This is a genomic window from Microcoleus sp. SVA1B4 (assembly GCF_036700545.1).
GTDB lineage: Bacteria > Cyanobacteriota > Cyanobacteriia > Cyanobacteriales > Microcoleaceae > Microcoleus.
Genome location: NZ_JAUBPB010000014.1, coordinates 57,672 through 115,342, shown reverse-complemented (window position 1 = coordinate 115,342; position 57,671 = coordinate 57,672). Strand labels below are relative to the sequence as shown.

At 46.4% G+C, this 57,671-nt stretch carries 45 protein-coding genes and 3 pseudogenes (2 of these 48 cut by a window edge); 20 read left to right on the top strand and 28 right to left on the bottom strand.

Translation table 11 applies throughout. From position 1 onward, the window contains the following. The 6 genes from QT987_RS09685 to QT987_RS09660 form a co-directional block, all read left to right on the top strand. Positions 1–325, top strand: the 3' portion of a protein-coding gene (locus QT987_RS09685) for an HAD domain-containing protein (RefSeq protein WP_333239313.1). The gene continues 131 nt to the left of window position 1, outside the view; the window shows 325 of its 456 coding nt (coding positions 132–456); its start codon lies beyond the left edge, outside the window; the stop codon is at positions 323–325. Between the two features lie 48 nt (positions 326–373). Next, complete coding sequence (locus QT987_RS09680) at positions 374–1,813, top strand: pentapeptide repeat-containing protein (protein WP_333239311.1); 1,440 nt, start codon at positions 374–376, stop codon at positions 1,811–1,813. An 84-nt stretch (positions 1,814–1,897) separates the two neighbouring features. Further along, entirely contained in the window at positions 1,898–3,631 is a 1,734-nt protein-coding gene (locus QT987_RS09675; protein WP_333239309.1) for an ATP-binding protein, read from the top strand. A gap of 877 nt (positions 3,632–4,508) precedes the next feature. Continuing rightward, positions 4,509–5,513: an RNA polymerase sigma factor, RpoD/SigA family gene (locus QT987_RS09670; protein ID WP_333239307.1), complete on the top strand. Its 1,005-nt coding sequence runs from the start codon at positions 4,509–4,511 to the stop codon at positions 5,511–5,513. Positions 5,514–5,902: 389 nt separating this feature from the next. Continuing rightward, the gene (locus QT987_RS09665; protein WP_333239305.1) at positions 5,903–6,400 is read left to right on the top strand and encodes a hypothetical protein; all 498 of its coding nucleotides are present in this window, start codon (positions 5,903–5,905) and stop codon (positions 6,398–6,400) included. Between the two features lie 330 nt (positions 6,401–6,730). Beyond that, entirely contained in the window at positions 6,731–9,268 is a 2,538-nt protein-coding gene (locus QT987_RS09660; protein ID WP_333239303.1) for a CHASE4 domain-containing protein, read from the top strand. 147 nt (positions 9,269–9,415) lie between these two features. On the opposite strand, the gene cobO is transcribed toward QT987_RS09660, so the two are convergent. The 3 genes from cobO to QT987_RS09645 all read right to left on the bottom strand — a co-directional run bounded on the left by cobO (position 9,416) and on the right by QT987_RS09645 (position 11,462). Beyond that, positions 9,416–10,051 carry a cob(I)yrinic acid a,c-diamide adenosyltransferase gene (gene cobO / locus QT987_RS09655; protein WP_333239301.1) on the bottom strand — a complete coding sequence of 212 codons (636 nt, stop codon included), beginning with the start codon at positions 10,049–10,051 and terminating at the stop codon, positions 9,416–9,418. Positions 10,052–10,110: 59 nt separating this feature from the next. Further along, the gene (locus QT987_RS09650; protein WP_333239299.1) at positions 10,111–10,689 is read right to left on the bottom strand and encodes a Uma2 family endonuclease; all 579 of its coding nucleotides are present in this window, start codon (positions 10,687–10,689) and stop codon (positions 10,111–10,113) included. Positions 10,690–10,844: 155 nt separating this feature from the next. Then, positions 10,845–11,462: a hypothetical protein gene (locus QT987_RS09645; RefSeq protein WP_333239298.1), complete on the bottom strand. Its 618-nt coding sequence runs from the start codon at positions 11,460–11,462 to the stop codon at positions 10,845–10,847. A gap of 117 nt (positions 11,463–11,579) precedes the next feature. On the opposite strand from QT987_RS09645, the gene QT987_RS09640 reads away from it, so the two are divergent. The 3 genes from QT987_RS09640 (at position 11,580) to rimM (ending at position 14,335) form a co-directional block, all read left to right on the top strand. Next, positions 11,580–12,833, top strand: a complete 1,254-nt coding sequence (locus QT987_RS09640; protein ID WP_333239296.1) for a molybdenum cofactor synthesis domain-containing protein — start codon at positions 11,580–11,582, stop codon at positions 12,831–12,833. An 86-nt stretch (positions 12,834–12,919) separates the two neighbouring features. After that, a complete protein-coding gene (locus QT987_RS09635; protein WP_015179099.1) occupies positions 12,920–13,552 on the top strand; it encodes a response regulator in 633 nt (210 codons plus the stop codon). Positions 13,553–13,693: 141 nt separating this feature from the next. After that, positions 13,694–14,335, top strand: coding sequence for a ribosome maturation factor RimM (gene rimM, locus QT987_RS09630; RefSeq protein ID WP_333239325.1), 642 nt, complete (start codon positions 13,694–13,696; stop codon positions 14,333–14,335). Positions 14,336–14,418: 83 nt separating this feature from the next. On the opposite strand, the gene QT987_RS09625 is transcribed toward rimM, so the two are convergent. From QT987_RS09625 to QT987_RS09585, 9 genes and pseudogenes are all read right to left on the bottom strand, one after another. Next, positions 14,419–14,877, bottom strand: coding sequence for a phosphate-starvation-inducible PsiE family protein (locus tag QT987_RS09625; RefSeq protein WP_333239294.1), 459 nt, complete (start codon positions 14,875–14,877; stop codon positions 14,419–14,421). Positions 14,878–15,238: 361 nt separating this feature from the next. Beyond that, on the bottom strand, positions 15,239–15,547 hold the full coding sequence (locus QT987_RS09620) for an RNA recognition motif domain-containing protein (RefSeq protein ID WP_015179102.1): 309 nt from the start codon (positions 15,545–15,547) through the stop codon (positions 15,239–15,241). Positions 15,548–16,146: 599 nt separating this feature from the next. Next, positions 16,147–18,318 (bottom strand): nitrate reductase, encoded by a 2,172-nt coding sequence (locus QT987_RS09615; protein ID WP_333239292.1) that lies wholly within the window; start codon positions 18,316–18,318, stop codon positions 16,147–16,149. A 374-nt stretch (positions 18,319–18,692) separates the two neighbouring features. Continuing rightward, complete coding sequence (locus tag QT987_RS09610) at positions 18,693–20,264, bottom strand: nitrate ABC transporter ATP-binding protein (protein WP_333239289.1); 1,572 nt, start codon at positions 20,262–20,264, stop codon at positions 18,693–18,695. A gap of 104 nt (positions 20,265–20,368) precedes the next feature. Further along, positions 20,369–22,396 (bottom strand): nitrate ABC transporter ATP-binding protein, encoded by a 2,028-nt coding sequence (locus tag QT987_RS09605; RefSeq protein ID WP_333239287.1) that lies wholly within the window; start codon positions 22,394–22,396, stop codon positions 20,369–20,371. Between the two features lie 174 nt (positions 22,397–22,570). Next, positions 22,571–23,440, bottom strand: coding sequence for a nitrate ABC transporter permease (gene ntrB, locus QT987_RS09600; protein ID WP_333056182.1), 870 nt, complete (start codon positions 23,438–23,440; stop codon positions 22,571–22,573). A 156-nt stretch (positions 23,441–23,596) separates the two neighbouring features. After that, entirely contained in the window at positions 23,597–24,919 is a 1,323-nt protein-coding gene (locus QT987_RS09595; protein WP_333056183.1) for a CmpA/NrtA family ABC transporter substrate-binding protein, read from the bottom strand. Positions 24,920–25,011: 92 nt separating this feature from the next. Next, positions 25,012–25,338 (bottom strand): 2Fe-2S iron-sulfur cluster-binding protein, encoded by a 327-nt coding sequence (locus QT987_RS09590; RefSeq protein ID WP_333239323.1) that lies wholly within the window; start codon positions 25,336–25,338, stop codon positions 25,012–25,014. Positions 25,339–25,356: 18 nt separating this feature from the next. Further along, a pseudogene (locus tag QT987_RS09585) lies at positions 25,357–26,895 on the bottom strand (ferredoxin--nitrite reductase); the annotation flags it as partial. Between the two features lie 612 nt (positions 26,896–27,507). On the opposite strand from QT987_RS09585, the gene QT987_RS09580 reads away from it, so the two are divergent. Continuing rightward, positions 27,508–27,723, top strand: a complete 216-nt coding sequence (locus QT987_RS09580) for a hypothetical protein (protein WP_333056184.1) — start codon at positions 27,508–27,510, stop codon at positions 27,721–27,723. Between the two features lie 617 nt (positions 27,724–28,340). Here the strand turns inward: QT987_RS09580 and QT987_RS09575 are convergent. Then, complete coding sequence (locus QT987_RS09575) at positions 28,341–28,679, bottom strand: XDD3 family exosortase-dependent surface protein (RefSeq protein ID WP_333239285.1); 339 nt, start codon at positions 28,677–28,679, stop codon at positions 28,341–28,343. Positions 28,680–29,376: 697 nt separating this feature from the next. On the opposite strand from QT987_RS09575, the gene QT987_RS09570 reads away from it, so the two are divergent. The 5 genes from QT987_RS09570 to QT987_RS09550 all read left to right on the top strand — a co-directional run bounded on the left by QT987_RS09570 (position 29,377) and on the right by QT987_RS09550 (position 32,588). Further along, the gene (locus QT987_RS09570; RefSeq protein ID WP_333239283.1) at positions 29,377–29,889 is read left to right on the top strand and encodes a dihydrofolate reductase family protein; all 513 of its coding nucleotides are present in this window, start codon (positions 29,377–29,379) and stop codon (positions 29,887–29,889) included. 67 nt (positions 29,890–29,956) lie between these two features. Beyond that, positions 29,957–30,373: a XisH family protein gene (locus QT987_RS09565; RefSeq protein WP_333201260.1), complete on the top strand. Its 417-nt coding sequence runs from the start codon at positions 29,957–29,959 to the stop codon at positions 30,371–30,373. Then, positions 30,361–30,696 (top strand): XisI protein, encoded by a 336-nt coding sequence (locus tag QT987_RS09560; protein WP_333239281.1) that lies wholly within the window; start codon positions 30,361–30,363, stop codon positions 30,694–30,696. The genes QT987_RS09565 and QT987_RS09560 overlap by 13 nt, the downstream gene beginning before the upstream one ends. 42 nt (positions 30,697–30,738) lie before the next feature. After that, entirely contained in the window at positions 30,739–31,008 is a 270-nt protein-coding gene (locus QT987_RS09555; protein WP_333239279.1) for a hypothetical protein, read from the top strand. 311 nt (positions 31,009–31,319) lie between these two features. Then, complete coding sequence (locus tag QT987_RS09550; RefSeq protein WP_333239277.1) at positions 31,320–32,588, top strand: transposase; 1,269 nt, start codon at positions 31,320–31,322, stop codon at positions 32,586–32,588. A 64-nt stretch (positions 32,589–32,652) separates the two neighbouring features. Here the strand turns inward: QT987_RS09550 and ileS are convergent, their stop codons facing one another. Together ileS and QT987_RS09540 are read right to left on the bottom strand one after the other, a co-directional pair. Continuing rightward, positions 32,653–36,243, bottom strand: a complete 3,591-nt coding sequence (gene ileS / locus QT987_RS09545) for an isoleucine--tRNA ligase (RefSeq protein WP_333239275.1) — start codon at positions 36,241–36,243, stop codon at positions 32,653–32,655. Between the two features lie 341 nt (positions 36,244–36,584). Beyond that, complete coding sequence (locus tag QT987_RS09540; RefSeq protein WP_333239273.1) at positions 36,585–37,148, bottom strand: Uma2 family endonuclease; 564 nt, start codon at positions 37,146–37,148, stop codon at positions 36,585–36,587. Positions 37,149–37,458: 310 nt separating this feature from the next. Between QT987_RS09540 and QT987_RS09535 the strand changes: the two genes are divergently transcribed. Continuing rightward, positions 37,459–37,593 carry a hypothetical protein gene (locus tag QT987_RS09535; protein ID WP_333239271.1) on the top strand — a complete coding sequence of 45 codons (135 nt, stop codon included), beginning with the start codon at positions 37,459–37,461 and terminating at the stop codon, positions 37,591–37,593. Here the strand turns inward: QT987_RS09535 and QT987_RS09530 are convergent. Continuing rightward, positions 37,590–38,000: an Npun_F0494 family protein gene (locus QT987_RS09530; protein ID WP_333232592.1), complete on the bottom strand. Its 411-nt coding sequence runs from the start codon at positions 37,998–38,000 to the stop codon at positions 37,590–37,592. The genes QT987_RS09535 and QT987_RS09530 overlap by 4 nt on opposite strands. A 92-nt stretch (positions 38,001–38,092) precedes the next feature. Between QT987_RS09530 and QT987_RS09525 the strand changes: the two genes are divergently transcribed. Next, positions 38,093–40,828 (top strand): DNA methyltransferase, encoded by a 2,736-nt coding sequence (locus QT987_RS09525; RefSeq protein ID WP_333239269.1) that lies wholly within the window; start codon positions 38,093–38,095, stop codon positions 40,826–40,828. A gap of 141 nt (positions 40,829–40,969) precedes the next feature. Here QT987_RS09525 and QT987_RS09520 read toward each other — a convergent pair whose 3' ends face one another. Then, a complete protein-coding gene (locus QT987_RS09520) occupies positions 40,970–41,236 on the bottom strand; it encodes a hypothetical protein (protein ID WP_333239267.1) in 267 nt (88 codons plus the stop codon). Between the two features lie 228 nt (positions 41,237–41,464). On the opposite strand from QT987_RS09520, the gene QT987_RS09515 reads away from it, so the two are divergent. Together QT987_RS09515 and QT987_RS09510 are read left to right on the top strand one after the other, a co-directional pair. Next, positions 41,465–41,905 carry a peroxiredoxin gene (locus tag QT987_RS09515; RefSeq protein WP_172192900.1) on the top strand — a complete coding sequence of 147 codons (441 nt, stop codon included), beginning with the start codon at positions 41,465–41,467 and terminating at the stop codon, positions 41,903–41,905. Positions 41,906–42,586: 681 nt separating this feature from the next. Continuing rightward, a complete protein-coding gene (locus tag QT987_RS09510) occupies positions 42,587–45,241 on the top strand; it encodes a C39 family peptidase (protein ID WP_333239265.1) in 2,655 nt (884 codons plus the stop codon). 219 nt (positions 45,242–45,460) lie between these two features. On the opposite strand, the pseudogene QT987_RS29910 reads toward QT987_RS09510, so the two are convergent. After that, positions 45,461–45,665, bottom strand: a pseudogene (locus tag QT987_RS29910) (ISKra4-like element ISMae18 family transposase); the annotation flags it as partial. A 642-nt stretch (positions 45,666–46,307) separates the two neighbouring features. On the opposite strand from QT987_RS29910, the pseudogene tnpA reads away from it, so the two are divergent. Then, positions 46,308–46,517: pseudogene (tnpA, locus tag QT987_RS09500) on the top strand (IS200/IS605 family transposase); the annotation flags it as partial. Positions 46,518–46,554: 37 nt separating this feature from the next. Here tnpA and QT987_RS09495 read toward each other — a convergent pair. The 10 genes from QT987_RS09495 to QT987_RS09450 form a co-directional block, all read right to left on the bottom strand. Continuing rightward, complete coding sequence (locus tag QT987_RS09495; protein WP_333239263.1) at positions 46,555–47,769, bottom strand: glycosyltransferase family 4 protein; 1,215 nt, start codon at positions 47,767–47,769, stop codon at positions 46,555–46,557. Between the two features lie 423 nt (positions 47,770–48,192). Next, positions 48,193–48,417: a hypothetical protein gene (locus tag QT987_RS09490; RefSeq protein ID WP_333057837.1), complete on the bottom strand. Its 225-nt coding sequence runs from the start codon at positions 48,415–48,417 to the stop codon at positions 48,193–48,195. Between the two features lie 241 nt (positions 48,418–48,658). Then, positions 48,659–49,372 carry a low-complexity tail membrane protein gene (locus tag QT987_RS09485; RefSeq protein ID WP_333239261.1) on the bottom strand — a complete coding sequence of 238 codons (714 nt, stop codon included), beginning with the start codon at positions 49,370–49,372 and terminating at the stop codon, positions 48,659–48,661. Between the two features lie 449 nt (positions 49,373–49,821). Beyond that, on the bottom strand, positions 49,822–52,983 hold the full coding sequence (gene infB / locus QT987_RS09480) for a translation initiation factor IF-2 (protein WP_333239259.1): 3,162 nt from the start codon (positions 52,981–52,983) through the stop codon (positions 49,822–49,824). A 382-nt stretch (positions 52,984–53,365) separates the two neighbouring features. Continuing rightward, a complete protein-coding gene (locus QT987_RS09475; protein ID WP_333057840.1) occupies positions 53,366–53,680 on the bottom strand; it encodes a YlxR family protein in 315 nt (104 codons plus the stop codon). A 428-nt stretch (positions 53,681–54,108) separates the two neighbouring features. After that, a complete protein-coding gene (gene nusA / locus QT987_RS09470) occupies positions 54,109–55,389 on the bottom strand; it encodes a transcription termination factor NusA (protein ID WP_333239257.1) in 1,281 nt (426 codons plus the stop codon). Between the two features lie 292 nt (positions 55,390–55,681). Beyond that, the gene (gene rimP / locus QT987_RS09465; RefSeq protein WP_333040953.1) at positions 55,682–56,149 is read right to left on the bottom strand and encodes a ribosome maturation factor RimP; all 468 of its coding nucleotides are present in this window, start codon (positions 56,147–56,149) and stop codon (positions 55,682–55,684) included. A 323-nt stretch (positions 56,150–56,472) separates the two neighbouring features. Then, a complete protein-coding gene (locus QT987_RS09460; RefSeq protein WP_333239255.1) occupies positions 56,473–56,685 on the bottom strand; it encodes a hypothetical protein in 213 nt (70 codons plus the stop codon). 84 nt (positions 56,686–56,769) lie between these two features. Further along, the gene (locus QT987_RS09455) at positions 56,770–56,919 is read right to left on the bottom strand and encodes a thiamine S protein (protein ID WP_333239254.1); all 150 of its coding nucleotides are present in this window, start codon (positions 56,917–56,919) and stop codon (positions 56,770–56,772) included. 71 nt (positions 56,920–56,990) lie between these two features. Further along, positions 56,991–57,671 carry the 3' portion of a response regulator gene (locus QT987_RS09450; protein WP_333239252.1) on the bottom strand. Its footprint extends 711 nt past the window's final position, so the window shows 681 of its 1,392 coding nt (coding positions 712–1,392); its start codon lies off the right edge, out of view; its stop codon occupies positions 56,991–56,993.

Genomic DNA, 57,671 nt, shown 5'->3' with positions numbered 1-57,671 from the left:
TCCTAATGCGCGAGTAGTAATTTCATCCTCTTGGAAAGAAATATTCCCCTTCGAGGTAATCCCTCCATTGTTTTCACCAGATATCGCTAGCCGTATTATCGGATTCACCCCTTTCCTCAATCCCAAAAATATTCACCGACACAAATATCTACGACACCAGGAAGTTCTTGAGTATCTTCGACAAAATCAAGCAGAAAACTCACCTTGGGTAGCCATTGACGATATTCCAGAACACTATCCGCCAGATGCGCCTGTTGTGGCTATTGATGATTACAATGGTTTTGACCAGAACTCAGCAAAGGTACTTTCAGAATATCTAACTTGATTTCAAAGGTTAGGAAAAAAGTATCGGCATAGAGAGGGTGAATTTGACATGGAAATGAACGTTGGTGACTTTCTGCACCGACTCGATCTCAGGGGACAAGCACTTAAAGGCACCAACCTTGGCGGTGCGGAACTCCGGGGAGCCAACCTCCGAGGCACGGATCTCCGAGAAACCAACCTCAGCGACGCTATGCTCAGGTATGCAGACCTGATTGAAGCCGATCTCACAGGCGCTAATCTCAGCGGGGCGGATTTATCTGAATCATTTCTTAATTTAGCTAACCTCACTAGAGCTGATTTGACTGGTGCTGTCCTCCGAGAAGCTAATCTCGTAGGAGCCGAATTCACGGGCGCCAACCTCAAACAAGCAAGTTTGATCAAGGCTAATTTAGTAGGAGCAAATCTCCACGAAGCCAACTTAACCAGAGCCAACCTTAGCGGTGCCGATTTGCGCGGTTCTCAGTTGAGCGGCGCTATTTTAGACAAGGCCGTATACAACAACCGGACTATCTTTCCCGAAGATATTGATCCGGGTGCAATGGGAGCATTTTTGCTAGCTCCCAATGCTTCTCTCCCTGGCTTAAATCTGGCTATGGTAGATTTGACCGAAGCGGATTTAAAAGGAGCCGATTTGCGGCGGACAAACTTATACAAAGCTATTTTATTTGGCGCAAAACTCGATCGGGCAAACTTAGCAGGAGCCAACCTCAGCGGAGCGGACTTGAGGGAAGCTAGTTTGAGCGGCACGATTTTGGAGAAAGCTGTTTACAGCAACCAGACTTTGTTTTCAGAAGGTATCGACCCCAGTCTGGGCGGAGCTTATTTAATTGCTCCCAATGTATCGCTGCAAGGGGTAAATTTAACCGGAGCCGACTTAAACGGGTCAGATTTAAGCGGAGCTAATTTGAGCGCTTCTAACTTAACTTCGGTCAATCTCAAAAATGTAGACCTCAGCAGAGCTAGCTTAAAAAAAGCTTACCTCAAAGGTGCAAACTTGGAGGGAACTGATTTAAGAGGAGCCGATTTAAGCGGCGCAATTTTACACCAAGTAAACTTGAGTTCTGCTGACCTCCGGGGTGTAGACTTAACAAGGGCTGACCTCAGTGGCGCTAATTTAAGGGATGCCGATTTGAGGGAGACAGATTTCACCGGAGCTACTTTGCTGTTCGCGAACTTGAGCGGGGCCGACTTGAGATGTGTAGACTTGACAAAAGCTGACCTCAGCGGCGCTAAGTTAAACGAAGCTGATCTCCGAAAAGCAGATTTGATGAGAGTAAATTTGGAGGGAGCAGATTTAACTGAGGCCGATTTGAGCGATGCTCATTTATTCCGAGTTAATCTCAGAGGTGCTAACCTGAAAGGTACTAACCTCAAAGGCGCAAGTTTAAAAGGGGTATTTTTGACTGACGCTTATTTGAGCGAAACGGATTTGACCGATATATATCTGAGTCCGAGTTTTTTTGAATTGCCGCTAGAATCGGAATGGTAATTAGTTGACTGTTAACACTCGAAAATCGCCCAGCGAAAATTACTCGATTATTAACAATCTAAAATCTAAAATCTAAAATCTAAAATGGATCGACCGTTAGGCTCTGTTATTCAAGGTTCCCTGAGCAAGGGATTAGAAGTGCGACTGCACGCCGATGTTTCGGTGGAAGATATGAGGGTGGGGAAATTTTTAGTAGTGCGGGGGGTGCGATCGCACTTTTTCTGTATGCTCACCGACGTGTCTCTCGGAACTTCTAGCGCCCGCATTTTATCGAATCCTCCCAATCCCGACGACGATTTTCTGCTCGCAGTGCTAGCCGGTAGCAGCACCTACGGTACGATCGAACTGTCGCCGATGTTGATGTTGACTGCTGAACGAGAAAAACAGCAGGCAATTTTCGACCCGACGAAAAACGGCCCAGTTCGCGAGAACAAGTTGGCGTTAGGAAATTTGGCTTCTTTTGAGTCACAAAGCGGTGCGGATATTGAGTTGCTACCTGTCAAAACTATTCCCAGCCACTTTTCCCAGGTGTTTGATGCCAAAGAAACTGATTTTCGGGCGGTTTTTGGCTGGGAAGATGACCCGTATCGCCGCAATTTTGCGATCGGCAAACCGATTGACATGGACGTTGCTGTGTGCTTGGATTTAGACCGATTTGTGGAACGCAGCAACGGAGTTTTTGGCAAGTCGGGAACGGGAAAATCTTTTCTGACGCGCTTGCTCTTGTCGGGAATTATTCGCAAGCAAGCTGCTGTTAATTTAATTTTTGATATGCACTCGGAGTACGGGTGGGAAGCTGTTTCGGAAGGGAAACAGTTCAGCACTGTTAAAGGTTTGCGGCAGTTATTTCCCGATAAAATGCAGATTTATACCCTCGATCCAGAATCGACAAAACGCCGGGGAGTCCGCGACGCTCAAGAGTTGTTTTTGAGTTTCGATCAAATTGAAGTGGAAGATATCTCCCTCGTACAGAGAGAGTTGAATTTGTCGGAAGCTAGTATCGAAAATGCGATCATTTTGCGAAACGAGTTGGGTAGCGGTTGGATCAACAAGTTGCTGGAAATGAGCAATGAAGATATTTCAAGGTTTTGCGAAGAAAAGCGGGGAAATAAGTCTTCGATTATGGCTTTGCAGCGGAAATTAGAGCGTTTAAACGATTTGAAATACATTCGGAAACGCTGTCCCAAAAATTATGTAACTGAAGTTTTGCAGTGTTTAGATGGTGGGAAGAATGTAGTAATTGAGTTCGGTTCGCACTCGGATTTGCTGTCCTATATGTTAGCGGCAAATGTGATTACTCGCCGCATTCACGAAGCTTACGTGAAGAAAGCAGAAAAGTTTTTGCAGAGCAAAAATCCGTGCGATCGCCCGCAGCCATTGGTGATTACCATTGAAGAAGCTCACCGCTTTCTCGATCCGGCGATCGTGCGATCGACCATTTTCGGTACAATTGCCAGAGAAATGCGAAAATACTTTGTCACCCTGCTGATTGTAGACCAGCGCCCGTCAGGAATCGACGCGGAAGTCATGTCGCAAGTCGGAACACGCATCACAGCCTTGCTAAACGATGATAAAGACATTGATGCTATTTTTACCGGTGTTTCGGGAGGGCAGAGTTTGCGTTCAGTTTTGGCAAAACTCGACTCCAAACAGCAAGCATTAGTTTTGGGCCACGCCGTACCGATGCCCGTAGTCGTGCAAACTCGTCCTTACGACGAGCAATTCTACAGAGAAATTGGGGATATTGACTGGCAAGAAATGCCCGATGAACAAGTATTTGCCGAGGCAGAATCTGCTAAAATGGATTTAGGATTTTAGATTGACAACTGCTAGATTCCTTACAGAACTTAGGCAAAGGTTACTGTAAATTAGTCTTTGCGAACAATTGGCGATCGCTGGCAATGACAGAAATATCTGATTTTTGCCTCAGTTATAAACGAAAAAGTGCGATCGAACGTCCAAAAAATTAGGCCCCAGCTTTGAGTCAGAAGCTCTTCCCCTTTCACCCCCTTACCCCTCATCCCTAACGGCCCAAAATTTGCTTAAGCTTAAACATGATGGAGATGATGGAGCCTCGCAGCACAATGAAAGTCAAACAGGGCAACAGCCAGCCTTTATACACCTTGTCGTTACTCGTAGCAGAATTTGCTTAGCATATTTAAATCAAAATGTCAATAAATATTTTAAACAGTTACTGGCATCTAATACGGCGATCGAGTTCGGTTATCTCGCATCCCACCATCTAGGCAGCGAGAAAATTTCAAGCGATGATGGAACAGAGAGCAAAACAAAGCCCTCGAATAGCATGAGTCTGTTTGCATGAGTATTGTTAAGTTGAGTTGCAGTTAAAACTAACAGGGAATTCAAAACCTTAAGGAAAAATGTAGAATCTTGACCTTAAGACAGAGGTTTTTACTCTTTACGATCCTCAAAATTGGGAATAATATTGAGAAAACTAAACTCTTGCTCCACTTCGCCTTGAACTAGCCGTTAAAGCTAGCGAACTACCGAAAATCGACGGCGATTACTGGAAATCAAGCACAAAAGCAATCCCAAACAAAAAGCTTCTACCGATCGTCACCGATAAACAAGAGGGGAAACATCCCCTTTGTCGCAGTCTTTATCCCACTTGCAAAAGTGGGACAGGGTATCACCAACTTTTTATCTGTTGTTACAAGGAGTGCAATACTCACCCATGTCCACCACAACCCCCAAAAACAAAACAGTGAAAGCCGATCGCATGGGCAGCCGGCCATACTCCTCAACGGATACGGTTCGTACCTATCTGCACGAGATCGGTCGCGTACCCCTGCTAACCCGAGAAGAAGAAATTGTTTTCGGGAAGCAGGTGCAGCAAATGATGAAATTAATCGAAGCAAAACAAGCACTTGCTAAAGAATGGCAGCGGGATCTGACGGATCAAGAGTGGGCTGCCGAAATGGAGTTGACCGAACCTGAACTTAGCCGCATCTTACACATAGGGCGGCGGGCCAAGCAAAAGATGATTGAAGCGAATTTGCGGCTAGTAGTGGCGATCGCCAAAAAATACCAGAAACGCAATATGGAATTCTTGGATTTAATTCAAGAAGGCACCCTTGGTTTAGAACGAGGAGTTGAAAAATTTGACCCGATGCGGGGATACAAATTTTCTACCTATGCCTACTGGTGGATTCGGCAAGCAATTACCCGCGCGATCGCCCAACACGCCCGCACAATTCGATTGCCAATTCACATCACCGAAAAACTCAACAAAATCAAAAAAGTGCAGCGGGAACTTACCCAGCAGTTGGGCCGGTCTCCCTCCCCTGCCGAAATTGCCGCAGCCTTGGAACTGCACCCTTCCCAAATTCGGGAATACCTGCTGATGGCAAGACATCCAGTTTCTTTGGACTTGCGGGTAGGAGACAACCAAGATACCGAACTGCAAGAACTCTTAGAAGACGAAACGGCATCTCCAGACAACTACATTACCTCGGAATTGCTGCGGCAAGACCTCGATACTTTGATATCAGAACTGACCCCCCAGCAGCGAGATGTGATAATTCTGCGCTTCGGTTTGGAAGACGGCACAGAAATGTCTCTGGCGAAAGTCGGAGAACGGTTAAATCTCAGCCGGGAACGGGTGCGGCAGCTAGAACATCAAGCCCTTGCCCACCTGCGGCGCCGCCAATCTCAAGTCCGAGAATACTTGGCTAGTTAGTCACTAAAAAAGTTGAGATTTCCCAAAATCTCAACTTTTTTTTTTCGTGTTGGCATTGCTGGGAAGGATACTTTTATAGCAGTTAAAAAAAGAATGCAACGGTAGGCCCGTGCTTCAAACCATTATGGAATAGGTCACGCCAAATTATTCAATTCTTTAATCTAAAATTTAAAATCAAAAATGGTATTATTTGAGGGGTCGATCGCCCGATCGGGGCGGACGGAAAATTGATCAAAACTAATCTTAGATTTAAGTTCAGGAACCGGGCGGGCGATCGTTCATTCAAGTTAATAGCCAACATTAAGCCAAGTACCCGGTTTCTCTACAATCTTGGTGAAACTGGTACAAGAGGCGCTTGGAACCAGTTATTTTAAATTTTGGGGTCTGGAGTGGTTTTGACTTATTTGATATTGACAGGAAGTTTAGAAGCGATCGCGATCGTGCTTGCTCTCTCGCCCGGTAACTTGAGCATCGCATTACCCGCAGGCCGGGCACACAACTCGGACATCAAATCCGGCGTTTTTAGCTCGCAATCTCCGCCAAATCCTGAGCCAGATACAGCTAGCACAGGTTTAGCAGATGGCATTTACCTCTACGGCCAGTCGAGCCAGCCAGAGGAAATTAAACAAGAATATTTTGTATTTGAAATGCGACAGAGTAAGGTAGTCGGCGCTTTTTACCTACCTCGGTCTGCTTTTTACTGTTTTTACGGCACGGGCGATCGAACTCAGTTAAATTTAACAGTCGTGGACACTTACGACGGCAGTCGCTCTCCCTACTCCGTAAACCTGGAACAGTATTACCCAATTTCTACCATCAGCGAGAACGATCATCGCATCTTGGGTCTTTGCACGGAAGCTCACAAAGAGCAGGTGTGGGAAAAGTAGGAAACACGCGCTGCGCCACCAGTCAATCGATTTTAGATTTTAGATTTTAGATTTTAGATTTTAGATTTTAGATTTTAGAATTGAAGAAAGCAACCTCACTGATAAATCGGGCGCCCCCGAACCAAATTGCTTTCGGTCAGGGTTCAGGAAACAGTAGTAAAATTGCTCTTGATTTGAGATTTGAGATTTGAGATTTGAGATTTGAAGAAAGCAACCCCACTGATACATCGGGGGCCCCCGGACCAAATTGCTTTCGGTCAGGCTTCAGGAAACAGTAGTAAAATTGCTCCTGAGTTGAGAATTTCGGACGGACACCACACACATGGCAAAATGAAACTGCGTCGGAAAACACTATCGATAATTGGCATTACCATCGCTGGATTAACTGGCATTCTGTATGTCGCCTCCTCAAGCATCCTCTTGGGCAGCCTGATCAAAGCAGAGGAACAAGAAGCCACACAGGTTGTCAAGGGAGTGCTCAGCGTGTTCGGGCAAACTGCCGACGACTTCAACTCGCGCTTTGCCGACTGGTCTGCGTGGGACGACACCTACGATTTTATCCAAAACCGCAACTCAGAATTCATTGACTCCAATTTAATTCCAGAAGGGCTGGCTAATATAAGAGTTAATATAGCCGTATTTGTCAATACTTCTGGCAAAATAGTTTACGGTACAGGTTTAGACAGCGAAAAGCTGAAATTAACTCCTGTTCCAGAAGCATTAAAACAGCGTATTTCTCTAAGCGACCCGCTGTTGCAGCATCCCAACGCCAAAAGCAGCCTCGCTGGTATTATGCTGCTACCGTCAGGGCCAATACTGATTACTTCTCGGCCTATTCTCACGACTAAAAGCACCGGCCCGATCCGAGGTACGCTGATCTTCGGGCGCAATTTGGATGCTGCAGGCATTGCAAAGGTTTCTAAAATTACTCGCTTGCCGCTAATCGTACACAGCGTGAATGAGGCTAGGTTGCCTGCAGACTTTGAGCAAGTGCGGGAGAAACTGTCGGAAAAAAAACCGATTTTGGTGCGTCCTTTAAGCGAAGAGTCGATCGCGGGTTACGCTCTGATCCGCGATATTTACAACCAACCTGCGCTGCTATTGCGGGTGGATATCCCCAGAGAAATATATCGGCAAGGTCAAATTAGTTTGCTGTACCTGCTGGGGTCTGTAGCGTTAGCGGGAGTTGGGTTGGTCGGCTGCACTCTGCTACTGCTAGAGCGTCTGGTGCTGTCTCGGTTGAGCGGTTTGGCGAAAGCAGTGAAGCGCGTCAGTAGCAGCCAAGACCTCTCGGTGCGACTACCGGTGACGGGCGAAGACGAGTTGTCCGACCTTGCCCATACTATCAACGGAATGTTGAGTGCGATCGCCCAAGCCGAAAGCGAACAACTTGAGGAAAAAGCCCGCTACCGAGCCGTAGTCGAGCAAGCTACAGATTGTATTTTCCTGTGGGACGCTCAAACCAAACGCCTGTTGGAAGCCAATACAGCGTTTAGAAACTTGCTCGATTACAGTCCTGATGCGATTTCGCAACTGACTATTTACGATATCATCGCTTACTCTAAAGACCTAATTGACAACAATATCGAGTTGCTGCTGACGGACAAACAATTTAGAATTGGCGAAGTTCTCTACCGTCGCCGAGACGGTTCCTGCGTGGATGTGGAAGTGAGCGGGAGCGTGATTTCCTACGGCGGCCGCGAGATTATTTGCACGGTTGTCCGGGACATTACCGAGCGCAAGCAAGCAGAAGCCGAACTGCGAGCCTCGGAAGAACGCTACAGACTTTTGTTTAAAAATAACCCCCATCCGATGTGGGTTTACGATTTAGAAACTCTAGAATTTATAGCCGTCAATCAGTCTGCTATCCAACACTACGGTTACACTCGCGACGAATTTCTCAAGATGACCGTTGCGGACATTCGTCCCCCCCAAGAGCTGCCGAAATTGCTAGAAAATATATCCCAACTAGATGCTGGTATTGAGTTTGCCGGTGTGTGGCAGCATCAGAAAAAAGACGGCACAATTATTGATGTAGAAATTACTTCTTATGCTCTGGTATTTGATAGCAGAAATGCTGAATTAGTGCTGGCTCACGACGTGACCGACCGCTTGCAAGCCGAGGCCGAACTCTACAAGGCAAAGGAAGCCGCAGAAGCAGCTAGTTTGGCTAAAAGTCAGTTTTTGGCTAACATGAGCCACGAACTGCGAACTCCTCTGAATGCGATTATCGGTTACAGCGAGATTCTGCAAGAAGAGGCTTTAGATTTGGGCGAAGAAAATTTTGTGTCTGATTTAGAGAGAATTCACAATTCAGGCCAGCTTTTACTAACCTTAATTAATGATATTCTGGACTTGTCGAAGATTGAAGCTGGTCACGCGGAACTTGAATTAGAAATTTTTGACGTGTCTGAGGCAGTTCAAGATGTAGCCAAAACTGTTGAACCGCTATTTTTGCGAAACAGTAATCGCCTGAATGTGGAGTGTCCTAATAATATTGGCGAATTGTATTCCGATCAAATTAAGTTTACTCAAATTTTGTTTAATTTGCTCAGCAATGCAGCTAAGTTTACTCATAAAGGAACAGTTACACTCAGCGTTGAAAGAATTAAAAATGACGAGAAGAGTTGGGGTTCTGAACGGTTTATTTTTAAGTGTACTGATACGGGGATTGGGATAACTCCTGAACAGCTAGAAAAGTTATTTCAACCTTTTACGCAAGCGGATGCTTCGACTACCCGCAAGTACGGAGGAACGGGTTTGGGTTTGGCAATAGCGCAGAAATACTCTCAGATGCTGGGGGGAGAAATTACTGTGACTAGCGAGTTTGGCAAGGGGTCAACTTTTACTCTGATGTTGCCAGCATAGCTCGATTTTAGATTTTAGATTTTAGATTTTAGATTGGGTAAAAAGTGCTGAATAGAAACAACATAAATACGGTTTGTAGTCAGGGCTTCAGTCCACTCCCAATCAGCTTTTAGCTAATTAGGACTAAACTTTTGAAGACCAACAACATTAATACTCAATACCTGCTTGAGCTTTAATCCCTTGTTCTCGAAATGGATGCTTAACTAATGTCATTTCAGTCACCAAGTCTGCCCGTTCAATTAGCCCTGGCGGGGCACCTCGGCCTGTTAAAATAATGTGGGTTTCTTCTGGTTTTTGGTCTAACCCGGAAAGCACTTGCTCTACTTGCAAATAACCTAGTTTTAATGCTATATTGACTTCATCTAGAAGAACTAATTTAAATTCGGGATTGCCGATAAAAGTTAGGGATTTTTCCCAGGCTTTTTGAGCTGTTTCGATATCTCGATCGCGGTCTTGCGTGTCCCAGGTAAAGCCTTCTCCCATTGCGTGAAATTCTAGCTGTTTTTCCCAGAGTTGAAAAACGGCTTTTTCTGCGGGTTCCCAAGCTCCCTTGATAAATTGTACTATAGCGACGCGGTAGCCGTGACCGAGCGATCGCACAACCATTCCCAAAGCGGCCGTGGTTTTGCCTTTACCGTTACCCGTATTGACTATAATTAAACCTTTTTCTTTGGAAGAGTTAGCGATTCGCTGTGATTGCACTTCTTGGCGGCGCTGCATTTTCTGTTTGTGTTGTTGGGCTGTTAAGCCAGTGGTTGCAGTAGTTTCTGTATTGGTTTCCATTAGATTTTTTTTAACCGCAGATGAACGCAAATAAACGCTGATAGATGCAAGATGTCAAGTTATTGCCACAGTGTTTTCAAGTTTAGCACGAAACCGGGCAAAACATCTTCTCCTGAAAGTTCTGTTGGACATTCCAAAACTTCTATTTCTTGTCCTTGGCGATAGATTTCGACTCTCCGGGTTTTGCGGTTGATTAACCAGCCTAATTTTACTTGGTTATTCATGTATTCTTGCATTTTGTCTTGAGTATCTTTGAGGCTGTCTGTCGGCGACATTAACTCTAAGACAAAATCCGGGGCAATGGGAGGAAATTTTTGTTTTTGTTCGGGGGTGAGTGCATCCCATCTTGATTTTTCAATCCAAGAGACATCGGGAGAACGGTTGGCACCGCTTGGCAGTTTGAAGCAAGTTGAAGAATCGAAACAAATTCCCAGTTTAGTTTGTCGGTTCCAAATTCCAAAATCAGTAGCTATTTCAAAATTGTAATTTCCGGTTTCTCCTCCTGTGGGTGGCATGACGATTATTTCTCCTTTGGCGTTGCGTTCAAATTTGACATCTGGGTTTTCGCGGCACAGTTGATAAAATTGGTCGTCGGTTATTTTGGCGATCGAGTTGAAGTTGATTGTAACTGCTATCATGGTATTTTATCAGGATGCGTTGGGACTTTTAAGATTATGTATATGAAGGCGGCTCAAGGCCGAGCGATGCAGATGCTGTAAATATTATTAAGGGTTAAGAGGATTTAATGGATATCTTTTTATGCACTTTTGCTCATTATATCACATCCTTATAACTAGCTATTAATAGTTTTATCAAACGCTTTTTGGAGGAAACACTTACAGACATACCAATAATAAAATGCAATGTTGATTTCGCTAAACAGTTTAGGTAGTCCCTCTAGTAAACTGGAGAATATTTTGTTTTTTATATGCAGGGCATCGACGCCGATCGCAAAAAACAACAAGCCTACACCCGCTAACAATATTTGGTAGGGAGTTAACTGTAGTTCTCGCCGAAAAAACCATCCGTAGGAGGACAAAACAACGGCGTACAAAAGACTTACTCCTAGCTTAGGAATTCCCCCTGCTACCATATATATATGAATTCTGTAAATTTCATTTAGTAAAAATCCACCTGTTAACAAAGCCGAAAACAGAATAAATCGATTTTCTGATGTGCGCGGTTGAATACTTTGAGCTAATTTATAGGTAAAACTACAAACAATGACGGGTACAGAACATAAAATCTGGAAAGTCCGAGTTAACAAGGCGACATTGGGATGGGAATAAGAATAAGGCGGAAAGAATAAATCGCTGACTTTTAACCCTGAAAGTTGAGTGAAAAATATCAAGATAGCCACCACAAATAAGGATAAACAATTGAGCCTAACAACCAAACGAGAAATAGTCATAAGCAATTAACACCAAAAATTAGGTTGACTGCCCAAATCAAAAAAAATTATATCACCAATATCTCTGGATATTTTGCTAAACTTAATCATGAGTGTTATCAAAACAAGGAGACAGTCATGCTGTCAGTGAAAGAAGCAGAATCGATCGTTCTAAATTTGGCGCAACCCCTCGACAGTCAGCGGGATGTAGAAACTGTAGACTTGCTGGCAGCATCGGGGCGCATTTTGGCTGCGGCAGTCACTGGTTCCCTTGATTTTCCTTATTGGGATAATTCAGCAATGGATGGGTACGCGGTGCGGTTTGCGGATGTGGAAAACTGTAGCGCCGAAAAACCAGTGGTACTCGAAGTAGTTGAAGAGATTCCAGCCGGATATCAGCCTCAAAATACCGTCCAATCGGGGCAAGCGGCGCGAATTTTTACGGGTGGGGTGATGCCTGCGGGCGCTGATACGGTGGTAATGCAGGAAGAAACGAGGCGAGAGGGCGATCGTATTTTTATCTTAGTTTCTCCTGAAAAACCGCAAGCATTTGTCAGACACAAAGGCGCTTTTTATCAAGCAGGAACAACTTTGCTAACTCCCGGTACAGTTATCAACGCCCCAGAAATGGCAGTGTTAGCAACTGCCCAGTGCATTCAAGTTCCCGTTTATCGGAGGCTGCGGGTGGCAATTTTTTCTACTGGTGACGAATTGGTATCGCCAGACGAACCTTTGGCACCGGGGAAACTGGTAGACTCGAATCAGTATGCTTTGACAGTTTTGTTGGCCCAAATGGGATTTGAACCGATTCGATTGGGGATTGTTCCTGATAATGAAGAGGCGTTAAATAAGGCGATCTCCGGGGCTGTGGCAACAGCGGATGTGGTGCTTTCTACGGGGGGCGTGTCGGTAGGAGACTACGATTATATTGAGAAAATTTTGGGGGATTTGGGAGGAAAAGTTCACATTAGTTCGGTGGCGATTAAGCCGGGAAAACCTTTAACGGTTGCTGGGTTTAAACGAGGTGAAAAAAATTCGGATTGTCTCTATTTTGGTTTGCCGGGAAATCCGGTTTCGGCTTTAGTCTGCTGTTGGCGGTTTGTTGTGCCTGCTTTGAGAAAAATTTCTGGGCTAGGCGCGGATGCTTGGGGGCCGGAGTTTGTCAAAGCTAGGTGTAATGCTGAATTGCGATCGCCTGGCCGACGCGAAACTTATGTTTGGGGTAAACTACATTTAGTTGCGGGAGTGTGGGAATTTGAACCTGCTAGCGGCAGCCAAAATTCAGCGAATTTAATTAATCTCGCCAATACAAGTGGTTTAGCAGTTTTGCCGCCAGCGGAAACCGGGATTTTACCGGGCGAATTCGTGGAGGTTTTAAAAGTTAGTCATTAGTCAGTTGACAGTAGTCAGTTGGCAGTAGTTAGTTGGCAGTCAACAGTCAACAGTCAGCCGGAAAAATTACCAATTGCCAATTAATTATGAAAATTTTAATTGTTGAAGATGACCCGATGATGCAACTGGGATTAGAGCAAGTTTTAGCCGATTCCCCAGAAATAGAAATAGTAGGACAAGCAGAAGACGGCTATTTAGGCGTAGCAGCAGCACTGAAACTTAAACCTGATATCATTGTAATGGATATCGGTTTGCCACGGCTCGACGGCATAGCAGCGACGCAGCAAATTAAAGCACAACTCCCAGAAGTTCGAGTAGTAATGTTAACTTCTCACACGGCAGAAACTGAAATTATTGCTGCCCTTTCTAGTGGGGCTGATGCTTATTGTATTAAAGGTGCTTCTGTAGACAGGCTGTTAGCAGCGATTGCAGCCGCCGCAGAGGGGGCTACATATCTTGACCCTCAAATTGCCCGGACTGTCATCGAACACCTGAAACCCCCCATACCTGCCTCTACAACTACTTTTGGTCAGTTGTCGCAGCGGGAATTGGAGGTGTTAAAATTAATGGTGGAAGGTAACAGCAATCCTGAGATAGCAGCGGCGCTTTACTTGAGCCCAAATACTATTAAAACTCACGTTCGCGGTATTATGAATAAGTTGGCAGTGGATGACCGCGTGCAAGCCGCAGTTGTAGCACTGAGAACTGGATTGGTGTAAAGAAGTCAGTAGTCATTAGTCATTAGTCATTAGTCAGTAGTTATTTGTTGTTTGTTACCAAGGCTTTTCTGCTACCAATGCCCCATGCCCAATTCCCAATTGCCAATTCCCAATTCCCAATTCCCAATTCCCAAAAAGTTTATGTCTGAATGGATAGAAATCGGTAAAATTGTAGCAGCTCAAGGTTTGGACGGGGAAGTGCGAGTCTATCCCGATTCTGATTTCCCGGAAAGGTTTATCGAACCGGGGAAGCGGTGGATTTTGCGCCCTAACAAAAGTGAACCCGAACCGATCGAGTTTTTGGGCGGTCGCTACATTCCCGGCAAAGGGCTGTATGCTGTAGAGGTAGAGGGTGTGGAAGACCGCGATAGTGCTGAGGCGCTGCGGGGCTGTAAGTTGTTTGTTGAAAAGACCGATCGACCTTACCTCGAATCTGATGAGTTTTACGTCCAAGATTTGATCGGTATGGAAGTTTTTAACCAGTTAACCGGGGAAATCCTAGGCAAGGTAAGTGATATTATTCCCGCAGGTAACGACCTTTTAGAAGTAGAAACGAATCTAACTGCGCCGGAAACAGTCCCAGCAGAATTAGAAAAGCCAAAACAGCCTGAAACTCCCCAAGCAAACGCTGACCCCAGAAATACCCGGAAACCACGGAAAATTCGTGTTAAAGAGCCTAAATCCACAAAAATATTGATTCCTTTTGTGGAAGAGATTGTGCCAATTGTTGACTTAGAACAAGGCAGAATTGAAATTGTGCCTCCTCCTGGTTTGTTGGAATAATATCATGTCCGGTCGAGGGGCAGGAGATGATATTAGTTATTAACAATTCCCCATCCCCAATCCCCAATTCCCAATTCCCAATATTAATCATTTCCTCTATTTGTGTACCGCACTATCAAGTAACTGATGGAAAGCGCGAAAATTGCAGTCGCCAAACCAATCAAGTCGGCTGCGGTTTTTTTTTCCAGGTCAAGAATGATGATTTTTCGAGATACTGCTATCAAAGAAGTTACAATAACCAGCTCAACTTGAATTACGTGCTTTTTCAGATAAGCTGTAATATTTTCCAATATTTCCAATGCAATTAAAACATTTAAAAATAACCCAAATATCACAAACAACGTGTCTTTTAAAAAATTATCAGTGTGGTTTGCCAATTCTTGTGCTAAAAAAATCACCAAATCGGCAACGCTGACGATAATTACCAAAATCATCGCCAGTGATAAAACTTTCGATATTATTACTTCTACACTTTCTGTAAAATGCAGAAAATTTTCATCATTGCTTAACTTCGCAATTTGCCTAAATATTTTTTTTAGCATACCAGTGATTTAGTCATCATTCTTGATGATTTTGTCATTTTTCGGTACGCTTTGCAAGCGCAAAACTCTCTGATTGCCTGGTTTCACGGCGGCAATCCGGGCACTGGGGAAGGCGACTCTCTCTGCCTGTTATATTTTATAGTTTTTCGTGTCAGCTAGGAATCGATCGCACGCGATGAACTCCTGCTTAATAAATTTTTGCCATAAAAAAACCTCAAACTATTGTCTAGCAATATTTTGAGGCTTTTAAGGCGCGGTGCTAATACTGAACTAACTATCTATTCTCAACAGAGAATGATGGTTGACTCCCAGCTTGCTCCGACGCAATATAGAAGATAGCTAAAAATTTAGCTCGGGTGGTTTAGTAGCGACGAGAATTGCCACCGCGATCGTTGTTACCCCAGTTACCGCCGCCACTAGGACGTTCTTCACGGGGTTTTGCTTTGTTGACTTTGAGGTCGCGACCCATCCACTCAGCACCGTCAAGAGCCTCAATGGCTGCGGCTTCTTCGGCTTCAGTAGACATTTCTACAAAAGCGAAGCCCCGCATCCGACCTGTTTCCCGGTCAGCAGGCAACTGAACGCGCTTTACTGTACCGTACTCTCCAAAAGTTTGGTTGAGGTGCTCCTGCGTTACTTCGTAGGATAAATTGCCGACATAGATTGACATTGAACATTCTCCAGAATCAGAGGGTGTAGAGATTTAAATCCGGAGGAACGCCGATCGAACGAACTGTACTGCCGAAAATAAAGCCTTGTAAAAAAATCATAGCACCTATAGGTGCAAACTGCAATTGTCTGACTCGATTAATTAAAAAGAAGGCAGAAGGCTTTCGCCAGAAGACATTCTCCCGAAGGAAAAACGCCCAATCAAGAAGGAAAAACTCAGAATAAATAAATTTAATTTTCCTTGTTCCCTAGCTCTGCCGGGGAAACGCAGCTTTTAGGCTGCGTAATGGCATAACGATTTTAGGTTTTAGGTTTGAGATTTGGGATTTGAGATTTATGTGTAGGGTGCGTCCGGGCTCAAAATTGCTCGATCGAGAGAGGTTGTTACCCCAAAAACGGATACAATGCCCCGACAGGAGCCGTGGAGAGATCAAAATTTTCGACTCTTGTTCAAACTCCCAGATTCATCTGTGGAGTAAATCTCAAATAGTTCCACGCTCGCGCTCGCCGAAAGTCAACCCGGTTCCTCCCCATGTCGATCGCCCGCTGGTTCCCGCTCGTTCGGCGGTGATGTGTAGCATCCCGTCGTTCGAGGGCAGCTCAAGAAGTGACGGCGAGGGTGGATTTTTGCCAATTAAATTCCTCAACTTCTGCGACAGTTTCTGCCCCAACCAGCACCAACTGCACCGCACAAGCTTTTAACTCAGGCTGTTTGGAATCTGGACAGCTTGCAGCATGAGTCATGGCATTGGCTTCAGCGCCTTCGGCCCACAGAGAACCCCAGTGCATCGGTACAAATAGCGTACCTGGGGCGATCGCCTTTGTGACTTTTGCCGGAAACTGCGCCTTGCCGCGGCGCGATCGAACTTCCAGCAAATCCCCCTCCTTAATCTGCAATTTGGCAGCATCACGGGGGTGAATTTCCAAAAACGGATCGGGGTGCAATTGATTAATTTTCTCTGTTCTACCCGTCCGCGTCATAGTGTGCCAGTGTCCGTAAAGTCTCCCTGTCGTCAACACAAACGGATAATTAGGATCGGGAGGTTCTGCCAGTCCCCGCGAGTGATAGGCCGAAAATCTTGCCCGCGCGTCAGGAGTGTGAAAACGCCTGTCAGTATACAGCCGTTTCGCTTCGTTCGCTGGATGCACAGGCTCGTTTTCCCGGCAAGGCCACTGCTGCGGCCCTTCTTGGCGGATGTATTCGTGGCTCAGGCCGGTCATGTCGCAAGGCTGGCCCCGCGTCAACTGCACGTACTCATTAAAAACCTCCGCACTGTTCTCGAAAGCAAAGTGTTGGGCAAAACCCAACCGCCGTCCCACCTCGGCGAAAATGCTCCAGTCGTCGCGGGCTTCCCCGGAGGGAGTGTCGAAACCGGGACAAAAGGTAACGCGGCGTTCGGAATTGGTCATTACTCCGGTTTTTTCGCTCCACTGCGTTGCCGGCAGCAGGATGTGAGCGTAGGCGGAGGTTTCAGTGGGATAGTAAGCTTCTTGATAAATAGTAAAGGGCGATCGCAGCAAAGCGGCTTTAGTACGTTCCAAATCCGGCATACTCACCACCGGATTAGTAGCTGCAATCCATAGCAACTCAACTTCGCCAGTTTCCAAACCGGTGATCATATCCCAAGCTGTGCGGCCTGGATTCGGGGAAATACTTCCCGGTGCGATTCCCCAAAACTCCTCGACTTGGGTTCTGTGTTCAGCATTTTTCACAAAACGGTAGCCTGGGAGCAAGTGAGACAGTCCTCCGGCTTCCCGCCCTCCCATCGCGTTTGGCTGGCCGGTGAGGGAAAACGGGCCGCATCCCGGTTTGCCGATTTGACCAGTCATCAAGTGCAAATTAATCAGCGATCGCACCTTTGCCGTGCCTTCCGACGACTGGTTAATTCCCATCGACCACAGAGACAAAACGCGCTGCGACTGTTCCCAGTAGTTTGCCGCCGTTTCTAACTCGCCCACAGTAATGCCGCAGCGCGAGGCTACAAAATCCGGCGTGTAGCTGCTAATAACCTCAGCAAAAGCTGAAAAATTCGCCGTGCATTCTTCAATAAACTCAGAATCTATTGCTTGCCTGCGTAACAGCAAATATGCAATTCCGTTAAGCAAATCTATATCCGTACCCGGTTTAATTGCTAAGTGCAAATCCGCCGCTTCCGCAGTCGGAGTCCGCCTTGGATCTACCACAATCATTTTGACATGGGGATGCTTTTTGTGGTATTTTGCTAATCGATTGAATACGATGGGATGGCATTCCGCTGTATTGCTACCAATAATAAAAGCGCAATCTGTTAATTCTAAATCGTCGTAACAGCAAGGCGGCCCATCCGAGCCAAAGCTTTGAACGTATCCAGAGACTGCTGAAGACATACACAAGCGAGAATTAGCATCAAAATTATTAGTACCCAGACAACCTTTCAGTAGTTTCTGGGCAATATAATAATCTTCTGTTGCGAATTGACCCGAACCATAAACGCACAAAGCATCGGGGCCACTGGTGCTGCGAATTGTTTGGATGCGGTTAACAATTGCATCGAGAGCTTCGTCCCAGCTAGCGCGGCGGAACGGTTCGTCGAGAGTATCTCGCATCATCGGATACAGTAGCCGATCGCTCCGAATGGACTCTGCTACGGTTGCTCCCTTAATACAAACCATGCCCTGACTCGATGGGTGATTGCGATCGCCCCGCACTTTCCAACTTTGTTTTTTGTCGGGAACAACTTCTAGACCGCAACCTACACCGCAGTATGGGCAAAGAGTTTTTATAGTTTCCATCTGGTGATTTTAGATGCTAATTTTTGAAAGCTAATGGGTAATTGGTAATTCGTCATTATAGTCGGAACAGAGGGCTCCTGCAAATAATGTTTTAATCATTACTAACTTACCGCAAAAATGCTTCACAGCAACGGACAATACCCTGAATTAAAATTAACCGCTATCTTACTAAAACTCGCGAGCCATCGGGTTTGTAGTCAGTGGATATTCGCTCCTAAATACCTCTCAAACAGAGGTACTCTTGCCCTAAATCTTGTCACCCCACCTAGGGGGAGCTAGGAGAATTTTTTGCATGACTCAAACAGCGCGCCTGTACTACTTTTGGCCTGGTAGTTGATAGCAATCTGAGATTTAGTGCGGGAGTATTATGTCGCCTACTTCTCTGTTTTAACTTCTAATACGCCGCCGTTGCTGGGGCTAAAAGTTACTTGGAATTCAGCAGTTTTTTCAGCAGCGCCTGCTGTGGCACCGGCAGGAGTTTGCAAAACCGGCAGAGGAGTTTCTTTGACGAAATCTTTAGCTGCTTTATTTGTGGGATCGAACTGTAGGATATCGCCGTTTTGTTTTACTTTGACCCGATAAGTCAAGCTTTCGGTAAATGTCGGAGTTGTTCTCCATTGTTGGTCGATTTGTGCATACAACTTCTGTCCGATCGCATCGAGTTCGGCTTGGTCAGAAATCTGTGATGTGGCAGCAGCAGCAATGGGTGCAGGACTTGCAGCAGCAATGGGTGCAGGACTAGGATTCGGTGCGATCGAACTTGCTGCGATTGGCGGGCTGGGGGGAGAACTCACAATCGCCCCGGCAGTCGGCGCCGGAGGTGCAGTTTCTGCTAGTTTCGCTTGCTTTAGCTGGCTGGAAACAACCGACATATTGACCGCAGCTAAAGTAAACATTGCGACGAACCACGAGGCTGCCAGGATGCCACGTTTGATCGACGAGGCTTCTGGGGGTTCGGCAGCGTGAGACACAAAAGGTGCAGGTGCAAGAGGCCTATCAGCAACCGCAGGCTTTTTGCTAGCAGGTAATGGCATCGGTAGCGCGACGGCTTCTGTCTCCGAGTCCGTTTCTTCACCTTCTTCGTGGTGGGCGTAGCGAGAAAACAGGAACTCCAAAGCAAAGTTACGCAGTTCGTAGTATTTCGGGTCTTCCATAATCCGCGCCCGGTTGCGGGGACGGCTGAACGGAATGTGCATATCTTCGCCGATGGAAGCTGCTGGCCCGTTGGTCATCATCACGATGCGATCGGCCAAAAACAAAGCCTCATCAATATCGTGAGTAATCATAATGACGGTAATTTTTTCCTGCCGCCAAATTTTCAGCAATTCTTCCTGCAACTCTTCCCTGGTAATCGGGTCCAGAGCTCCGAAAGGTTCGTCCAAAATCAACAGTTTGGGACGAGTTGCCAGGGCTCTGGCGATCGCCACCCGCTGTTTCATCCCCCCGGACAATTGGCCCGGTCTTTTGTGACAAGCTTCGGTCAGCCCCACTAATTCCAAGTGTTCCTTGACGATCGTATTGTGTTCGTCTGCGGACTTTTCCGGGTAAACATTTTCAACGCCGAGGTGAATATTTTCTGTAGCAGTCAGCCATGGTAGTAGCGAGTAGTTTTGAAACACCACCATGCGATCGGGGCCTGGTTCAGTAATCTGCGAACCTTCCAGGGCTACTTCTCCGTTTGTCGGCCCGTTGAATCCCGCGATCATATTCAGCAAAGTTGATTTGCCGCAGCCAGAGTGACCAATCAAACAAATAAATTCGCCTTCATTAATAGTCAGGTTTACACCGTCGAGAACCACGTAAGGGCCTTTAGGAGTTTCGTAGACTTTCGATACGTCTTTAATAGTCAGAAAGTCTTGCTTGGGCGTCTCTATTTTCGTTTTTTGGGGGGTTTTGATAGTTTGCATATTTTCAGGATTTGGATTTTGGGTTGATGAATTAGACATGACAAATTTCGATTGAGAATTTGAAATTAGGGAGTTAGGAAGCGGAAAATGTGGAGTCTTGTTTCCTGATTTCTGGCTCCTCATTCCCTCTTCCTATTTGCTGGTTATGCTGCTGGCAGTTTGATGGAACACTGACTGCCTATTTGTTCAATTAAGATTTCTTCAATGCGGACGGCGCGTTTGATTTTGACATTGTGAAGATAGTCGATCGGGTCGTCGAGATTAAACACAGTGCCGTCAAATAGCTCGATCGTCCGGCGATCTCTAGCGATATCCGGCAAACCCAATTCCCGTACTGCTTGACCGAAAACATCGGGCCGCAAAACTCGATCGACCACTTCCACCCAGTTTTTCGGGAACGGGATCAGTCCCCACCGAGCCATCTGCGCCATCACCCACACCATTTCTAGGCGGTCTGGAAAATTGGTTTTGTCAACAGAGAACTGGTTGAAATTGTAGAGCATTTCTGGTTCTGCCTCCGTACCGGAGTTGTACGGATCGATGAACCCTGGACGGATGTCTTTGGGATCGGCGCCGATGTATTGTTCTTGGCTAATCAATCCTAGGACTTCTTCGCGGTTGCGGCGATCGTCGCAGTATTCGCAGGCTTCCAAAAGCGCTTTGACGAGGGCGAGGTGGGTTTGAGGATATTTCTGAGCCCAATCTTCGCTAACACCGAGAACTTTTTCGATGTGTCCGGGCAGAATATCCAGGGAACGGGCCATAACAAAACCCGTACCACTGTTGACTGCGTGCGAGTTCCAGGGGTCGCCTGAACAGTAGCCGTCAATGTTGCCTGCTTTTAAATTTGATACCATCTGCGGGGGCGGAATCACGGTCAAGCCCACGTCGAGGTCGGGGTCGATGCCGCCGGCGGCCAGCCAGTAACGGAACAGCAGATTGTGCATGGAGGCCGAGTGTACCATGCCCAAGGTGTGAACTTTATCGGGAGTCTTGGCGATCGCAGCTTTGAAATCCTCTAATGTCCGAATGCCTTGTCTGTAAAGGTCTTTGTTGAAAACAATCGAATTGCCGTTGCGAGAGAGCGTCATGGCGCTACAGACGGGTACAGGGGCTTCACCGTCGAGGCCCAACAGCATCCCGATCGGCATTCCTGCGACCATTTGCGCCGCGTCCAGCCGTCCTTCGGCGACTCCTTTGGCGATCGCTTTCCAGCCCGGTTCGCGACTGAGAGTAACTTCTTCCAAGCCGTGGGCTTTGAAAAATCCTTTTTCTTTAGCTACTACTAAGGGGGCGCAGTCGGTGAGGGGAATAAAGCCGATGTCCAGGTTGATTTTTTCCAAACCGTTGCGGGCGATGACAGCGGGTTGTTGTTTGGCCCGGCGCTGTTTAACCCGCTTTTGCTGGTTGAGGAAGTAAACCATTTCGTTACGCAGCGCGTAGTAACTCGGATGGTTGACAACTTCCATGCGCTTGCGGGGGCGGGGAATGTTCACTTCGAGGATTTGCCCGATTTGGGCTTCCGGGCCGTTGGTGAGCATCACAATGCGATCGCTCAGTAATAAAGCCTCATCCACATCGTGAGTTACCATCACGCTGGTGACTTTGCTTTCCTCGCAAATTTTCATCAACTGGTCTTGCAAACCGCCGCGAGTTAAGGCATCAAGGGCGCCGAAGGGTTCGTCTAGCAGCAGCAATTTCGGGCGAATCGCCAGGGCGCGGGCGATCGCAACTCTTTGTTTCATCCCCCCAGAAATTTCGCCTGGGCGTTTGTCGGCCGCGTGTCCGAGTCCGACCAATTTAATGTGGTGTTCGATCACCAACTCCCGATCTTCTTGAGAGTTACCGCTGTAAATTTCATTTACTGCTAGGGCAATATTTTCGCGCACCGTCAGCCAAGGTAGTAGCGAGTAATTTTGAAACACCACCATTCTGTCCGGGCCTGGATCGCGGACTTCCCGTCCTTCTAAAGTAATCCCGCCCTGACTTGCTTTGTCGAGGCCGGCGATGATATTTAGCAGCGTAGATTTGCCGCACCCAGAGTGCCCAATTAAGGTGATGAATTCTCCTTTTTTAATTTTCAGTTCGATATTTTTAAGAGCAATGTATTGCTCTCCGTTGGGCAAGTTAAATACGCGGTCAACGTGGTCTACTTCAACAAATACTGACATGGTAATTTTAGGTTAGTTTGTAATTTGTATGATGCTGATTATTAATTGGGCATTGGGCCTTGGGCCTTGGGCATTAATTTACAACTCATTTCTACCAGTTTGTAGTTGGCAACCATTCCCCATTCCCCATTCGCCATGCCCGATGCCCGATGCCCGATGCCCGATGCCCAAATTCTATTTCTGTTCTTCAGGAACAACTTTGGAAGCAATGAAACCAACGATTCTGTCTAAAATCAAACCGACTATTCCTACATAAAGCACTGCTATAATCACTGCACTTAGTCGAGAACTGTTGTAAGCGTCCCAGATGAAGAAGCCGATGCCGACGCCGCCGACTAACATTTCCGCAGCTACGATCGCCAGCCAAGACAAACCGATGCCAATTCTCAAGCCAGTGAAGATGTAAGGAACAGAAGAGGGAAGCAGGATTTTCCAGAAGTATTTTTGGTTGGGGAGGCGCAAGACGCGGGCGACGTTTCTGTAGTCTTGGGGTATTTGTTGAACGCCTACTGTGGTGTTAATTAGAATCGGCCAAATTGCTGTAATTAAGATTACGAAGAGTGCAGAAACTTCGTTAGCTTTCACCCCCATGCCTTCAAAGGGATTGAACTGTTGAAATACGGCCAGGGCGATCGGCAGCCAAGCCAGGGGCGGGATAGTTCTAAATACTTGAAACAGCGGATCTAAAGCATCGAACATTAGGGAGTTTGTCCCGATCAGGATTCCTAAACTGATGCCGAGAACTGTTGCCAAAGTAAAGCCGATCGCCACCCGCTGCAAGCTAGCCAAAATTTGCCAGAACAAGCCTTTGTCTGTACCGCCGTTGTCGAAGAAAGGATTGATAATCAGATTCCAGCTTTCTTGGACTGTTTTGATTGGCCCCGGCAAGCTGGACTCTGGACTGTTGCAGAGGATTTGCCAGATTATGAGCAGAACTGCAATTGCTACCAGCGGGCGGATGATTTTCCGGCGGTTTTTCTGAACCTGATCCAGAACGAAATTTACTGGATTTTTGCTTTTAGTAACAGCGAGGTTTGTTGCCATTTTTCTTTTTCCAAGATTGTGAATAATCGATTATTTGTAGATACTTTGAAGTGTTCACCGTGTCTGGGGTGGGTTGAGTTAGGAAACCCAACTCCACTCAATTAAAAAATCGGTCAACTATCAAAAGTGAACAGTCAACTGTCAACTGTGCACTAATTATGCTTTTTTGATTGCCAAACTCTTCAGATATTCTTCTGGTTTTTCGGCGTCAAACTTCACGCCGTCAAAGAATGTTTCTACACCGCGAGAACTGCTAGTAGGAATTTGGGCTGCGGGGACGCCAAGTGTTGTCGCTGCTGCTTTCCAAATATCTTCGCGGTTAACTTTATCAACCGTTGCTTTGATATCGGTAGTTGCCGGGATATAACCCCAGCGAATATTTTCAGCTAAGAACCAAGCATCGTGACTCTTGTAGGGATAAGAAGCATTATCTGCCCAAAATTTCATTGCCACAGGGCTGGCGGCTTCAACGCGACCGGTACCGTAGTCAATTTGGCCCTTAGAGCGACTGATAATATCTGCTACTGGCACTTTTAACCACCTATCTTGAGAAATGATTTGGCACATTTCATCGTGATTTTCTGGCTTGTCGCACCACTGCTGGGCTTCCAGTACGGCCATGGTAAGTGCTTTTGCAGCTTTGGGATTTTTGTCAACCCAATCTCCTCTTAAACCTAAAGCTTTTTCAGGATGATCTTTCCACATTTCTCCAGTTATTAAGGCGGTGTATCCTACCTTTTGAGTAACTAGCTGAGCATTCCAAGGTTCGCCTACGCAAAAGGCTTCCATGCTGCCAGATTTCATGTTCGCTACCATTTGGGGCGGCGGTATGGGAATCACGGAAACATCTGTATCTGGATTAATACCGCCTGCTGCTAGCCAGTAGCGTATCCACAAATCGTGGGTGCCGCCGGGAAACGTCATAGCAATAGGAACGTTTTGATTGGCAAAAGCTGCTTTCAGCGGTGCGCTGTCTGTACCTACTTTTAAATCTAGGTATTTTTTGCTGAGCGAAATTGCCTGACCGTTAGTATTTAACCGGGCGAGAATGTACATCGGCACTGGCTGATTGCCTTTGGTAATAGTGCCTAATGTCATTTGGTAAGGCATGGGGGATAAGATGTGGGCCCCGTCAATGCCGCCTTTTTCGGAACCGAGTTCTAAGTTGTCGCGAGTAACTGGCCAAGATGCTTGTTTGGTAACTTGTACGTCTTTCATGCCGTACTTGGCAAATAACCCTTTTTCTTGGGCGATGATTAAGGGTGCTGCGTCGGTGAGGGCGATGAATCCGAGTTTGGCTGCGGTAACTTCTGGGGCGTCGGCGGGATTGATGTTGACTGCTGGGGCGGCGGTGGGCGAAGCGCCGCCGGGAGTTGCGTTAGATGTGGTGGGACTGGAACTGCAACCGTGGGCTAGGAGGGTGCCGGCTGCTGTTGCTCCAGCGGTGATGATGAATTTTCTTCTAGAAAGGTTGCTCATTTGTCTTGAATTGTTGTTGTACTTGGAGATGGTGGAAATGTGAGATGTGAGATTGATTCGCGACCTTCGCATCGCATCTGACATTATTTAGATTAGGCGTCGATCGACACTTTGCCGATCGCCCGCGCGCTGCAAGTTAAAATGAACCCTGGTTCTAAGTCAGCAGCCGCGTCTGGTTTGCTGTCGTAGACTGTTTGGCCTTCTAGGAGTTTTTGCTTGCAAGTGCCACAGCTTCCTGACCGGCAATTGCTGTCAAGTTCGACCCCGGCCCGTTCGGCAACATCGAGAATGTACTCATCTTCGCTGCAAGCAACTTCTTTGCCCGATCGAGCGAAAATGACAGTAGATGTCTGAGGTTTGACTGCCGGGACTGCCGTTTCGCCCTCTTCAACCGTCAATTGCAGTTGCCGGTTCAGCACAGCTACATCCCCTGTAATCTCTTTAGGAACTGCCCCAAACTGCTCGACTAACAGTTGATGCAGCAGCGGTTTGAGGTCTTCGCAAGGGATGCCTTTTTGGACGCAAGCACCCAAATGAGCGTCTTTCCCAACTGTGCCTCCCATGTAAATGTCTACACCTTCGAGGGTTTTGCCGTTCTTGCGAACTTTTGTTCCCATCAAACCAATGTCTGCTACCTGGGGTTGACCGCAGGAATTGGGGCAACCCGTCCAGTGAATTCTGACCGGTTTGGGTACTGACAGTTCGGCTTCGAGTTCCTCAATCATTGCCACGGATCGGCTTTTGGTTTCGATGAGGGCGAAGTTGCAAAACTTGGCGCCGGTGCAGGAAACCAAGGCTCGTGTCAGCGGTGCGGGCTCGATGGAAAAACGCTGCAACAGCGGTTCTTTGACCAGCGATTCTATCCGCGAGTCGGGAACGTTGGGAATAATCACGTTTTCTTCCACAGTGAGCCTGAGTTCGCCGCTACCGTAAACCTCGGCAATTCTGGCCAAATCGAACAAATCCGATGCCTGTAGGCGTCCAACTGGAACGTGCAGCCCTACATAGTTGAGCCCTGATTGTTTTTGGGCGTAGATGCCGATGTGGTCGCGTTTGTCCCAGGTGATTTCATCTTTGGGCGCGGCGGCGGGCAAAGTGCGCCCTAATTCTTGTTCGACTTCGGCTCGGAATTTTTCGATTCCGAGTTCGTCAATCAGCCACATCAGCCGCGATTTTTGGCGGTTTGCTCTTGGGCCTTGATCGCGAAACACAGTTAAAATTGCTTTGCACAAATCTACAACGTCGCTGGGACTTGCCCATGCGTTGAGAGGAATTGCAGCGTCGCAGCGTTTGGCGGAGAAGAAACCGCCGACTAATACGTTAAAGCCGATGTTGCCGTCTTTGTAAGCGGGTACGAAGGCGATGTCGTTGATTTCTGCGTGGACTGAGTTGTCGCGGCAGCCTGCGATCGCAATATTAAACTTTCTCGGCAAATTTGAAAACGCGGGGTTGCCTTCGCCGTTGTTCGTAATCATGTCTTGGACTTGGTTCGCCAGTTCCCGCGTATCTATCAGTTCGTCGGCGTCCAGCCCCGCGACTGGGGAACCCGTGATGTTACGCACGTTGTCCATGCCAGACTGGATGCTGGTCATGCCCGCTTCTTTGAGGCGGCGGAAGATGTCGGGTACGTCTTCGATGCGAATTCCGCGCAATTGCAGGTTTTGTCTGGTGGTGATGTCGGCGCTGCCGTCGTCGCCGTAGCGTTGGACGATTTCTGCTAGCGTTCTGGTTTGATTGCTAGTAATGATGCCGTTGGGCAAGCGCAGCCGCATCATGAATTTGCCGGGGGTTACTGGCCGAAAGAAGATGCCGAGCCATTTGAGGCGGTGCTCGCGATCGATTTCGTCCATTGCTTCCCAGCCGATTGCGGCGAAGTGGTCGAGTTCGCCTTTTAATGCTAAGCCATCTTTTTCGGCTTTGAGTTTTTCAAACTTGTTCAGGCTCGCTTGGGCTTTGGGTTCTACTGTTTGGGTCATCGGTTTACCCTCGCTGCTGGCTTGTGTGGGGAGGTATTGACTTGGAGCATAAAGTGTGTGTTTCCTGCTAACCTTAGTGACTGTATGGATTTAAAACTGTATATTTAGTTACTAGATGGAATTTCTTTTAAGCATGGTTGGTCTTCTGTAAACTTGAGCTTGACTGGGTGCTAGCTCGAACGTCGCCAAACTATTTATGGTTATAGTTGCTACCGATGATTCGGTCGATCGCTCTGTTTCGATGCACCTTTGTTATGAGCTAATGTAAAGCCCCCGATTGTAAATATTCGTATCTATTTTTACAAAATATTGAGTTTTATGAATATTTCGCATAATGCCGATGCGTTTTATACATGGGAAATGGGTAAAGAGACCCCCAAAACCGAAAAATCTCTCTAAATCTTTAGATTTAGGAGGGGAAAGGGGGAAATTGGAATATCTAAAATTAATTTTGTGATTGCGATCGCAGACTTAAAACGAGATCGTCACAACATTAGAGCGGTCGCTGTCACACACTTTGCCTCAAAACATCACATTGTGTGCTATGCCAGCGTCACTATTAATTTTCCCAGAACGAGAGATGATATAAGCATCGAATTTAAGGAACGTCTCATGCTTTTAGTTCAACTTATCCCCGGCGCTATTTCCGAAATGCTTGCCTCTGTTACGGAGACGGGTTGTTTGACTTTAGCCGATCGCTACGGCTTGATGGCCGCTGTTTTGGACGACTCTCTCGACGATGAATACAGACATTCGATCAACCGCCTGCTGCGTTCTGTGATCAAGGGAAGAGTCAAGATAGTCAACGAACTGTCGGCGATATATTAACAGGATTTAAAAATTTGATTGATTCATGCAGCGCCTAAGAGTACAGAAACCACCGGCAGAGTTAGAAGGAACCCACGATGCCTGCAGCGGATGTAGGGCCGGAAGTTGATTGGGTGTTCTAAAAACGTGCGATCGTTCTTGCCGTATGATTTTTTTTGACTATCCAATTCTCGCTTTGGGCGGCACTTACAGAAAAAGTGCTGATTCATGAGAGGCTGTTGGGTTGAACGCTGATGGTAAAATTAGTAAAATTGCTGTGCGCGATCGGCATTTGAAGAGTTTGAGGAATGAAGTCATCCCAACCAAGGTAATTATAATTATTAGACATCTCCAGCAAAGCCTGTCTTGAACAGGCAGGATGCCTGTTCCACAATAATTATTGGAGAGGTATATTGAACAGGGCTGGCGATGAAAGACAATTTATGAAAATTATTAATCAAACAATCGAATTATTAATAGAATCCGGTCTCGGCATCTACAAAATCACGCCCCATATAGCAATCCTTGCAGGAGTCATAAATTTTTTACCCCACCCCAGCCCTCCCCGAACCCAAGGGGAGGGAGTAAGAAATTCACAAATGATTTAGGATGGCTATAGCCCGCCCTCAACATACAATTTAAATGCACAACAGCTTACCAAACAAGCTGCCGTTTGCGTTAGCTGTATTGAAATTTTGACCGGAAAAATTGAAGAATAAATCGCCGTAGTTGATGTTGCCTCTTTGAGCTAGTGAGTCGGCATATCCGGCTAAACTTAGATTAGAATTGATGGCGATGAAAGCTGTATCTGATGTTTCTTTGATGGCGATGCCGTAAAATTCAAATTCCCCGCCGCCGATTTGAGCCCCTGTCACGCCGTCGTTCAAGGAATCGATCGCGTAATTCCAGCCGTTAGATAGCGTTGCTGCTGTAGCTTTTTGTTGCTGTATTGCGAAAAGGAGACAGAAACTAGCCACTGAGTAAGTCTAGTGGAGGCTGTTTTTAGCCATGGATTTCATAAAACCCTCCCTGGGAATCATTGTTAAATTGTCAAGTCTGCTCGCTCGACTGTTTTTAATTTTTAGTAAATCATACAGCAGATTCGGTGGTTGATGAAGTACAGTAGCCGCTATATTTATATTGTGTGATTTTAATATGTAGGGTGCGGATCTGCAACCTTTTAAATAGAACTTGCAGATTGACGGGTGGCGACGCACCGATGCTTACTACAGGATTGTGTGTACTGGGAGCATCTCATATTTGTAAAAACACTTCTTCTGGCTCCTTCCTTCTTCCTCTTCCCTCTTCCCTCCTGCCTCAAAACTCCAATTTCTAGCGTGGCTGCTTTCATTGAGATGCTCCCCAGCAAGAGGGCCTCAAAACTCCAATTTTTAGCGTGGCTGCTTTCATTGAGATGCTCCCTGATGCGTAGGCCAGAAACCGGGTTTTTGTTGAGAAGACGCATTACAGTGTAGAAACCCCAAAAAACTCGGTTTCTTTGATTGTGACGCGCGGGCTAATCCCCAACCAGCGAAAAATCCTGTCACAATAAAATCAAGACTACCGAGAGACCAAGTGGGTATCGAACTCAAGCTACCGTCAGGACACTAAATCATTTAAAATTAAAGTTGGGGCGATGATCACCCCAATCATTCCCAAAACCTAGGTGTTGCCATGCGTAAAATTGTACTATTCATTGCATCTAGTCTGGACGGTTATATCGCCCGATCGAATGGCGATATTGATTGGCTGTTTACAGATCAAAATTACGGTTATAGTAAATTTTTAGATAGCATCGATACGGTTCTCATGGGTCGGAAAACTTACGAACAAGTTCTAACTTTTGGCGAGTACCCGTACCAGGAAAAAAAGAGTTATGTTTTTACGAATAATCTAGATTTTCAAGCTACTTCGGATGTCGAAGTGGTAACAAATTTAGAGAGTTTTGTCAATGATTTGCGCTTGCTTGACGGCAAGAATATTTGGTTGGTGGGAGGTTCTCTGCTGATTCGCGATTTCCTGAATCAAAATTTTGTTGACGAGCTAATTCTCTCGGTGCACCCGATTATTTTGGGCGAGGGAATTCCTTTATTTGTTAATCCGATAAATACTACAGCTTTGCAGTTAACTGGATGTCAGACATACAGTTCTGGCATGGTTCAGCTATCTTATGATGTCGCGACTTGAGGGCGATCGCAGCAGTTTGTGGGCTTTGGCTGCTATAAGATAGATATAGAAGCTGTATGAGGGAGAAATGGCTGCTAGAGATTTATTTCACGATGCTGTAAAAAAAGCGCTTCAGAAGGAGGAGTGGGAAATCACCGCAGATCCGCTGATCGTCAAAATTCAGGGTGTTAAGTTTGAGATTGATTTAGCCGCAGAGAAGATTTTGGCGGCGGAAAAATTAGGGCAAAAAATTGCTGTTGAAATTAAAAGCTTTCTCAACAACTCTGCAATTACTGACTTTCATCTCGCCTTGGGTCAATTTTTGAATTATCGGCTTGCCTTACAAATCAAAGAACCGGACAGAACTCTGTATCTAGCAGTACCATTTGATACTTTTGACTCGTTTTTTCAAGAGCCATTTATACAAGAAGCGGTCAATGTGTATCAACTTAAACTCGTCGTTTACGATCCGCAAAAGGAGGTAATTGTGGAATGGAAAGAGTAGAGCATTACCGCCAGTGTATCCGAAAATTGCTAACTCAACAAGCAACGCTAGAAAAGCCTAATCCAGACGTTGAATGCCAGCTTGTTTTTGATTGGGAACATGACCACTATCAGTTACTAGATGTTGGCTGGGAAGGACTAAAGCGGATATACAACTGTTTCATTCATTTGGATATTAAGGATAGCAAAATTTGGATTCAGCGCAATATGACAGAAGTGGATATTGCACGGGAATTTGTCGAGATGGGAGTGTCTGAGGATGATATTGTGTTGGGGTTGCATCCGCCTTACAAGCGTCCGCATACTGGGCTCGGAGTAGCGTAAAGGAAAAGGCGATCGCAGATGATGAAATGTGTTTGCTACTTTTTGTTATTAATATCTTTTTTCGGGGCCGCCCTTCCTGCTGACGCCTCTGTTTGCCGCAATTATCAAGGAAGCGAGATTTGCATTGTCGATATCAAACGCAGTGCAAAAAATTATTGGGAATACAGGGTAATTCTGAGTGTTGATGGAGTGAAACAGCCTCTGGAAGTCTACAATTGCCGCGATCGCACTACAGTTAAGAAAGATGGAACTGTTTTGGCGTTTGGACAAAACAACCCTGGTGAAATCGTCTGCAGTTTTTTTAAGAAATAGCATATTTGTGACGGGCTAGAAGCCCATCCCACTCATTGTTTGATTGATTTAACTGGTTCCAAGGCAGAGCCTTGGAACCCATATAAGCGAGGCTCTGCCTCGGCTGGGAAGATGGAGGCAGAGCCTCCGGATCTGCGTTACCAGGCAGGAGCCTGGTAACGAGTAGATAGTGAAGCAATCACGGAGTCTGCGATTGCTTCGCGTATTGTAAAACTTCATTGAGTTTATAAGCAATTATAAACAATAATGGTATTCTATTTTTGTGAGTGTTGAACAAGGAATACGCATAGCCCAAAAAACGCAAGTATCAAATGCAACTAACACAGAGGCACATCATTAAATCAACGTCACACCGTTTCGCCCAAATAGACGAACTAGCTTTCAAGTCCAAAAACCTCTACAATGCCGCCAATTACGTCATTCGTCAGAGCTTTATTTATGGATGGGGTTATGTCAGTTATAACGAAATGAACCGATTGATGAAGTCTCACGAAGCATATAAGGCTTTGCCTGCTAAAGTAAGTCAGCAAATCTTGATGGTGCTAGACAAGAATTGGAAATCGTTTTTTGAAGCCGTTAAAGCTTACAAAGCTGACTCTTCAAAATTCACGGGTAGCCCAAAATTGCCAAAGTACAAAGATAAGACTAAAGGGCGAAACCTTCTCGTCTACACGATTCAAGCAATTAGCAGCAAACAGTTGAAGAAAGGAATCATTAAACTTTCCGGCACTGAACTTTCAATTAAAACCCAACTCAATCCCAACCAGATTTGTCAAGTTCGACTGGTTCCGAAATGTGATTCCTATGTAATTGAGGTGATTTATGATGAAGCGGAGTCCACAATCAGCAATGCCAACTCTGTAGCTAGTATTGATTTAGGACTGGATAATTTAGTGGCGTTAACTTCAAATCAACCGGGATTTATCCCTTTGTTGATTAACGGGCGACCATTAAAATCGATTAACCAGTTCTACAACAAACGCAAATCCCGATTACAATCCCAGTTAAAAGGGAATCGTCAAACCTCACCCAGGATTCAGCGATTAACTCGCTGTCGTAATCAGAAAGTTGATAATTACTTGCATCATGCTAGTCGTGTGATGGTTGACCATTTGGTAGTGAACCAAATTGGAACGCTGGTAATCGGCAAAAATGCACAGTGGAAAACCGATATCAATCTAGGTAAACAAACCAACCAAAATTTTGTCAGTATTCCTCACTCTCGATTAATTGAAATGTTGGAGTACAAAGCTCGGTTGGCGGGAATCACAGTAATTGTGCAGGAAGAATCCTACACATCCCGATCCAGTTTTTTAGGTTTAGATCCAATTCCTGTTTATGGAAAAACCGAAAAAGAGCCTGTGTTCACGGGTAAACGGATCAAGCGAGGTTTGTACAAAACATCGACGGGTCAGTTAATCAATTCTGACGTGAATGCAGCGTATAACATTCTCAGAAAAGCAATCCCAAATGCGTTTAGCAATGGGATAGGGAGCTGCGTAGTTCAGCCGAGGCGGGTCGATCCGCTGAAAGTAAAAGTGAAGGGGGAGGGACTTGAAGCCTCCCATGCCTATAAATGACTATACTTTTACCAGCTATAGCTCGCAATGACAGTTACAGCGGTGTGCGGTGTACATCATACGGTTAGAATTTGCCGTCTACTGCTGAAACGCAACGTTCGCAAATTAGCGGATGTTCGATCGACTCTCCGACGTGAGTCGAGTAATTCCAGCAACGATCGCACTTTTGGCCGTCTGCTTTCACTACACCAATCGCCAACTCTGGAGACTGATAACTGTACGGCAATTCCTGGATGGCTGCATTCGATTCTACCAGTTCCACTTCCGAAGTAATGAACAAATAGCGCAATTCATCTACACCCTTGCCGGTCATTGTAGAATGGTGCCCTGCAGCTATTTCAGCAGGAATTTCTGGTTTGGGTTCGATCGCAACTAATTCTGCTTCCGGGATTTGGGGTGTTTCTACAAACACTTTTTCGGCTGGGGCTGTTTGTGCGATCGCCCCTGTTTCTACAAGCACAAGCGCTGTATCTAATGCCGGTGCCAGGACGATCGCCTGTGTTTCTGCAAGTACAAGCGCCGTACTCCGGCCCACCACATCTGCTGTCAGGAAATCAATTTGTTGTGCAATTTCTTGACGGTTGGCGGCAAACAGCAAGTGACGGAAAGCAAACCAGATTGTAAATAAGATGCCGATGACTTCAAAGAAGCCTCCCAAAAGCGGAATCTGATTCATCGTATCCAAAATCGCCAGCGTTACTCGGCCCGTTATCAACACAGAAGCTAAGAGTCCAAGTGTTACCAGCGCTTGTTGGTATTCTGTAAAAAAGTTGCCTGCGTATTCAGGCAAATTAGCCACAAACTCGGCGGCTTGATCTAAGATTTGCCCAGAATCTGAAGCCGACAGTTCAGGGACAGAATACTCTACTATCTGAGAAGGTCGATCGCTCTTTTGTGCGATCGTTTTCGGCTCAACATAAATTTTGTTTTCTGTCAAGACTTTGGCAACTTTTGCCGCTTGTTCTTCCTGTCGATCTTGTGCTGCTTTTGCTTTCTCCTGGGCCGCTAACTCGATGACTGAATTTTGCGATCGCACATAATCCACCAATTCTTCACTGCTGGGATTCAAAGCTTGCAATTGCTCTCTTTTCTCAACATCGGGAACGTACAATAAAACCTTAGCTTCCAAAGAAGAACCGATCGCCTTTTCAATCCTCGCTTTTTCCAAAACCTTGTTAACTTCGCCCCGCACTTGTCGCAAATACTGCCAGCGAGTAGCCAATTCTGGATTATGCCATGAAGCATCAATTTGCACCCAGCCTGCTTCAAACACGGACTTGTAAGGAGTCGGATAGGGAAGGTACTGCCAAATATCCTCAGCCATGTGACACAAAACAGGTGCGATCGCCCTTGCCAAATTCTCCACAGCAATTGCAATCACCGTCTGACAACTGCGGCGGCGAAGGGTATCTGTCGCGCTGATGTAAAGTCTATCTTTGGCAATATCCAAGTAAAAATTCGATAAATCCACCGTGCAAAAATTCTGCACAGTTTGGAAGAATCGGGAAAATTGGAAGCTTTCAAAAGCATCTTGAACTTCCGCAAAAACTTCGCCCATTCTGTGCAGCATATAGCGATCCAGTTCCGGCAATTCTTCGTAAGCAACGGCATCTTTTGCCGGATCGAAGTCGTGCAAATTGCCCAGCAAAAACTTAGCTGTATTGCGGATTTTGCGGTAAACATCCGACTGCTGTTTGAGAATGTTTTTGCCCAAAGGCACATCAGCCGAGTAGTCTACCGAAGACACCCACAACCGCAAAACATCGGCTCCATATTCCTTAATTACTGACGCTGGATCGACGACATTGCCTTCAGATTTGCTCATTTTCCGGCCTTTTTCATCGAGCACAAAACCGTGAGTCAAAACAGTTTTGTAAGGAGCAATGCCGTTAGTTGCTACACTGGTAAGTAAGCTGGATTGAAACCAGCCACGGTGTTGGTCTGAACCTTCCAAATAGATATCAGCCGGATAGTTTAATTCCGATCGCCCTTTGGCAACTGCGGCCCAGGAAGAACCGGAGTCAAACCACACATCCATCGTGTCGGTTCCCTTGCGGTAAGTGCGGCCGTTATTGCGGTAAGATTCCGGCAGCAATTCATCGATCGACAATTCCCACCAAGCATCGGAACCGCGTTCGGCAAAAAGGGCTTGCACATGGGCGATCGTTTCTTCATTTAACAGCGGTTCGTTGGTTTCTTCGTCGTAGAATACGGGAATGGGAACGCCCCAAGTCCGCTGACGAGAAATACACCAATCCGATCGATCGCCCACCATTGCAGTAATCCGATTTTCCCCTTGGGCGGGAATCCAATTCACACCGGCGATCGCTTTTAAGGCTTCATCTCGGAACCCTTCAACGGAGGCAAACCACTGTTCCGTCGCCCGAAAAATGGTCGGCTTTTTCGTGCGCCAATCGTAAGGATAAGAGTGAGCGTAACTTTCCTCTTTAATCAAACAATTTGCGTCAGCAAGGGCATCAATGACTGCGGCATTGCCGTTTCCGAGGACATTTAAACCTACAAACTGTCCGGCTTCTGCGGTGAAATTTCCGTTCTCATCTACGGGTGTTAAAACAGGTAAACCACAGCGTTTTCCGACGATAAAGTCTTCTTGTCCGTGCCCCGGTGCGGTGTGCACTAATCCCGTCCCAGAATCAGCGGTAATGTAGTCACCGCCGGCAACTATTGGACTTTCGCGATCGAACAACGGGTGTTTGTAGCTGCAACCTTCTAATTCTTTGCCTTTGAAGGTGGCAAGTATTTTTAATTCAGTGTTAAAAGTTGCCGACAGCCGATCGACCGCATCGACAGCTACTAACATAAATTGTTGTGCGATGTGGGAATTTGCCGGCGGTTCCACCACCGCATAAGTCAATTCGGGATTAACTGCGATCGCCAAGTTTGCCGGAATTGTCCAGGGAGTAGTCGTCCAAATCGCCGCCCAGAGGCTCGGCATATAGCGCTTGACCTTCGATTGCAACGATTTTGACAATTTTTTCACATGGAAGCCGACGTAGATGCTGCGCGACGTGTGACCTTCGGGATATTCCAATTCGGCTTCGGCGAGGGCTGTTTTCGAGCTCGGACTCCAGTGAACCGGTTTGAAGCCCCGGTAGATGTAGCCTTTGAGCACCATTTGACCGAAAACGCCAATTTGAGCCGCTTCGTATTCGGGCTTCAGAGTTAAATACGGGTGTTCCCAGTCGCCCCAAACGCCGTAGCGCTGGAAGGATTCGCGCTGCTGTTCCATTGTTTGCTGCGCGAAGGCGGCGGCTTTGCGGCGGAGTTCGATCGGCGTAAGATTTAGCCGATCGTCCGATTTCATGTTCTGCAATACTTTAAGTTCGATCGGCAATCCATGACAATCCCAACCGGGCACGTAGCGGACTTTTTTGCCGCGCAACATTTGGTAGCGGTTGATAAAGTCTTTGAGGATTTTGTTGAGGGCGTGGCCGATGTGGAGTTGTCCGTTGGCGTAGGGTGGCCCGTCGTGGAGGATGAACAAATCGCCTGGGTTATTTTCCGAAAGGCGATCGTAGATTTCTTGATCCGCCCAAAATTGTTGCAATTCTGGTTCCCGTTTGACGGCGTTGGCGCGCATATCAAACTTGGTTTTGGGCAGGTTTACCGTGTCTTTGTAAGATTTAGCTTCCATTTTTGAGAAACGTTTTATGTAGTTAGTTGTTAGTAGTTAGGGGTTATTTGAGAGATGATATCAAGTCCGGTTAAATAATCATAATGTAAGTTAATAGTGATAACTTTAGTCATCTCTCGTCATTGAAGAGGTGACAACCAGATATTCTAGTATAGGCGATCGACAGCACATTCGATCAAAGCTCCAAAACCTGTAGGGGCGGGTTCACCAACAGATATAAAGGTTGCAGACAGGTCAAATAAACCCGCCCCCACCCACAAAAAAGTCCTTTCCTCTCTTCTCTTCCTCCGCGCCCTCTGCGCCCTCTGCGGTTAAAAAATCCTTCACAAATCGAGGTGGCGCTACTCAGTCAGCCAACTGAACATTTCGCCGACAGTGAGATTAAAGGATTCGGCAAAGGTGGGAACCGGGATGCGATCGCCCGGTTCTTCAAAAACTGCTAAAGTGCGATCGGCAAAATAGACAAATACCAGTTCTTCTTCCGGGTCAATCAGCCAGCCCATCTGGGTTCCGTGGGCGAGACTGTGGAGAATGTTGCGGACGACTTTAGTTTGACTTTGGTCGGGGGAAAGAATTTCGATTGTCCAGTCGGGGGCGATGGCGAAAGTGTTTGCTACTTCGCCGTTTTCGTCGCGGGGAATGCGTTCCCAGGTAAAGACTGCAAGATCGGGTACTGTCGATCGACCTCCAAAGGTACAGCGCAATTCTGGATAGGCGCGGGCGATGCGTTGGGGTTTGAGTACCCGGTTAATGTCAGCACCCAAATCGCTTTGAATTGTGCTGTGTTTTCCTTGGGGCATAGGTTTCTGGATAATCTGACCATCGATGAATTCGCTGGCGGGTTTGGTTTCCGACAGTTGGAGAAATTCATCGAGAGTCAAAGGTTTAGAAGCGGTTTGAACCATTATTTTAATTGGATTTAAGTTTAATTTGTATTAGTTAAGCGATCGTGCATTTAATTTATCAAGAAAATGGGTCTAAAACCCCGTCCTTCGCTTGACGGCTTTAAGGGGTCTAACTCGTTTGACGGCGAGTCCGACAGGGATTGAAATCCCTGTCTCATAGCGCAAGTCCTCTGCAAGAGGACTGAGGATGTTGATTAACGTGAAATGCGAAACTCAAGATCAAGTTGAATTTAGACTTGCAGTCGCTTTTATGCGAAACTCAACATCGAATTGAATTTAGACTTGCAGTCGGTTTTAACCGACTTTCGCTATGAGACAGGGAATTCATTCCCTGTCGGACTGTCGGACTGTTGGACTGTCGGAATGTCGGACTGTCGGACTGTCGGAATGTCGGACTGTCGGACTGTCGGACTGTCGGACTGTCGGACAAGCAATAAACGCTTAAAGAAATACTCCCAATCCGCGGCTAACGGCATTTCCCATACGATCGCACAATGAAGCATCCGGCACTTTGTCTCCTTCCTGTTCCCATTTTTCCACGAGTTGGCGGCCTAGGGGCGTGAGGCGAAAACTGTCGGTAATCCCTTGTCCGTCTACTTCCCGCCGCAGTACACCGACTTGGATCAGCCACAGCAGGGAGTTTTCGGCTACGAGTTCGGATACGGGCGATCGGGTGTAGCCGCTTTCGACACCAGAATTTGAGGCGATCGCAGTTAGGAAAACGCTGTTATCGCGGATCGTCTGGAAGAAGTGTAATTGAAAAGGGCTGCACCGGACCGCGCGATCGGCTCTTTTGACAGTGCGATCGGGATAACTAATAGATTTAAATGCTTCAGATGGAATAAAAGTCATTCAAAAAACCTCTGAACAGGTACTATATTTTTAATTGTTACAGATATCTGAGCGGGCTGATTCACCCTATCGATCCTAATTTTACACTTATTATGACCGATACACTAAATAATATCAACAGGTTTGTTGAATACGTTCGTACTTTGAAGGGAGACGAAAAAGGCGAGGCACAGGTATTCTGCGATCGCCTGTTTCAAGCCTTCGGTCATCTAGGCTACAAGGAAGCGGGAGCCGAACTAGAATTTCGAGTAAAGGCGAAAGGCAAAACTACGAAATTTGCCGATTTGCTGTGGCGGCCCAGGTTGTTGCTGGAGATGAAAAAACGGGGCGAAAAACTGGAAAAACACTATCAGCAAGCCTTTGAATATTGGCTGGAGCTAGTGCCGCAGCGTCCAAAATATGTAGTTCTTTGCAACTTTGATGAATTTTGGATTTATGACTTCGATTTGCAACTGCGGGAACCTGTAGACCGCGTAAATCTCGAAGAGTTACCCGATCGCTTCACAGCCTTAAACTTTCTTTTCCCCGAAAATCGCCAGCCTTTATTCAATAACAACCAAATTGATGTAACGCGAACTGCCGCTGACAAAGTTGCTCTAGTTTTCAATCGGTTAGTAGAGCGCGGCGAAAAAGTAGAAACGGCTCAAAGGTTTATCCTTCAGTGTGTAGTAGCATTGTTTGCTGAAGATATCGATTTGTTGCCACGCGGTTTATTCACCGAGTTTTTAGGTGATTGCCAGATGAACCGAGTTAGTTCTTATGATTTAATTGGGGGATTGTTTCGGCAAATGGGGAGCGATCGCCCCGCACCTAAAGACAGCCGCTATCGAGATGTATCCTATTTTAATGGCGGTATCTTCTCAGTTGTTGAACCCATCGCCCTGACTCGCAGCGAAATCGATCTGCTATTGGAGGCAGCAAAGGAACGGTGGTCAAAGGTAGAACCTGCGATTTTTGGCGCGTTGTTTGAGTCCAGTATGGGCAAAGAGGAACGTCATGCCTTGGGAGCACACTATACCAGCGAGGCCGATATTCAAAAAGTGGTTTTGCCTACGATTATCCGCCCGTGGCGAGAACGGATTGAAGCTGCGAAGACGCTCAAAGATTTGTTGGCACTGCGGCAAGAATTACTTGATTTCAAAGTTCTCGATCCAGCTTGTGGCAGCGGTAATTTTCTCTATGTTGCTTATCGGGAAATGAAGCGACTAGAGGCACAATTGCTAACTAAAATTCATGAAAAATTCTCTCGTGCTGCTAATGCGATAGGTACGATGTCGCTAGTGAAGACAAGCCAGTTTTACGGCATTGACATCAAACCCTTTGCCGTGGAATTGGCAAAAGTGACGCTGATGCTTGCCAAAAAGTTAGCCTTAGATGAAGAAAACCAGTTGCTCAATACGGTACAGTTGAACCTGGCATTGGAACTAGAGCAAGCATTGCCGCTCGATAATCTCGATCGCAATATCCGCTGTGATGATGCTCTGTTTTGCGAGTGGGAACAAGTTAATGTAATTATTGGCAATCCTCCCTTTTTGGGTGGTAAGCAGATGCGCTTGGTTTTGGGTGATGAATATATCGATCGCATCTTTGCTAAATTTCCTGAAGTAAAAGATTCTGTGGATTTTTGCACCTATTGGTTCCGTCTTGCCCATCAACATTTAGGAGAAAATTGCCGCGCTGGTTTAGTCGCCACCAATTCCATTTCTCAGGGTAAAAGTCGTAAAGCTGCCCTAGATTACATTGCCCAAAATGGCGGCTGCATTTACGATGCCATCTCCACACAACCTTGGTCTGGTGAAGCTAAAGTACATATTAGCATTATCAACTGGCTCAAAACCTCTGATGCTCAAGAATTAACCTACCGTATCGATCACACAATTGTCTCAAACATTAACTCTTCTCTAAAAGCTGAAGTTGATGTTACCCAAGCAGTGCGACTGAAGACAAATTTGAATCGATGTTTTGCAGGTATAACTCCTGTAGGTACGGGCTTTATTGTGTCCTTGGAGCAAGCTGAAGTATGGAATAAAGTAAATCCCAAAAATCTGGAAGTAATTCGTCCTTTTCTAGAAGGTAATGACCTCGTAGCTAACCCTTACAGAGGTCTAAAAAATTTGATTATCGACTTTAATGACATGAGTATTGAAGAGGCAAGTGAATATGTCCAGCCTTTTCAATGGGTTAAAATGAGAGTGAAACCAGAAAGAGATTTGAATCGTAGAAAGGTTTATCAAAAATACTGGTGGCAATTTGGAGAACGAAGACCCGCAATGCGTCAAGCCCTAAAATCGGTTTCTCAATACTTTGCAGTTACTCAGACCTCGAAATGGGCAATTTTTCTTCCTTGTCCTATTGAATGGCTACCTAATGCTAGAACGCGAGTTGTTACCTGCGACGACTTTTATATTTTGGGAATACTCACATCTAGCACTCATCAGATTTGGATGCACGCACAAAAATCAACACTTAAAGCAGATATTTCTTACACTCACAACACCTGTTTTGAAACATTTCCCTTTCCCCAAAATTGCCCAGAAAAAACCAAAACTGAAATTCGAGCAGCAATGCAGGTTCTCCATGACTATCGTACAGAGTATATGGAGCGCAAACAGTGTGGTATTACCCAATTATACAACCAATTTTTTGATGAACCCGCCAGCCAACTTGCCAAACTCCATGCCCAATTAGACCAACTCGTTTGCAAAGCCTACGATATCAAACCCAACCAAGACCCCTTAAAGTTTCTATTAGAATTAAACTTTGAAGTTGCACAGCGAGAAACTGAGGGATTACCTGTTGTCGCTCCCTGTTCGCGGCCTGTTGTATAAAAATGCTAGTTAAATCCAGTCCTGGACGCACTTCTACCAAAGAAACCGGGTTTTTTACCAAATCTGCGGGTTGTAATTCAGTATTTTCGTAAAAAAAACCCGGTTTCTGGCCCCTGCGTAAGTCCTGTAAGTCTAATTATTTTAGGCATAAACTTTCCTGAATTCATAAGTATCTGAAGCTTCCGCATCTTCTAAAGTCAGAAATTCGTGTAACTCATTAATAGAAAGAGGGCTGAGATAAACATCAGACTTGGATTCATAGACTTCGGAAAATGACTCAATAGCTTGTTTGAGTTTATCAATAGATTGTTCTGGAGTATTGCCTTGTCCCACCAATCCATTTTCTAAACACAAAGAAACCCAATAATCAGCACTTGTTCGGAGAATCACAGTATAGAAATCAATCATATTTTACAGGAAAATTAATTTTTATTGAGTAGGAAAATCAGGAGAGCACGCCGATAATCTAACACGCGATCGCCCGCAAGTCAACGCAGAAAATCGCCCAATCGAACTATTTCCAAGCGCAAATTTTCCTTGGGATGAACTCAATCCCGAACCTCGCATTCAAAACATTGACGGTAGCAGCACAAAATCAACTAAAATAGGTTGGTAAATCGCAAGGGAAACAAAACTATGACATTACCAGTTGGGTGCGCCGCCCCTCAGTTTACCGCCAAAGACACCAACGGCAACACAGTATCCCTCTCCCAATTCGCAGGTAAAACCGTAATCTTGTATTTCTACCCCAAAGATGACACCCCCGGCTGCACCAGACAAGCCCAAAGCTTCAAAGCAGCCCATGAAGAATACAAGGGCAAAGATATAGTAGTTCTCGGTGTCAGCCGCGACAACGAGGAATCGCACCAAAAGTTCACAGAAAAATACGGTTTACCTTTCCAGCTATTAGCAGATGTTGATGGCACGATTACCAAAGCTTACGATGTCGAGAAAGGCGATTATGCCAAGCGCGTTACTTTTGTCATCGACGGTACCGGCAAAATCATTCAGGTTTATGAAGGGGAAACCATGAAAGTTGACACTCACGCTCAAGATATTCTCGTCACCATAGTTTAGTCGAAGTTTAGTCGAAATTTAGTCGATCGCACTAACACTCCTGCACGCACCAAACGGCTAAAAACCCGGTTTCTTCCTAGATGCCTCGTTGCTATAAGCAATATTCTCCTAGGAACCGGGTTTTTTTAGTAAGGAATGAGAATTAAATAACTTCCACTCTTGAAAGTGGGATGGGCGTCCCGCCCGTCCAAAAAGGATGGGCGTCCCGCCCATCCCACAATAACAATTAAAATTGTAAGTTATTTAATTCGCGATCCTAAGTCCTGACAATCAAGCATCCAGGATACAAGCCTCCGCATTCATCCGTCGGGTCAATCCTTCAATTCTAAAATCTAAAATCTAAAATCTAAAATCTAAAATCGCGCAATCGATTGACTCAGCCAGTGAGGGGTCAAGGGTACAGGGGGAAACAACCTACTCGAACTAAATTCCTTCCCTCAAAACTTCCACCACAAATCCGCTCAACCAGGCATATATTCGGTTAAGGTGCTTATTGTACGTCTAAAGTGAGATTTGTGGCGCAACTCCCGCCAATAATTAAAAACTTATGCTGGAAAAGGCATTAACCGCCCGTAGGCTGAATCTAAGGGCGATTTTTTCCTGGTTCGGGTCATTGTGTTTGATAAAATCAGAAGTTATCCTTGCTTTAGCTGAATAACTAAGTAGGTAGAGGGATATATAATGACAACCAACAACATTATTTTGAGTTACTTAGGCCCGCGAGAAATTGAGGTCAATAGACCCACTGTCTTAGTTGGCACTTTTGACAAAAATCTAGTGGCAGCGATTTCAGCATTAGAAGGCTCAAATGCCCTGAATGTCGGAATAAATCTCTCTAGAGGCATTTGGAACATCAGTTTAGAAAAAGGATTCGATAGCGCAGGAACTCGCACAGTGCAGGTGAGGGCAACTGATAAGACTGGCAAAGTTATCGGCCAACAAACAATTAACATCAAAGTTAATCCTGCTTCTGGGGCACCCGCTCAAATTTTCACGTTAATTACTCTCACAGATACCAAATTCAAAGCCGGAACACTGCCCGCCAGCAATCTCAACGAGCTGCAAAAAGCGGACATACCAGCAGGGAAAATTTATCCAGTTAGCGACTACGAGTTAGAAGACGGACATCTGAATGTTCAACTAAATAATCCAATTTATCCGGTGGGAAAAACCGGCTTTTTCTACGAAAAACACGTACTCATAACCAAAGGCGCAAAAATTCTCATATTCGATCGCGCCGAGTTGCCGACCCCGCCTCCTGGAATGCAGTTACTGTGGGTGATCAAAAAGACCTGGTTAAAGTTCACCCCCGCAGATTCTGGAACTTTAGGCCCAACTCAGAAATTACTATTTAACCCAGGAGAAACTTTCAATCTTCTCGGCTACGCTTGCGTGGAAAACCATTTCAGAGTCGCTTTTGCTCGGGCAGTTCCTAACTTAGGAACTTCGGGATTTCTGTACTGGCTGCACGTCCAAATTTTGCGAGACGGGAGGGGAATTGAGTATGATAGAAATGCAGTTACGATGACAATCATCAAAACAACTGTGTTTAAAAAGCGCCCGGTAAATGCGGCTAGCCTGCCACCCGAAGAAAAAATCACCTTGCCGGCGGGAATGATTTACGGAATTGCCGGATTCTTGATCGAACAAAGCCACATTAAAGTCTCGCTGACCGAGAATTTGCCACAATTTGGCAATACAGGTTTCATTTATCCCGATTTTGTGCAATTCAGCCGCGGTGGCAAATCTTTTAATCCCGCTGTGAATTTAACTTATCAAGGGCCGTCAGAAGTTTTAGTAAATCAGCCGATCGTCCTTCGGGGTACTTTTGACCGGCAACAAGCAGCAAAAATTGACGTGATAGCTGAGGATAAATTTCCCCTAACCGTCACTCTAAACCAAGAGACTAGCACTTGGCAAGTTAATTTGTCTAAAGGATTTAGCGTAGCTGGAGCTCGGTGGCTCAGGTTGCGGGCAACTGACAGCAAAGGCAACGTTACTGGCAGCCAAATAATTTACATTGCCGTAACTTCCGATCCGCTAACTGTCGGACGAGGTTTGACCTTAAAGATAGTTTCTGACACTTTGTTTAAGGTAGTTCCTCTTGATTCTTCCAGGCTCAACAATCAGCAAAAAGTTGTTGTCAAAGCAGGCCAGACGTTGGCCGTTAGCAAATACGGATTTATTGACGGGCATCTCAAGGTGGTTCTGGATTCAGCAATTTGGCCGATCGGCACTTTTGGCTATTTTTATGAACCCGACGTTCAGTTGGCAAAAGGTACTCAAATCCTAAGATTTGACCTGGCTGACGTACCCAATAGCAACGTCAGCGCTCAACTTTTGGTAACTCAAACAACTCAGATTAAAGCTAAACCCGAAGATTCATCGAAACTGCCTGCAGATCAAATTGCTGACCTACTTTTAGGCAGCACCTATGCCATTACTGGTTATGCCTGCATTTTGGGGCATTTCCGAGTAACTCTCGCCCAATCTATTCCCGGTTTCGGCAATATCGGATTTATTTATTGGCAGGACGTTAAAATTAAAAAAGACGGCAAAGAAGTTCCCTTTGACCCGGATGCTTTGACGATGACAATCCTGCAAGCAACTGTCTTTAAAAAACGGCCGGTAGATTCTTCTAGCCTGAGCAGTACCGAGAAAACTACGCTGCCTTTAGGTCGAGTTTACGGCGTGAACAGCTACGGTGCGGAAGGATCTCACCTGAAAGTTTCTCTGACTGAAGAACTGCCGAATTTGGGCAATACAGGTTATGTTTTTCCTAGTTTTGTTCAGTTCAAGCGGGGAGATAAAATTTTCGATCCGGTTCCGAACAATGTGGAATTGAACGTGCCGTATTTTTCGCAGCGAGACAATCCGCGTTTTGACTGGTCTACTTGCAACGTAACTTCGATCGCCATGGTGCTTTATTATTATGGTCTTCGTTCTGAGTGGGGCGGACAGTTGGAGGATGAGTTGTTGCAGTGGTGTTTCGACTATGCCGGCCAGGGATCTCAAACCGATCACAGCGTGCTTTCGGCGCTGATTCAGGCCTACGGGTTTAAGACGAGTTTTAGTACGACTCGCAAATGGGCCGAGGTGCGATCGGAATTGCTAAATCGGCGGCCAGTAGTTTTAGCAGGAGATTTTACTGCTGCCGGTCACATTCTTACTGTCATTGGCTACAATTCTCAAGGTTATATCGTGCAAGATCCTTGGGGAAATGCACTCACTGGTTACAGCGATACTGAGGGGAGAAAGTTGATGTATCCCTACAGTTATGTCAATCAAGTTGCTGGGCCAGATGGGAATGTTTGGGCACATTTTATCTATCCATAATTTACTCTACTGTTAGCAAATTGTGAGGCACTGCGGCTATTCGTAAGGTGTGCATAACAGCTATTCGTAAGGTACTTAATGCACACCCTACCTAACTTAGGAAATCTTGCGCTTAATTTTGCATTTTGCTGCGCCCATGCCTAAAAAGCTCAACCCTACTAAAGTACCAAACCAAGTGGGAGCATCCCGCTGTTTAACGAGGCAGAAATACTTAAGCTTGATGTCGTTATTTAAATAGGCACATCTGAGTCTTAAAATCTGAGGCACATTTTTTTCGTTCCACTGTGCACCTACAATCTTAATTCTTGCTCCAATCTGTTGAATTAAAGACTCTACAGCTCCCGAACCAATGTCAATACCCTGAATAAAGATAATTTTGGTAATCTGGGATTATTGACTGATGTTTTCGCAGATATTTCTGGAACTTTTCACTCCCTTTACTAAAGCGCCAGTCCAGTAAAAGAGGTTGACAAAAACTATCAAGTATGGTGTACAAAAAAAATCACGGCTTAGCATCCAAAACTCAAGTTGCAACCCAGCGAGCGAGTAAAATTACCAATCCAAAATTTCAGCCTCTTTATTGTTACCAATAAATCTGGCTTTCGTTCAATATAAAAAATATAATATCTAACTGAAGTATTTTTTTAGTTAGGCAGATACCAGTTGACTTTCTGTAAAACTTCTTGCCAAAACATGAAGATTGTGAACCACTGCCATGCGGCGCAGATCGAATAGATTTTTGTGCAGCCCCCTTAGTGGTGCAGAAAACTCCTGAGATACTTAAGGAGGGTAGAGAATGATAGTTAATGGAGAAAAGGGGCTTGCGCCGTGGTTCGATTGTTTTAGATGTTTGACAGCTTATTATGCCTGCTACTATTCCGTTTAGGGTCTAAATTTAGGACTTTTATGGCTTCTTGATACTCATTCATGGTTTTTTCCTCTGGGTTCCTAATCCGTTCATTGTAACTCAAAAAAGCCTGAAGTGATTACGGACCCATCACTTCAGGCTGGAATTTTTAAAATTTATAACCATCAATTCTATTTAAAGACTTGCAAAATGTGGGATGTACATTTATTGGTTAACGTTAACCCGACTGATGTCGCTAGCTTTGTCCTGCAAAGAGTCAAAGGCAGGGCTTCCAGTTACTTAAGAAAAGAGTTTCCTGAATAGTGAAAATTGCCTACCTTGTGGACTCCTAGTTATTTTGTCGGTAGTGTTGGCAATGTCTCAACTGAAACCGTCAGAAAATATATTGAAGAACAAAGAAATAAATAATCCGCAACACTGGTAGCCTAAAGACTACAACTGCGTTTCATCCCCTGCTTGAAATACCGGGGTTCTCACGCGACGCGTTATAGGCTCCAGAAGCTAGTCGTTGTTCAAATAACCACTGTTTGCTTTCAGGAGAATCATCCAGCCAGCGATCGATCAAGTCCGCCCATTTGACAGGCAGACGCAACTCCTGCCAGGTTGAGTGAGAAGCGACAGAAAGATTGTGGTAAAGCGCTGAATCCGAAATAACTTTTTCGATACATTCTGCTAAAGCCAGAGAGTTCCCCGCCTCAAAAATCATCGAATTAATACCGTGCTTTAAGTGGGTTTTAAACATCGGGTGATCTGAAGCTACTATCGGTGTTCTAGTCCGTAAAGCGTGCTGAATAGTCAGGGGAAAGCCTTCGGGATACTCGTGCCTGCTAGTAACTAACACGAGATCGGATTCTCTCATTAAAGGTTCTAAACTCTGAGTTGGCACGATTCCCAGAAAATCTACACAATCTTTAATTTGCAACTCTTCGACTCGCTGGGCAAAAAACTCCTCTTCACCTTTACCTGCCATTTTTAAGTGAACTGATATATTATTCCGTTCTCTTAACTTTGCTACGGCTCTCAATATATCACCCACTCCCTTACTTTGTACTAACGAACCAGCGTAAAAAAGTTGAATTTTTTTGATGTCCGCAGGGATTTTTTTCGGCGACAAAGAGCCGGGATTGGTCTCTAAGAGAAAGTCCCAGGGAATTATTTTATCAGCTTTTACTCCTATTTGTTGGAACAATAAAGATGACGTAATGCCGTAAGTTCCAACCCATTCTATTTGCTTGTTATTCAACAATTGGGACAGGAAATAGTTGCGGTATTTATTGCGCCAAGTTGTTGTCGCAATAGATTCTGCAAATACAGCGATGGTTTTAATTTTGTTTTTTATTGCCCACTTAAAAATGTCTGGAAAAGTCGTCCGCATGACTAAATGAGTCGGCTTTTGCTGGGCAATTAAGTCGATCAATTTTTGGGGATCAATTTTGTAATTAAATCCGCAACCGATCGCCCGCACGCCGTTTTCTAGAACCCGATCGTTAAATTCGGGTGTCATGCAGCAAATAACCGTTACTGACTCAGCTCGTTTTGCCATCTCGGTGACGGCATCAACAGAATATTTTTGAGCGTAGTATGTTTCGCTTCCACCTTTGGCTAAACGCTCAAAGGCTTCTGCGTAATCGCCGGCATACTGAACTATGACTAAGCGCATTTTCCTCAACTCTGGTTGTAAAGTATTTAATAGGACTTACGATGCAAAAGATGTGTAAGTAGGTTGATCGGGACGGTTTGAGGTACCGCCACAACCGCACTATTAATTTTATTTTGCTTCAGTCTTATTATAAAGAGTTTCGGCAACAGCCAGGTCAATAGATAGCGGCCGCAGTCGCTTTGTATTGGGGGTTTCAGGCTAATTTTCTCTTGATGTATCTGAGAGTGTGTTGCAAGTAGAATGCGGGAATTAATCCCGACTAAGTAAGGAGAAATACTGTCCCCTGCAATTTGATCTCCGAAGTTGCGATCGACACTCACTCTCGACACTCACTATCGGTACTCAGTTAGCATATTGGAGGGGATGCCAGCAGAATTGGGCTATAAAGTTCACAAATCGTGACAATATTTGGTTTTACGGCGCTCAATAAGCCAAAGTTTCTAAAGTTTCTCGCAGATAGGAACGAACCTGCTGATCGAGGGTGGCATTTTGGTGCTGACGCTCAAAATTGAGTTCTAGCTGCCAGCGTTGAAATCCTGAACTTGCGCCGATCGCGGATTTGAGACTGCCCCAGATTTCAGAATCTTCGCACAGCTCGATCGGCTCGGCGGCTTGAGGTTCTTGTGCGATCGGTAGATAATTCGCCATATTGTTATACCTCTGTTTTAATCCCCTGTAAGGATTGAAAGCTGACCTTGACACTCTCTATTATAGATTCTTCTCTCCAAAGAGCCAACCTAAAATATCCACAACCTGCGATTAAAAATTAAATATTAAGACTATTAATAATCTCTATCACAAGAGGGGTGTTACCTATTTTCTTCACAGCATACATCTGTACAAATTAAAGTAGCTTAAACTACAATTGTCCCCTTATTAATTTTTTATTTCACTTTTTTTCGATCGACTCTTCGGGTAGAGATGTAACGCCGTTGGAGTCAGCAGGTTTTGGGTTGACAATACTGCCGACTGACGAATTCCCTCTTGTGGATGCTGAACCAATTGACTCTGCCGCTGCAGCCACAGCGGCAGTTGTCTCGGCTGCCAAAGCCGGCAAAAGTCGATCGACTTGCCAAGGCGCGATCGTAAAATCCTGCCGAATTTTTTCTAAAACATGAGGCTGTGTCGCTGCAAATTCTGATTCCGGCGTCAGCAAAACCGCCATGACACTAGCAGACACCTGCAAAAACAAATTGCTAGCTAAAAAAGCAGCAACTGCCAACAACAATCCAGTCCCGCGCCAGGAAGGAGGAAAGGGAGCAACCGTTGCCGCGAGGGGAGCCAATCGGTAGAGTTGCCACAAAATTATTGCCAGCAAAACAGCAACAAAAAGAGCGATTCCTTGATTTAACTTTGTTTTAAACCGAGTCAGAAGCCGCTGCTGCAAACAAGTTAAATTCTGCGGTTTCACCGCCACAACTAAAATACTAAAAATGTAAAAAGGGCGGAACCACTGCATCCAAAGCACAGGAACAATACCTGCTACAGCCACTAAAAATATTTCTAACCAGACAGGGAGCAGGGGAGAACCCACTGCGAGTCCCAGCAAGCACACTCCTAGGAATATCGGCAGTGCAGCCGCCCCAGAAAGATGAATCCACAAGAAAGGATCTGACCAAAAAGAACGCACTTTAAAAAATAATTATGAGTTATGAGTTTTGAATTTTGAGTTTTGATAGTCGGGGACGCATTCTTAAGCAATAAACCTGGTGCAAAGAGTACATCTCTAGAGGTAACACCAAGCATTTTGGGAGGAAACTCGATTGCTGTGCGTAAGTCTTATTGGAGTTTTAAATTTTGAATTTTTAGCAACAGCCAAGACGATGAGGACGTTGTTAATTGTGGATATATTTGCTTTTCTTACTTCTTCCTTCTCTCCTAGATAACTAAAACCTTCTGCCTTCTGGCTTCTTGCTTCTGCTATAAGTTAAAAACAAAATTTGGGAGTGATGACTTTGGGAGTATTGAGTGAAGAGAAGAGTTGCGAGCGATCGGCAATTTAGTTGCGATCGCTCAAAAATTCTCTTCCCTCTCAACACTCACCACTCAAAACTATTGAGAGAGAGTCCGGCGTTTAGTAACCATCCGGTAGGCTTCAATAATATCGCCATCCGCCCAGTCGCTAAACCCACTCAAGGAAATGCCGCATTCAAAGCCAGCATTGACTTCCTTGGCATCTTCCTTCATCCGTTTTAGGGAGTCGAGGACACCTTCGTAAACGACATTGTTGCCCCGGCGCACCCGCACCTTACAGTTACGGATGACTTTGCCAGAGAGTACCATACATCCAGCCACAGCCCCGCGACCGATCGCAAAGACAGCGCGCACTTCGACTTGACCCAAAGGTTCTTCCACCAATTCGGGTTCCAGCAGGCCTTCCATCGCCCCTTGAATGTCATCCAAGAGGTTGTAGATGATGCTGTATTCCCGCACGTCTACGCCAGCTTGGTCAGCCGCGAGGCGAGCGTCGGTGGCCAGAGTAGTATTGAACCCGATAATTACAGCATTACTGGCTGCTGCGAGGTCAATATCCGTTTCTGTAATTTCCCCAGGAGCAGATAGCAGCAGTCGGAGTTGAACTTCTTTTTGAGGAAGTTGAGTCAGAGCGCCGACAATTGCTTCGAGGGAGCCTTGGACATCTGCCTTCAAGATCAAGTTGAGTTCCTTGAGAACGCCTTCCTTAGCTTGTTGAGAGAAGCCGCTGAGACTGATCCGGCCGCCTTGCAGCAGGCGTGAATCTCGTCGGGAGGTAGCTCTTCCGCTTGCGATCGCCGCAGCTTCTTTTTCGTTTGCGAAGACATCAAACTCGTCTCCGGCGCGAGGAACTTCCCGCAGCCCTAGCACTTCCACCGCGAAGGATGGAGTTGCGTGTTCTACGCGTTCGCCCCGGTCATCGATCATGGCGCGCACCTTGCCCAAAGCCGAGCCTGCGACCACAATATCGCCCACTCGCAGAGTGCCGTTCTGAACCAGCAGAGTTGCCACTGGCCCCCTTGCCTTGTCGAGGTGAGCTTCAATCACAGTACCCTTAGCCGGTCGGTGCGGGTTGGCGTTGAGGTCTTCCATTTCCGCGACTGTCAGAATCATTTCCAACAGCGTATCCAGGTTTTCGCCTCGGATCGCGCTGACTGGAACCATCGTGATATCGCCGCCCCAGTCATCTGCCACCAAGCCGTACTCAGTAAGCTCTTGCTTCACCCGTTCCGGCTGAGCACCCTCCTTGTCAACTTTATTGATAGCCACGACAATTGGCACTTTCGCAGCTTTCGCGTGGCTGATCGCTTCAATTGTCTGGGGTCGCACGCCGTCGTCCGCCGCCACCACCAAGATGGCGATGTCCGTAACCCGTGTTCCCCGAGCCCGCATCGCTGTAAAGGCTTCGTGACCGGGCGTATCCAAAAATACCACCTGCTGGCTCTTGCCTTCGTGTACCACATCCACGTGGTAAGCACCGATGTGCTGGGTAATGCCCCCAGCTTCTCCCTGAGCCACCTTGGTTTTGCGGATCGAGTCGAGCAAGGTAGTTTTACCGTGATCCACGTGACCCATAATCGTTACTACTGGGGGACGGCGTTCGAGGTATTCCAAATCCGCTTCGTCCAGCATCTCGATCACTTTGATAGCTGGGGCTACTTTTTCTGGGGTTTCCACCTCTACGCCCATTTCTTCGGCTACCATCCTCACCGCTGGAATGTCCAGGGTTTCGGTAATATTTACCGCAATTCCTTTAGAGAAAAGCCGCTTAATAATTTCGGTTTCGGGAACAGCCAGAGTAACTGCTAGTTCTTGAACGGTCATCGGCCTGCTCAGCAGCAGCTTTTCTGGACGTTCTACCTTAGCTTCGGCTGTTTTGCCCCGGTTGCCGCGTCCCCCGCTCGAACCTGAAGAACTTTTATCGTGAGAAGGGCCTGGTCTCTTATTTTTTCCGCTGCTTCCGGGTGCGCCCGGAGTTGGTGTTGACTTGGGTGCTGCTTGTCCCTTCGCTTTCGCTGGGCGGGCTAGGGACAGGCTGACCGTGACTGGTGCTGGCAGATCCAAGCCGTTTTCTAAGTCATCGTCATCCTCGTCTATGGGTTTTAGGCGAGAACGTTTTGCCTTAACAGCTTTGGCAGCTTTGGCAGCATCTGAGTTTTCGTCATCATCTTCTTCCCAAATGACCGATGTCTTTTTGGCAGGACGAGGGAGGGAGGGCCTTTCGAGGAGAGGAATCTCCAGCAACGGCGTATTATCTTCTTCATTGTCATCAGTGTCATCCCCTAGGGCTCCGGTGCCACCGCCCCGGCTACGCAGCCCGGTAGCTGACGTTGCGGGGGCCAGGCTCCGGCGCGGCCCACCGGGCTGGGGTCGATCGGCCAGTGGAGTTTTGACTGGGCCACCAGGGCCTTCCCGGCGCGGTCTTTGCGCGTCGCGAGATTCGGTACCTCCCGGTGCAGGTCTGCTGGGGCGGCTCGGTTTAGCCGGCGCTTCCAGAGTTTCTGACTGTCCTGATTGCTCTTGCTCGGTTTTTGCCAGTTTGAGTACCGGCTTGTTCCCCAGATTTTGTGGGGTACGGCTAGCCGACTCGGACGCCCCTCTGACGGGCGGCGACGTGAGTTTTGCCGAGGGCGCAGGAGGGGCCATCGGCGGTTGCTGGGTGCGTTCTGGAGCCTTGGACGACGGCGGTTGAGGTGCCGCCGGTGCCTGAGCCTGGGCGGTGGTTTCCGGGGCGATCGCACCTACATTTTCCGACACTTCTGACGGAGCCGCCGGGACAGCCACATTTGGCTTCGACAGTACAGGTCGATTGATATTCGGTTTAGCTGGAGGCTGGAGTTGTTGAGCTGCAGGCGACTTTGGAGGAGTTGCCACGGTTGCCGCGGGCTGGTTTTGGTTCTCCTCGTTGCCTGCAGGCTGGGAGGAAGCACCAGCCGGGCGTACTTTTGGACTGCGTATTTCTAAAATTTGCTGCTTTTTTTGTTGGTCGTTAGGGTGAGGGCCAGATTCTCTAGATGGCGCTGCTGCTCTTTCGGGTGGAGCTGGCTTGCCGGGGGAAGAGTGGCTACTGGCTACGTATTTTTCCGCCGTTTTGCGAATGCGCTCTGCTTCGGATTCTGTAATTGTGCTGCTGTGGCTCTTGACTGAAATATTGAGCCGCTCGCAAACTGCCAAGATGTCTTTATTATCCAAATTTAGTTCCCGTGATAATTCGTAAATTCTTACTTTGCCGTTGTTCATCCACTCTGCCCTCTTTTGTGCCAACCAGTTTTTACATTGTGATTTTTTGTGCTAATGACGACATCATTCGGTGTGATTGATTCAGTGTCAGGAATCGGGGTTTTGGTACTCGCTCAGCAATTTTATCTAAAAGATGCAACTCGCTGAAGTCTGCGGTTGAAGAATTCTCAAGTCTGTTTGGGAACTTGGAACTCCGAAGTCTGAGTTTTGGCAAAACCCACTCTCTCAAGCTTCAAAGTTTGCCTTTCCACCTTGAGGATACCTCTGCTAGTACCCTACCCTTATCTAATCTGACACAAATCTTTCCAGACTGGTGGGCAGATCGGATTGGGGTTTTATAGCTGGCGCTACCGGTAATTACTGGTAGGGCTGCCAAGAGGGTTTATACAGTCGATGCCGAACTATTGTCGGTTTTTCGTCCGGCTAGGCCCGAGTAAGATGTACAGTCAGATGTGGCTAAACGCTGCCAAAGTGTTTGGTAGAGTTCGTCAGACACAGGCGCTTTGAGCGATCGCCCAAGTCGATTTTTTTTCTGAGCTGCTTTGAGGCATTCGGCTTCCCGACAAAGGTAAGCAGAACGGCCCATGCCACGATCTAATTGTACCTGATGAGAAGGATAGAGCCTGACTACTCGCCAAAAAGCTTCCTTAGGAGCTATTTTTCGACAACTTGCACAGCACCGGTAGTTCGGTTTCATTTCTTGTCAGAGGGGGAGTAGGGGGAGAGGCAGGGCTGTTTCATTCTGCGTAGGGGCAATCCCCCCGTGGTTGCCCCATGTCCCAAAGGCCTGTGAAATCGTCTGTGGGGGGGGTAGGCATTCTTGGCACTACAAGAGTCAAAATCGCGGTTTTCCTGAGAATGAAACCGCCCTGGGGGGAGAGGAGGGAGTAGGGGACAACTCCTCCTTGTCTGGCGAAGATAGAAAATCTTAGGACAAGGAGTCAGAAGACAGAATTCAGAATTCAAAATACGCCATGCCTCAAGTCAGGGGTAAGGGTTACGGAAAAAATTTTTGGTGTTCCACGATTAAAATCGGGGGCTTTAAAGCTCGATTCTCCATCCTGTCGCACAGAACCCATTCTGGATTCTGAATTCTGAATTCTTCTTCGGTAAATGTCACAGTTTTTAGACAGCGGCTTCGGTTTCCTCCGTAGCGGCTGCCTCCTCTTGCTCAAATTCTGCGCTTTCCTCGTCGTAGTCGCCTGCTTCCTCGTCGTAGTCCCCTGCTAGTTCTTCGAGCCTAGTTGCTTCTGCTGCCAATTTGCTGTCTTCGGCCGCGCGATCGTACTTAGCAATATCTTTGATATCGATTTTCCAACCGGTGAGGCGGGCTGCGAGACGCACGTTCTGACCTTCTTTGCCAATGGCAAGACTCAGTTGGTCTTCAGCGACCAAAATGTGAGCTCTCCTGCCTTCTGGAGCAACTAAACGCACTTCATCTACTCTAGCGGGACTCAGAGCGTTAGCAATATAAGTTGCTGGGTCTGGAGACCAGCGGATCACGTCGATTTTTTCGCCCCGCAATTCGTTGACTACTACCTGAATCCGCGATCCCCGCGCTCCGATGCAGGCTCCTACAGGGTCTACGTCGCGATCGAGAGTATCAACTGCTATTTTAGTCCGGGGGCCGACGTGCCGGGATGGCGGATTTGCCTCCCTGGCTACGGCGACAATTCTCACCACACCATCTTCTATTTCTGGTACTTCGTTAGCAAACAGGTAAACCACCAAACCTGCGTCCGCTCTAGAAACAAGTAACTGCGGCCCACGAGTTGAGCCTTCGCCTACTTTTTTGAGATAAACCTTGAATGTAGCGTTGGCCCGATAATTGTCGTTGGGCAACTGTTCGCGCTTAGGGAGTTCGGCATCTACTTCTGGCTGACCGAAGCTGCTGGTGACAGCTAAAATTACCGACTGCCTCTCAAACCTGAGCACTCTTGCTTGAAGAACGGTTTCTTCTAAATCTTTAAACTCTTCTTGAATCATTTTGCGCTGTTGGTCGCGCAGTTTTTGAGCGAGAACTTGTTTGGTCTGGATCGCCGCCATGCGACCAAATTCTTTTTGATTTGGTGTTACGTCTACGAGCACGATGCTCCCAGGTTGAGCTTCCGTGGCTACTTCTTGCACTTCCGTAAGTGAGATTTCGTGATCGGGATTGATGACTTCTTCGACAATAGTTTTGTTGGCTAAAACGCGGAAACCTTCTTGTTCTGCGTCTAGTTCTACATCAAAGTTGTCGAAGTATTCTTCGCTGAAGTGATCGAGTTTTTGGGTACGGCGGTAGCGTTCGTATCCTTTGAGCAAGGCTTCTCGCAAGGCTGCTTGGACGGCGTGTTTGGGTAAATTGCGTTCTTTGCTAATACCTTCGACCATTTCTTTTAGTCCGGGCAGGGGAACCATTGACATATAAAACACTCCTTTTTTGCTGTGGTAATAAGTAACTGGTAATCGGTAATTGGTACTTGGAAAATTTTCAGGAAAAATGATGACGAGGAGTGATGAGTTACTGGATAGGATTAGGGAAGCTAGGTGCAGTAACAATTTATTTGTTGTTCCTCTTCAACCCGCTGCTACAGATGTGATTGTTAAAAATTAACTCGCAGCCAAGCGTTTTCAGCTTGCTGCGAGGCAATCGCAAAACTCAAATCGGGCGGGCACAGGGGCACCGCCCCTACAACTCAACACTCAAAATTTCCCTTTACATCTCCTTTCCTTCGTCTAGTTCAACTTTGACAATCTGAGGGCGGGGAATTTTAACCTGTCGCCCTTTTTGATTGAGATAAACCGCTGTTTCATCCCGGCCCAGGAGTAGGCCTTTCCACTCTTTGATTCGCGAGTCGGGTTCGGTGGTTTTGGCTGTCACGGGGAAACCTTTAAAGGTAATAAATTCTCGATCGCTGCTGAGCAATCGGGATATTCCGGGACTGGAAATCTCTAGCACGTAGGCATCGGGTATGATGTCGGCTGCCTCTAACTCGGCATCGAGGGCTGTGCTCATGCGCTCGCAGTCGGCTAAACCAGTGTCTTGTTGGAGGTTGCGGATGTCTACCCGCAAGACGGGAGGATTTTGGTTGGTGTGAAACACTGCTCCCACTACTTCCAATCCCAGTGTTTCCGCAACGGGGGTAGCTAAGTCAATGATTTGTGGGATTAGGGGATGAGTCATATCGAATACTTAAGTTAAAACTCCTAAACTCGGACACGGCAAGGAAAAATTTGTTGTTGAGATTGCTTGGTTTTGAGGTGGTTTGATTAGGTGGCTGCGACTTTCGTCTTCAACTTTGGGACTTACCCAACATCCCAGCAGGGATCTCAAGCGGGGGGGTACCCCTACTAAATCAGTCCTCAACTTGCAAGTCAGACGCCCTGATCTCTTTTCCTGCGACTAATGCAACAAAAAAAGTGGGCTTGACCCACTCCTAGGTAAAACAATTTCTTCCAAGAAGTTTGAGGACTTCTTCCGATCGAAGGGAGGCCTCAGTTCTCAGTTTAGCTCGATCGCCCGCCCGGTGACAAACTGATCGCCATCGGCGGGCTGTCCGAGGGCAGAAGGGGAGAGATCACAGGGGGAATGAGGACGACTTCATCACCGTTTTGGAGTGGGGTGGGGCGAGGGCAAATTCCTGGTTGATATTCAAGCAGGTGCGATCGATCTGAGATGTTGCACCATTCTCGCTTAACAGGCTGGACGGCCTGTTCCACAAAGAGTAGATTTTCTTGTGGAACAGGCCGTCCAGCCTGTTCCTAAAAAGCTTATTGACAATGGTGCAAGATGTGCGATCGAGCCTAGAACAGGGGGGAAGTGGCACTCAGGCGTTCTAGGACTTGCGATACGGGAGTTGCTTTGGGAAATTCTAATTTCACTTGGGACAAGCCCTCTGCTTCTTGATAGGCGGCCAAGAGTTTGACAGTGATGGTGATTGGTAGATTAGACATGGGCGATCGCCAGATTAACGATATATTGACAAAATAGCCCAACTAAGATTCACCCTAAAAAATCCCCTTTACTAATGCTGAATTGGAAGCTCAATAACAAACTCTACCCCCCATTCTGGCGAGGAAATGCAGGTCAGCTTACCACCATGTTTTCGTTCTACGATCTCACGGCTAATAGACAAACCTAAACCTGTCCCTTTACCTACTGATTTAGTAGTAAACATCGGCGTGAATAAATGCTGCATTACTTCCTGAGTTATGCCAACCCCATTATCAGCAATCCGAATCACCACTCTGTCATCCTGAAGCATTTCAGTGCAGATCCGAATCTGTGGAGTGTCATTGCTCTGTTTCTTTTCCCCGCACAGCGGACAACTAATCGTAGACTCTTCTAAAGAATCAATTCCATTCGCCAATATATTCATAAACACCTGATTAAGTTGCCCCGGATAACACTCTACTAGCGGCAATTCGCCATACTCTTTAATCACGGCAATTCCTGGGAAACTTCCTTTAGGTTTCAGTCGATGCCCTAAAATTAATAAGGTACTCTCTAGCCCATCGTGAATATTAGCTGGCGTTAGTGCCGATGTATCCAAGCGAGAGAAATTACGTAGTGACATAGAAAGATTGTAAAGTCGCTCTGTTCCTAGCGCCATTGAATCAAGAATTTTGGGCAAATCTTCAACAATAAAATCTAACTCAATCTCCTGGGACTTCTCCTCAAATTCTGATGTCGAAGTAACGTTGTG

Excerpts from the sequence above, each read along its gene's own strand:
- QT987_RS09680 (WP_333239311.1), top strand. The coding sequence starts at position 374 with ATGGAAATGAACGTTGGTGACTTTCTGCACCGACTCGATCTCAGGGGA.
- QT987_RS09675 (WP_333239309.1), top strand. The coding sequence starts at position 1,898 with ATGGATCGACCGTTAGGCTCTGTTATTCAAGGTTCCCTGAGCAAGGGA.
- QT987_RS09670 (WP_333239307.1), top strand. The coding sequence starts at position 4,509 with ATGTCCACCACAACCCCCAAAAACAAAACAGTGAAAGCCGATCGCATG.
- QT987_RS09660 (WP_333239303.1), top strand. The coding sequence starts at position 6,731 with ATGAAACTGCGTCGGAAAACACTATCGATAATTGGCATTACCATCGCT.
- cobO (WP_333239301.1), bottom strand. The coding sequence starts at position 10,051 with ATGGAAACCAATACAGAAACTACTGCAACCACTGGCTTAACAGCCCAA.
- QT987_RS09650 (WP_333239299.1), bottom strand. The coding sequence starts at position 10,689 with ATGATAGCAGTTACAATCAACTTCAACTCGATCGCCAAAATAACCGAC.
- QT987_RS09645 (WP_333239298.1), bottom strand. The coding sequence starts at position 11,462 with ATGACTATTTCTCGTTTGGTTGTTAGGCTCAATTGTTTATCCTTATTT.
- QT987_RS09640 (WP_333239296.1), top strand. The coding sequence starts at position 11,580 with ATGCTGTCAGTGAAAGAAGCAGAATCGATCGTTCTAAATTTGGCGCAA.
- QT987_RS09635 (WP_015179099.1), top strand. The coding sequence starts at position 12,920 with ATGAAAATTTTAATTGTTGAAGATGACCCGATGATGCAACTGGGATTA.
- rimM (WP_333239325.1), top strand. The coding sequence starts at position 13,694 with ATGTCTGAATGGATAGAAATCGGTAAAATTGTAGCAGCTCAAGGTTTG.
- QT987_RS09625 (WP_333239294.1), bottom strand. The coding sequence starts at position 14,877 with ATGCTAAAAAAAATATTTAGGCAAATTGCGAAGTTAAGCAATGATGAA.
- QT987_RS09620 (WP_015179102.1), bottom strand. The coding sequence starts at position 15,547 with ATGTCAATCTATGTCGGCAATTTATCCTACGAAGTAACGCAGGAGCAC.
- QT987_RS09615 (WP_333239292.1), bottom strand. The coding sequence starts at position 18,318 with ATGGAAACTATAAAAACTCTTTGCCCATACTGCGGTGTAGGTTGCGGT.
- QT987_RS09610 (WP_333239289.1), bottom strand. The coding sequence starts at position 20,264 with ATGTCTAATTCATCAACCCAAAATCCAAATCCTGAAAATATGCAAACT.
- QT987_RS09605 (WP_333239287.1), bottom strand. The coding sequence starts at position 22,396 with ATGTCAGTATTTGTTGAAGTAGACCACGTTGACCGCGTATTTAACTTG.
- ntrB (WP_333056182.1), bottom strand. The coding sequence starts at position 23,440 with ATGGCAACAAACCTCGCTGTTACTAAAAGCAAAAATCCAGTAAATTTC.
- QT987_RS09595 (WP_333056183.1), bottom strand. The coding sequence starts at position 24,919 with ATGAGCAACCTTTCTAGAAGAAAATTCATCATCACCGCTGGAGCAACA.
- QT987_RS09580 (WP_333056184.1), top strand. The coding sequence starts at position 27,508 with ATGCTTTTAGTTCAACTTATCCCCGGCGCTATTTCCGAAATGCTTGCC.
- QT987_RS09570 (WP_333239283.1), top strand. The coding sequence starts at position 29,377 with ATGCGTAAAATTGTACTATTCATTGCATCTAGTCTGGACGGTTATATC.
- QT987_RS09565 (WP_333201260.1), top strand. The coding sequence starts at position 29,957 with ATGGCTGCTAGAGATTTATTTCACGATGCTGTAAAAAAAGCGCTTCAG.
- QT987_RS09560 (WP_333239281.1), top strand. The coding sequence starts at position 30,361 with ATGGAAAGAGTAGAGCATTACCGCCAGTGTATCCGAAAATTGCTAACT.
- QT987_RS09550 (WP_333239277.1), top strand. The coding sequence starts at position 31,320 with ATGCAACTAACACAGAGGCACATCATTAAATCAACGTCACACCGTTTC.
- ileS (WP_333239275.1), bottom strand. The coding sequence starts at position 36,243 with ATGGAAGCTAAATCTTACAAAGACACGGTAAACCTGCCCAAAACCAAG.
- QT987_RS09540 (WP_333239273.1), bottom strand. The coding sequence starts at position 37,148 with ATGGTTCAAACCGCTTCTAAACCTTTGACTCTCGATGAATTTCTCCAA.
- QT987_RS09535 (WP_333239271.1), top strand. The coding sequence starts at position 37,459 with ATGAGACAGGGAATTCATTCCCTGTCGGACTGTCGGACTGTTGGACTG.
- QT987_RS09530 (WP_333232592.1), bottom strand. The coding sequence starts at position 38,000 with ATGACTTTTATTCCATCTGAAGCATTTAAATCTATTAGTTATCCCGAT.
- QT987_RS09525 (WP_333239269.1), top strand. The coding sequence starts at position 38,093 with ATGACCGATACACTAAATAATATCAACAGGTTTGTTGAATACGTTCGT.
- QT987_RS09520 (WP_333239267.1), bottom strand. The coding sequence starts at position 41,236 with ATGATTGATTTCTATACTGTGATTCTCCGAACAAGTGCTGATTATTGG.
- QT987_RS09515 (WP_172192900.1), top strand. The coding sequence starts at position 41,465 with ATGACATTACCAGTTGGGTGCGCCGCCCCTCAGTTTACCGCCAAAGAC.
- QT987_RS09510 (WP_333239265.1), top strand. The coding sequence starts at position 42,587 with ATGACAACCAACAACATTATTTTGAGTTACTTAGGCCCGCGAGAAATT.
- QT987_RS09495 (WP_333239263.1), bottom strand. The coding sequence starts at position 47,769 with ATGCGCTTAGTCATAGTTCAGTATGCCGGCGATTACGCAGAAGCCTTT.
- QT987_RS09490 (WP_333057837.1), bottom strand. The coding sequence starts at position 48,417 with ATGGCGAATTATCTACCGATCGCACAAGAACCTCAAGCCGCCGAGCCG.
- infB (WP_333239259.1), bottom strand. The coding sequence starts at position 52,983 with ATGAACAACGGCAAAGTAAGAATTTACGAATTATCACGGGAACTAAAT.
- QT987_RS09475 (WP_333057840.1), bottom strand. The coding sequence starts at position 53,680 with ATGAAACCGAACTACCGGTGCTGTGCAAGTTGTCGAAAAATAGCTCCT.
- nusA (WP_333239257.1), bottom strand. The coding sequence starts at position 55,389 with ATGTCAATGGTTCCCCTGCCCGGACTAAAAGAAATGGTCGAAGGTATT.
- rimP (WP_333040953.1), bottom strand. The coding sequence starts at position 56,149 with ATGACTCATCCCCTAATCCCACAAATCATTGACTTAGCTACCCCCGTT.
- QT987_RS09455 (WP_333239254.1), bottom strand. The coding sequence starts at position 56,919 with ATGTCTAATCTACCAATCACCATCACTGTCAAACTCTTGGCCGCCTAT.